Origin of the sequence: Actinacidiphila sp. bgisy167 (genome assembly GCF_965342175.1) — a bacterium.
GTDB lineage: Bacteria > Actinomycetota > Actinomycetes > Streptomycetales > Streptomycetaceae > Actinacidiphila.
In genome coordinates this window covers 1-56,664 of record NZ_CBDRBL010000035.1, presented here as the reverse complement: position 1 = coordinate 56,664, position 56,664 = coordinate 1, and the positions used below count along the sequence as shown (strand labels likewise).

51 protein-coding genes, 1 tRNA gene and 1 pseudogene (1 of these 53 only partly in view) are annotated in these 56,664 nt (G+C 72.8%); 22 read left to right on the top strand and 31 right to left on the bottom strand.

What is annotated here, in order from left to right:
- Positions 1-501 carry the 5' portion of an ABC transporter ATP-binding protein gene (locus tag ACRWND_RS16070; RefSeq protein ID WP_431949775.1) on the bottom strand. Its footprint begins 300 nt before the window's first position, so only the first 501 of its 801 coding nucleotides appear in the window; it begins with the start codon at positions 499-501; the stop codon falls past the left edge of the window.
- A gap of 200 nt (positions 502-701) precedes the next feature.
- On the opposite strand from ACRWND_RS16070, the gene ACRWND_RS16065 reads away from it, so the two are divergent.
- The 3 genes from ACRWND_RS16065 to ACRWND_RS16055 all read left to right on the top strand — a co-directional run bounded on the left by ACRWND_RS16065 (position 702) and on the right by ACRWND_RS16055 (position 3,535).
- Positions 702-1,085 (top strand): hypothetical protein, encoded by a 384-nt coding sequence (locus tag ACRWND_RS16065; protein ID WP_431949773.1) that lies wholly within the window; start codon positions 702-704, stop codon positions 1,083-1,085.
- A gap of 379 nt (positions 1,086-1,464) precedes the next feature.
- Positions 1,465-2,955 (top strand): SulP family inorganic anion transporter, encoded by a 1,491-nt coding sequence (locus ACRWND_RS16060; RefSeq protein ID WP_431949771.1) that lies wholly within the window; start codon positions 1,465-1,467, stop codon positions 2,953-2,955.
- 112 nt (positions 2,956-3,067) lie between these two features.
- Positions 3,068-3,535, top strand: a complete 468-nt coding sequence (locus tag ACRWND_RS16055; RefSeq protein ID WP_431949769.1) for a hypothetical protein — start codon at positions 3,068-3,070, stop codon at positions 3,533-3,535.
- A gap of 149 nt (positions 3,536-3,684) precedes the next feature.
- On the opposite strand, the gene ACRWND_RS16050 is transcribed toward ACRWND_RS16055, so the two are convergent.
- From ACRWND_RS16050 to ACRWND_RS16025, 6 genes are all read right to left on the bottom strand, one after another.
- Positions 3,685-4,506, bottom strand: coding sequence for a class I SAM-dependent methyltransferase (locus tag ACRWND_RS16050; protein ID WP_431949767.1), 822 nt, complete (start codon positions 4,504-4,506; stop codon positions 3,685-3,687).
- Positions 4,507-4,567: 61 nt separating this feature from the next.
- Positions 4,568-4,717 (bottom strand): hypothetical protein, encoded by a 150-nt coding sequence (locus ACRWND_RS16045; protein WP_431949765.1) that lies wholly within the window; start codon positions 4,715-4,717, stop codon positions 4,568-4,570.
- Positions 4,718-4,799: 82 nt separating this feature from the next.
- On the bottom strand, positions 4,800-6,653 hold the full coding sequence (gene ilvD, locus ACRWND_RS16040; protein ID WP_431949763.1) for a dihydroxy-acid dehydratase: 1,854 nt from the start codon (positions 6,651-6,653) through the stop codon (positions 4,800-4,802).
- A 140-nt stretch (positions 6,654-6,793) separates the two neighbouring features.
- Positions 6,794-7,441, bottom strand: a complete 648-nt coding sequence (locus tag ACRWND_RS16035) for a TetR family transcriptional regulator (protein ID WP_431949761.1) — start codon at positions 7,439-7,441, stop codon at positions 6,794-6,796.
- Positions 7,441-8,244 carry a sugar phosphate isomerase/epimerase family protein gene (locus ACRWND_RS16030; RefSeq protein WP_431949785.1) on the bottom strand — a complete coding sequence of 268 codons (804 nt, stop codon included), beginning with the start codon at positions 8,242-8,244 and terminating at the stop codon, positions 7,441-7,443. Before ACRWND_RS16030 ends, ACRWND_RS16035 begins: the two co-directional genes overlap by 1 nt.
- Positions 8,245-8,435: 191 nt before the next feature.
- Positions 8,436-9,374, bottom strand: coding sequence for a Ppx/GppA family phosphatase (locus tag ACRWND_RS16025; protein ID WP_431949759.1), 939 nt, complete (start codon positions 9,372-9,374; stop codon positions 8,436-8,438).
- Between the two features lie 101 nt (positions 9,375-9,475).
- Here ACRWND_RS16025 and ACRWND_RS16020 point away from each other — a divergent pair, with 101 nt between their 5' ends.
- Positions 9,476-10,309: a hypothetical protein gene (locus tag ACRWND_RS16020; RefSeq protein ID WP_431949757.1), complete on the top strand. Its 834-nt coding sequence runs from the start codon at positions 9,476-9,478 to the stop codon at positions 10,307-10,309.
- A gap of 248 nt (positions 10,310-10,557) precedes the next feature.
- Here ACRWND_RS16020 and ACRWND_RS16015 read toward each other — a convergent pair whose 3' ends face one another.
- Positions 10,558-12,267, bottom strand: coding sequence for a BACON domain-containing protein (locus tag ACRWND_RS16015; RefSeq protein WP_431949755.1), 1,710 nt, complete (start codon positions 12,265-12,267; stop codon positions 10,558-10,560).
- Positions 12,268-12,439: 172 nt separating this feature from the next.
- Here ACRWND_RS16015 and radA point away from each other — a divergent pair, with 172 nt between their 5' ends.
- Positions 12,440-13,828: a DNA repair protein RadA gene (gene radA, locus ACRWND_RS16010; protein ID WP_431949753.1), complete on the top strand. Its 1,389-nt coding sequence runs from the start codon at positions 12,440-12,442 to the stop codon at positions 13,826-13,828.
- A gap of 66 nt (positions 13,829-13,894) precedes the next feature.
- Complete coding sequence (disA, locus tag ACRWND_RS16005) at positions 13,895-15,025, top strand: DNA integrity scanning diadenylate cyclase DisA (protein WP_431949751.1); 1,131 nt, start codon at positions 13,895-13,897, stop codon at positions 15,023-15,025.
- 82 nt (positions 15,026-15,107) lie between these two features.
- Here the strand turns inward: disA and ACRWND_RS16000 are convergent, their stop codons facing one another.
- Complete coding sequence (locus tag ACRWND_RS16000) at positions 15,108-15,986, bottom strand: hypothetical protein (protein ID WP_431949749.1); 879 nt, start codon at positions 15,984-15,986, stop codon at positions 15,108-15,110.
- A gap of 161 nt (positions 15,987-16,147) precedes the next feature.
- Between ACRWND_RS16000 and ACRWND_RS15995 the strand changes: the two genes are divergently transcribed.
- The 5 genes from ACRWND_RS15995 to ACRWND_RS15975 all read left to right on the top strand — a co-directional run bounded on the left by ACRWND_RS15995 (position 16,148) and on the right by ACRWND_RS15975 (position 20,692).
- Entirely contained in the window at positions 16,148-17,035 is an 888-nt protein-coding gene (locus tag ACRWND_RS15995; RefSeq protein ID WP_431949747.1) for an A/G-specific adenine glycosylase, read from the top strand.
- 428 nt (positions 17,036-17,463) lie between these two features.
- Entirely contained in the window at positions 17,464-18,033 is a 570-nt protein-coding gene (locus ACRWND_RS15990) for a SigE family RNA polymerase sigma factor (RefSeq protein ID WP_431949745.1), read from the top strand.
- The gene (locus ACRWND_RS15985) at positions 18,018-18,734 is read left to right on the top strand and encodes a hypothetical protein (RefSeq protein ID WP_431949743.1); all 717 of its coding nucleotides are present in this window, start codon (positions 18,018-18,020) and stop codon (positions 18,732-18,734) included. Before ACRWND_RS15990 ends, ACRWND_RS15985 begins: the two co-directional genes overlap by 16 nt.
- Entirely contained in the window at positions 18,727-19,410 is a 684-nt protein-coding gene (cseB, locus tag ACRWND_RS15980) for a two-component system response regulator CseB (protein WP_431949741.1), read from the top strand. Before ACRWND_RS15985 ends, cseB begins: the two co-directional genes overlap by 8 nt.
- On the top strand, positions 19,331-20,692 hold the full coding sequence (locus ACRWND_RS15975; RefSeq protein WP_431949739.1) for a sensor histidine kinase: 1,362 nt from the start codon (positions 19,331-19,333) through the stop codon (positions 20,690-20,692). Before cseB ends, ACRWND_RS15975 begins: the two co-directional genes overlap by 80 nt.
- 151 nt (positions 20,693-20,843) lie before the next feature.
- On the opposite strand, the gene ACRWND_RS15970 is transcribed toward ACRWND_RS15975, so the two are convergent.
- Positions 20,844-22,388, bottom strand: coding sequence for an MDR family MFS transporter (locus ACRWND_RS15970; protein WP_431949737.1), 1,545 nt, complete (start codon positions 22,386-22,388; stop codon positions 20,844-20,846).
- A gap of 121 nt (positions 22,389-22,509) precedes the next feature.
- Between ACRWND_RS15970 and ACRWND_RS15965 the strand changes: the two genes are divergently transcribed.
- Positions 22,510-23,106 (top strand): TetR/AcrR family transcriptional regulator, encoded by a 597-nt coding sequence (locus ACRWND_RS15965; protein WP_431949735.1) that lies wholly within the window; start codon positions 22,510-22,512, stop codon positions 23,104-23,106.
- On the opposite strand, the gene ACRWND_RS15960 is transcribed toward ACRWND_RS15965, so the two are convergent.
- Positions 23,076-23,735, bottom strand: coding sequence for a M23 family metallopeptidase (locus ACRWND_RS15960; RefSeq protein ID WP_431949733.1), 660 nt, complete (start codon positions 23,733-23,735; stop codon positions 23,076-23,078). The two genes, ACRWND_RS15965 and ACRWND_RS15960, sit on opposite strands and share 31 nt — an antisense overlap.
- Before the next feature lie 762 nt (positions 23,736-24,497).
- Entirely contained in the window at positions 24,498-27,014 is a 2,517-nt protein-coding gene (locus ACRWND_RS15955; RefSeq protein WP_431949731.1) for an ATP-dependent Clp protease ATP-binding subunit, read from the bottom strand.
- 460 nt (positions 27,015-27,474) lie between these two features.
- On the opposite strand from ACRWND_RS15955, the gene ACRWND_RS15950 reads away from it, so the two are divergent.
- Positions 27,475-27,984 carry an SCO3374 family protein gene (locus ACRWND_RS15950; RefSeq protein WP_431949729.1) on the top strand — a complete coding sequence of 170 codons (510 nt, stop codon included), beginning with the start codon at positions 27,475-27,477 and terminating at the stop codon, positions 27,982-27,984.
- Here the strand turns inward: ACRWND_RS15950 and ACRWND_RS15945 are convergent.
- From ACRWND_RS15945 to ACRWND_RS15900, 10 genes are all read right to left on the bottom strand, one after another.
- Positions 27,915-28,256 carry a histone-like nucleoid-structuring protein Lsr2 gene (locus ACRWND_RS15945; RefSeq protein WP_431949728.1) on the bottom strand — a complete coding sequence of 114 codons (342 nt, stop codon included), beginning with the start codon at positions 28,254-28,256 and terminating at the stop codon, positions 27,915-27,917. The genes ACRWND_RS15950 and ACRWND_RS15945 overlap by 70 nt on opposite strands.
- A 165-nt stretch (positions 28,257-28,421) precedes the next feature.
- Complete coding sequence (locus tag ACRWND_RS15940; RefSeq protein ID WP_431949726.1) at positions 28,422-28,940, bottom strand: amino-acid N-acetyltransferase; 519 nt, start codon at positions 28,938-28,940, stop codon at positions 28,422-28,424.
- Positions 28,941-28,949: 9 nt separating this feature from the next.
- Positions 28,950-29,354 carry a BlaI/MecI/CopY family transcriptional regulator gene (locus tag ACRWND_RS15935; RefSeq protein WP_431949724.1) on the bottom strand — a complete coding sequence of 135 codons (405 nt, stop codon included), beginning with the start codon at positions 29,352-29,354 and terminating at the stop codon, positions 28,950-28,952.
- 67 nt (positions 29,355-29,421) lie between these two features.
- Positions 29,422-29,607 carry a hypothetical protein gene (locus ACRWND_RS15930; protein WP_431949722.1) on the bottom strand — a complete coding sequence of 62 codons (186 nt, stop codon included), beginning with the start codon at positions 29,605-29,607 and terminating at the stop codon, positions 29,422-29,424.
- Positions 29,608-29,916: 309 nt separating this feature from the next.
- The gene (locus ACRWND_RS15925) at positions 29,917-30,594 is read right to left on the bottom strand and encodes a hypothetical protein (RefSeq protein ID WP_431949720.1); all 678 of its coding nucleotides are present in this window, start codon (positions 30,592-30,594) and stop codon (positions 29,917-29,919) included.
- 128 nt (positions 30,595-30,722) lie between these two features.
- Positions 30,723-31,520: a type III pantothenate kinase gene (locus tag ACRWND_RS15920; RefSeq protein WP_431949718.1), complete on the bottom strand. Its 798-nt coding sequence runs from the start codon at positions 31,518-31,520 to the stop codon at positions 30,723-30,725.
- Positions 31,520-32,530, bottom strand: a complete 1,011-nt coding sequence (gene nadC / locus ACRWND_RS15915) for a carboxylating nicotinate-nucleotide diphosphorylase (RefSeq protein ID WP_431949716.1) — start codon at positions 32,528-32,530, stop codon at positions 31,520-31,522. Before nadC ends, ACRWND_RS15920 begins: the two co-directional genes overlap by 1 nt.
- On the bottom strand, positions 32,527-34,257 hold the full coding sequence (locus tag ACRWND_RS15910) for an L-aspartate oxidase (RefSeq protein ID WP_431949714.1): 1,731 nt from the start codon (positions 34,255-34,257) through the stop codon (positions 32,527-32,529). The genes nadC and ACRWND_RS15910 overlap by 4 nt, the downstream gene beginning before the upstream one ends.
- Complete coding sequence (panC, locus tag ACRWND_RS15905; protein WP_431949712.1) at positions 34,254-35,108, bottom strand: pantoate--beta-alanine ligase; 855 nt, start codon at positions 35,106-35,108, stop codon at positions 34,254-34,256. Before panC ends, ACRWND_RS15910 begins: the two co-directional genes overlap by 4 nt.
- Positions 35,105-36,040: a Rossmann-like and DUF2520 domain-containing protein gene (locus ACRWND_RS15900; protein ID WP_431949710.1), complete on the bottom strand. Its 936-nt coding sequence runs from the start codon at positions 36,038-36,040 to the stop codon at positions 35,105-35,107. Before ACRWND_RS15900 ends, panC begins: the two co-directional genes overlap by 4 nt.
- Positions 36,041-36,142: 102 nt before the next feature.
- Between ACRWND_RS15900 and ACRWND_RS15895 the strand changes: the two genes are divergently transcribed.
- Positions 36,143-37,264, top strand: coding sequence for a threonine aldolase family protein (locus ACRWND_RS15895; RefSeq protein ID WP_431949708.1), 1,122 nt, complete (start codon positions 36,143-36,145; stop codon positions 37,262-37,264).
- Positions 37,265-37,384: 120 nt separating this feature from the next.
- Here ACRWND_RS15895 and ACRWND_RS15890 read toward each other — a convergent pair whose 3' ends face one another.
- The 3 genes from ACRWND_RS15890 to cdgB all read right to left on the bottom strand — a co-directional run bounded on the left by ACRWND_RS15890 (position 37,385) and on the right by cdgB (position 41,100).
- Positions 37,385-38,080, bottom strand: a complete 696-nt coding sequence (locus ACRWND_RS15890; RefSeq protein WP_431949706.1) for a response regulator — start codon at positions 38,078-38,080, stop codon at positions 37,385-37,387.
- 39 nt (positions 38,081-38,119) lie between these two features.
- Positions 38,120-39,316 carry a sensor histidine kinase gene (locus ACRWND_RS15885; RefSeq protein ID WP_431949704.1) on the bottom strand — a complete coding sequence of 399 codons (1,197 nt, stop codon included), beginning with the start codon at positions 39,314-39,316 and terminating at the stop codon, positions 38,120-38,122.
- 134 nt (positions 39,317-39,450) lie between these two features.
- Positions 39,451-41,100 (bottom strand): diguanylate cyclase CdgB, encoded by a 1,650-nt coding sequence (gene cdgB, locus ACRWND_RS15880; protein ID WP_431949702.1) that lies wholly within the window; start codon positions 41,098-41,100, stop codon positions 39,451-39,453.
- A gap of 359 nt (positions 41,101-41,459) precedes the next feature.
- Here cdgB and ACRWND_RS15875 point away from each other — a divergent pair, with 359 nt between their 5' ends.
- The gene (locus ACRWND_RS15875) at positions 41,460-42,011 is read left to right on the top strand and encodes a flavin reductase family protein (RefSeq protein ID WP_431949783.1); all 552 of its coding nucleotides are present in this window, start codon (positions 41,460-41,462) and stop codon (positions 42,009-42,011) included.
- A gap of 55 nt (positions 42,012-42,066) precedes the next feature.
- On the opposite strand, the gene arfB is transcribed toward ACRWND_RS15875, so the two are convergent.
- Complete coding sequence (gene arfB, locus ACRWND_RS15870) at positions 42,067-42,501, bottom strand: alternative ribosome rescue aminoacyl-tRNA hydrolase ArfB (protein WP_431949700.1); 435 nt, start codon at positions 42,499-42,501, stop codon at positions 42,067-42,069.
- 168 nt (positions 42,502-42,669) lie between these two features.
- Between arfB and ACRWND_RS15865 the strand changes: the two genes are divergently transcribed.
- The 3 genes from ACRWND_RS15865 to ACRWND_RS15855 all read left to right on the top strand — a co-directional run bounded on the left by ACRWND_RS15865 (position 42,670) and on the right by ACRWND_RS15855 (position 44,765).
- Positions 42,670-43,245 (top strand): TerD family protein, encoded by a 576-nt coding sequence (locus tag ACRWND_RS15865; RefSeq protein ID WP_431949698.1) that lies wholly within the window; start codon positions 42,670-42,672, stop codon positions 43,243-43,245.
- A gap of 568 nt (positions 43,246-43,813) precedes the next feature.
- Positions 43,814-44,308 carry a hypothetical protein gene (locus ACRWND_RS15860; protein WP_431949696.1) on the top strand — a complete coding sequence of 165 codons (495 nt, stop codon included), beginning with the start codon at positions 43,814-43,816 and terminating at the stop codon, positions 44,306-44,308.
- Positions 44,309-44,363: 55 nt separating this feature from the next.
- Positions 44,364-44,765: an SHOCT domain-containing protein gene (locus ACRWND_RS15855; RefSeq protein ID WP_431949694.1), complete on the top strand. Its 402-nt coding sequence runs from the start codon at positions 44,364-44,366 to the stop codon at positions 44,763-44,765.
- A gap of 282 nt (positions 44,766-45,047) precedes the next feature.
- On the opposite strand, the gene ACRWND_RS15850 is transcribed toward ACRWND_RS15855, so the two are convergent.
- Together ACRWND_RS15850 and ACRWND_RS15845 are read right to left on the bottom strand one after the other, a co-directional pair.
- Positions 45,048-46,388 (bottom strand): FAD-binding oxidoreductase, encoded by a 1,341-nt coding sequence (locus ACRWND_RS15850; protein WP_431949692.1) that lies wholly within the window; start codon positions 46,386-46,388, stop codon positions 45,048-45,050.
- Complete coding sequence (locus tag ACRWND_RS15845; protein ID WP_431949690.1) at positions 46,385-47,272, bottom strand: LLM class flavin-dependent oxidoreductase; 888 nt, start codon at positions 47,270-47,272, stop codon at positions 46,385-46,387. The genes ACRWND_RS15850 and ACRWND_RS15845 overlap by 4 nt, the downstream gene beginning before the upstream one ends.
- A gap of 64 nt (positions 47,273-47,336) precedes the next feature.
- Here ACRWND_RS15845 and ACRWND_RS15840 point away from each other — a divergent pair, with 64 nt between their 5' ends.
- From ACRWND_RS15840 to ACRWND_RS15830, 3 genes and pseudogenes are all read left to right on the top strand, one after another.
- Positions 47,337-47,693 carry a winged helix-turn-helix transcriptional regulator gene (locus ACRWND_RS15840; RefSeq protein ID WP_431949688.1) on the top strand — a complete coding sequence of 119 codons (357 nt, stop codon included), beginning with the start codon at positions 47,337-47,339 and terminating at the stop codon, positions 47,691-47,693.
- Positions 47,694-47,832: 139 nt separating this feature from the next.
- Positions 47,833-48,429, top strand: a pseudogene (locus ACRWND_RS15835) (hypothetical protein); the annotation flags it as partial.
- 257 nt (positions 48,430-48,686) lie between these two features.
- On the top strand, positions 48,687-52,136 hold the full coding sequence (locus ACRWND_RS15830; RefSeq protein ID WP_431949686.1) for a phosphodiester glycosidase family protein: 3,450 nt from the start codon (positions 48,687-48,689) through the stop codon (positions 52,134-52,136).
- A 162-nt stretch (positions 52,137-52,298) separates the two neighbouring features.
- On the opposite strand, the gene ACRWND_RS15825 is transcribed toward ACRWND_RS15830, so the two are convergent.
- From ACRWND_RS15825 to ACRWND_RS15815, 3 genes are all read right to left on the bottom strand, one after another.
- Positions 52,299-53,501 carry an ATP-grasp domain-containing protein gene (locus tag ACRWND_RS15825; RefSeq protein WP_431949684.1) on the bottom strand — a complete coding sequence of 401 codons (1,203 nt, stop codon included), beginning with the start codon at positions 53,499-53,501 and terminating at the stop codon, positions 52,299-52,301.
- A gap of 206 nt (positions 53,502-53,707) precedes the next feature.
- Positions 53,708-54,451 carry a DUF1963 domain-containing protein gene (locus ACRWND_RS15820; protein WP_431949682.1) on the bottom strand — a complete coding sequence of 248 codons (744 nt, stop codon included), beginning with the start codon at positions 54,449-54,451 and terminating at the stop codon, positions 53,708-53,710.
- Positions 54,452-55,136: 685 nt separating this feature from the next.
- Positions 55,137-55,212 (bottom strand) — tRNA-Thr (locus ACRWND_RS15815).
- 223 nt (positions 55,213-55,435) lie between these two features.
- Here ACRWND_RS15815 and ACRWND_RS15810 point away from each other — a divergent pair.
- Complete coding sequence (locus ACRWND_RS15810) at positions 55,436-56,551, top strand: ABC transporter ATP-binding protein (protein ID WP_431949680.1); 1,116 nt, start codon at positions 55,436-55,438, stop codon at positions 56,549-56,551.
- The last annotated feature ends 113 nt before the right edge of the window (positions 56,552-56,664 follow it).

Sequence of the window (56,664 nt, the reverse complement as noted above, 5' to 3'; positions counted from 1 at the left end):
CAGTTCCGGGGTACCGAGCAGGGCCACGGCGAGGGAGACGCGGCCCAGCTGTCCTCCGGAGAGGTTGCCCGCGAGGGCGGTGGCGTGGGAGGCCAGGCCGACGTCGGCGATGACGCGTTCGACGTGGTCGGGCGCGTCGCCGCCGAGGACGGCGGCGAAGTAGGCGAGGTTCTGGCGGACCGTCAGGTCCCGGTAGACAGAGGCGGCCTGGGTCACATAGCCGACGCGGGGACGCAGCTCTCGGTGGCCGGCGGGCAGACCGAGGACGTCGAGGGTGCCGGTGACGGCCGCCTGGGTGCCGACGACGGCGCGCATGAGAGTGGACTTCCCGCAGCCGCTCGGTCCGAGCAGGCCGGTGATCCGGCCTCGGGGGATGGTGAACTCCAGGGCGCCGAGGACGGTGCGGCCACCGCGGACGACGGTGAGCTCGCGGGCGTGCACTGCTGGTCCGGGGCCTGGGTCCCGGTTCCGTTCGACGGCGTCCTCGAGTTTATTCATCATGCGATGAATAATGCTGCGGCGCGCGTCGGGGCGTCAAGAGGGGGTGGATCCCTCCGTCCGAGTGACGGACCATTTACGCTCCGTTTACCTAAAGAGCTTGCAAAATGGAGTGGCTGTCTGCGCACATTGAAGGGCGGCTACACATCGGAACGGGGGCACTTGTGCTATCGGCCAAGGGAGTTGCGCGTCCTGTCGCCGTCGTGGCGGCACTGCTGCCCTCCTCGTTCGCGGCGATAGGCCGCGCCGCCGATCCCCTTACCGCCTCCGGTCGCGGAGCGGACACGACGATGGCGCTCTCGGAGCCCCCGGCCGGAAGCCGCCTCGCAGGAGGGCGCGGAGGCAGCGGCATACGCGTGGCGCCGCCCGGGACGGCGAGCGCCGCGGCTCCGGCACCCGCGCCGCGGGACGGCGCGACGCGCAGGTGTACCCGGACGGGCTCCAGCGCCGCCACCGCCGCCGCCACCGCCGTCGCCGCCGTCGCCGTCGCCGTCGCCGTCGCCGCCGGCAAGGGTCCGGTGGAGGTCGGCCGGACGTCCGCCACCACCACGGAGCCTCTGTTCGCACGGCAGGCGATACCCGTCTGAGGATCCGGAGCGCCTCCGGAATCCCATGGCCCGTCCGCTGCCCGTGCCGCTGCTGAGGCGCACGGCCTGGCGGCTGCCCTGGCCCGCCGGCCGCGGCTGCCGTCCTCGGCCCGGGCCCCGCCCCGGTCCGCGCCCGCGCCGGGTCGGTGCGAACGCCGCGTCCGTACACGCACGCACGCGTCCGTACGCGGCGTTCACGGTCCGGGAGACCGACCCCCACACTGCTCGACCACGTACGTCCCGCGCCACACCCGGCGCGGGGCGCCCTGGAGGACCCCCTGATGCAGGACTTCATCCCCCCGTTCCCCGCCGCTTGTCCCGCCCTCCCGCCACCAGCCGCCCGGCCCATCCGCGGCTCCCTCGATCCCGCGCCCGTCCGGTGAGTCGCCTCATCCGCGCCGTGTCGCGACTGCCCAGCCCGGAGTCACTGCGCGCCGACGTCACCGCCTCGCTCGTCGTCTTCCTCGTCGCCCTGCCGCTGTGCGTGGGCGTCGCCGTCGCCTCCGGAGTGCCGGCCGAACTCGGTCTGGTCACGGGTGTCGCCGGGGGCCTGGTGGCCGGGTTCCTCCCCGGCAGCAGCCTCCAGGTGTCCGGCCCCGCCGCCGGACTGACCGTCCTGGTCTACGAGGCGGTCCAGGAATACGGCCTGACCTCGCTGGGCGTGCTCGTGCTCTGCGCCGGCGCGCTCCAGCTCGCCATGGGCGTGCTCCGGCTGGGCCGCTGGTTCCGGGCCATCTCCGTCGCCGTCGTCCAGGGCATGCTGGCCGGCATCGGACTCGTGCTGATCGCCGGACAGGTCTACGCGCTCACCGACACGGCGGCGCCGGCCGGAGGTCCGGCGAAGATCGCCGGACTGCCCGGACTGGTCGCCGGCACCCTCGCCTCGCCCACGGCGCTCACCGCGCTGGCCGTCGGCGGCGGCACGATCGCGGTCCTCGTCCTGTGGCCCCGCATCCCCCGTGCCGCACGGCTGCTGCCGGGGCCGCTCGCGGCGGTCGCGCTGGCGACAGGCGCGGCCGTGCTGTTCGCCCTGCCCGTCGAGCGCGTCGAGGTGGCCGGACTGCTCGACGTCGTCCAGCCGCCGGGCGCCGAGCAGTTCGCGGGGCTGGCGAGCCTGTCCATGATCGGCACCGCGCTGGCCTTCACGCTGATCGCCTCCGCCGAGAGCCTGTTCAGCGCCGCCGCCGTGGACCGGCTGCACGACGGGCCGCGGACGGACTACGACAAGGAACTCATCGCGCAGGGCGCCGGCAACACCGTCTGCGGAGCGCTCGGGGCCCTGCCGATGACGGCGGTGATCGTACGCAGCTCCGCCAACGTGCAGGCGGGCGCCCGCACGAAGGCGGCGCGCGTGCTGCACGGCGTGTGGCTGCTGTTGTTCGCGGCGCTGCTGCCCGGCGCGCTCGGGGTCATCCCGGTGGCCGCGCTGGCCGGTGTGCTGGTGCACGCGGGCTGGAAGCTCGTACCGGTGAAGGAGATCGTGCCGCTGTGGCGCGAGCACCGGGGCGAGGTCGTCGTCCTGGTCGTCACCGCTACGGGCATCGTGGCCACCAACATGTTCGAGGGGGTGCTCATCGGTCTGCTGACGGCTGTGGTCAAGGCGGCCTGGGAGACATCGCAGACCCATGTGGAGATCGACGACAGGGGCGAGGGTCCCGTCGTCGTCCGCGTCCTGGGCAACGCGACGTTCCTGCGACTGCCCAAGCTGCTGGAGCAGTTGGAGGCGCTGCCCCGCGATCGACCGATGGAGCTGGACCTGCGCCGGTTGCGGCACCTCGACCACGCCTGCGGCATGGCCCTGCTCGGCTGGGCCGAGCGGCACAACGAGGAGGGGGTGACACCGGTCCGGGTGCAGGGCGCACGGGTGTGAGGCGGCGGCCCGGGACCGGGCGGCACAGGGCGTCGCCCCTGGCTCGCGGTTCCGGGCCGTCTCAGGGTCATCCCCTATGGCCGGACAGGCGCCGGAGAGTGACCGTGGCCCAATGAGGCGTTCTACCGATGCATCCAAGGACGTGACCGGAGCCGAGAAGCGGCAGCTCGCGGTGGCCTCGGCCACCCTGGGGCCCTGGCGTCCGGCGGCAGCCGTCGGCGCGATCGGCGGTGGGGTCTCCCTCGCCGCCTCCGCGCTGGGCGGTGACTTCGGGCTCGGCGTCGTCGCGGCGGCCGTGTCCGTCGCGCTGATGCTCTTCTTCCTCGTCGGCGGCGCCGGCGCGGTGACCGGCCGCGGCCCCCGGGCCGACCGCCGCCTGCGGCGCTGGGCTGCCGCCCACCCGTGGCGCGTCGCGCTGGTGCCGGCGGGCATGCTGCTCGTCGCCGATGTCGTGATGCGCCAGGTCCTGACCTCGGAGGGGCTCTTCGGCAGCGTCTGGGACGGCCTGTGGCGAGGAGCCCTCGTCGCGGGCGTGGTCGGCGTCGTCGGTTCGGTGGCGGGAAGGCGGCGCCCCGGGTAGGCGGGGTGGTGGCCGCGGTGAGGCCGCCCGTGTGCCGCCTGTGGCCTTGCTCCTCGGCCGCGTTCGGGGCCCGGGTACTTCATCCGGGCCGACCGGTCCCGCCGACCTGCCCAGCCGGCCTGTCCCGCCCGCCCCGTCCCCCGCGCGTGTCAGGCCCTTGTCCGGTGGTCCTTCGTCCGCCGGTCCTTCGCGCGGCGGGCCTTGACCGCCACCGTGAGGTCGACCTTGTAGGGCTCGACCACCTGCCCGTCCGGGAAGAGCGCCAGCAGCGCGCGCCGCTCCTTCTCGAGGATGCGGCGCGCGGCATCCGGGTCGAGCACGGCGAAGTAGGACCGGCTGCCGAGCATCGCCAGGTGCGTGTCCAGCGCGACGGTGCGCGTCCAGGGGAGCACCCGCGACTCGGTGCGCATGCCGAAGCGGGTGCCGAGCGAGCGGAGGATGTCCTCCGCCGGCCCCGTCAGGCCGTTGTCGTGGTAGCGGGGGACCGCACGGGACAGCCGCTCCTCCTGCTCCCCGACCCAGGGGACGCCGGTGTCCGGCACGTTCCACCACAGCGCCAGCGCACCGCCCGGGCGCAGCACCCGCGCCGCCTCGGGGGAGGACCTGGCCGGGTCCGTCCAGTGCCATGCCTGGGCGTACGTCACAAAGTCCGCCACCTCGGACGCGAACGGCAGCGCGTCCCCGTCCCCGCGCACGAGCGGCACGTCCGGATGCCCCGCCCGAAGCTGCCGGACCATCCCCTCCCCGGGCTCCACGGCCGTCACATGCGCCCCGCGGGCCCGTATCAGCGCCGTGGCGATCCCCGTCCCGGCCCCCACGTCCAGGACCGTGGCCCCGGCGAAGGACCGGCCGCTGATCTCCTCGACGGCGTGGAACAGCTCTCCGGGATAACCGGGGCGGGCCGCGGCGTACTGCGCGGCGACGGCGTTGAAGGAGCGGGCGAGCACGCGGTGAGCCGGCTGTGTGGTCATGCGTTCTGTTCTTCCCGTGGGACGCGGGCGCGACCCACCGGGCGGCTCGGTCAGGTATCGATCATCCGCAGCGCCCGGCGACGTAGCCGTCGCTGCCCGTGTGCACATAGGCGTCGGAGAGGTGCTGGCCGGGACCGGCGCGGTCCCGGACGCTCGACGTGCCGTAGTGGCCGCTGACCGTCTCACCCGGCGTCAGGCAGAAGATCCGCACCTTGGCGTCGTGCGGCAGGTCCTGACGATCTGATAGCTGGCGCCGGGTCCGGTGCGCACCTCGAGCCGGCGAGGGCCCTGGCTCAGCGCTCGAGCTTCGAGACGTCGCGGACGGCGCCCTTGTCGGCGCTGGTGGCCATGGCCGCGTAGGCCCTGAGCGCCAGGGAGACCTTGCGGTCGCGGGCCCGGGGGGCGTAGACGCCGTCGAGGGCGGTGCGGCGGGCGGCAAGTTCCTCCTCGGGGACGAGGAGTTCGATGCTGCGGCCGGGGATGTCGATGCGGATGCGGTCCCCGTCCTCCACCAGCGCGATCGTGCCGCCGGAGGCCGCCTCGGGGGAGGCGTGGCCGATGGACAGGCCCGAGGTGCCGCCGGAGAAGCGGCCGTCGGTGACGAGGGCGCAGGCCTTGCCGAGGCCTCGGCCCTTGAGGAATGAGGTGGGGTAGAGCATCTCCTGCATGCCGGGGCCGCCCTTGGGGCCCTCGTAGCGGATGACGACGACGTCGCCCTCCTTGACCTCCTTGCGGAGGATCTTGTCGACGGCCTCCTCCTGGGACTCGCAGACCACGGCCGGGCCCTCGAAGGTCCAGATGGACTCGTCGACGCCGGCGGTCTTCACCACGCACCCGTCCACGGCGAGGTTGCCGTGGAGCACGGCGAGGCCGCCGTCCTTGGAATAGGCGTGCTCCACGGAGCGGATGCAGCCCTCCGCGGCGTCCAGGTCGAGGGCCTCCCAGCGCTCGGACTGGGAGAAGGCCTCGGCGGAACGGACGCAGCCGGGGGCGGCGTGCCAGAGCTCCTCCGCCTCGGCGGAGGGGGAGCCGCCGCGGACGTCCCAGGTCTTGAGCCAGTCGGCGAGGGACGGGGAGTGGACGGCGTGGACGTCCTCGTTGAGCAGACCGCCGCGGTGGAGCTCGCCCAGCAGGGCGGGGATGCCGCCGGCGCGGTGCACGTCCTCCATGTAGTACGTGCGGTTCTTCGCGACGTTGGGCGCGACCTTGGCCAGGCACGGCACCCGGCGCGAGACGGCGTCGATGTCGGTCAGGCCGAAGGGGACGCCGGCCTCCTGGGCCGCGGCGAGCAGGTGGAGGATCGTGTTGGTGGAGCCGCCCATGGCGATGTCGAGGGCCATGGCGTTCTCGAAGGCCGCGAAGGTGGCGATGGAGCGCGGCAGGACGGACTCGTCGTCCTGCTCGTAGTAGCGGCGGGTGAGGTCGACCACCGTGCGGGCGGCGTCCTCGTAGAGGCCCTTGCGGGCGGTGTGCGTGGCCAGGACCGAGCCGTTGCCGGGCAGGGACAGGCCGATCGCCTCGGTGAGGCAGTTCATCGAGTTGGCGGTGAACATGCCCGAGCACGAGCCGCAGGTGGGGCAGGCGTTCTCCTCGATGCGCAGGATGTCCTCGTCGTGGACCTTGTCGTTGACGGCGTCGGCGATCGCGTCGATCAGGTCGAGGGTGCGGACCGTGCCGTCGACGAGGGTGGCCCGGCCGGCCTCCATGGGTCCGCCGGAGACGAAGACGGTGGGGATGTTGAGGCGCAGGGCCGCCATCAGCATGCCCGGAGTGATCTTGTCGCAGTTGGAGATGCAGATCAGCGCGTCGGCGCAGTGCGCCTCGACCATGTACTCGACGGAGTCGGCGATCAGGTCGCGGGAGGGCAGCGAGTAGAGCATGCCGCCGTGGCCCATGGCGATGCCGTCGTCGACGGCGATCGTGTTGAACTCGCGCGGCACGGCGCCCGCGGCCTTGATCGCTTCGCTGACGATACGGCCGACGGGCTGCAGGTGGGTGTGGCCGGGCACGAACTCCGTGAAGCTGTTGGCCACCGCGATGATCGGCTTGCCGATGTCCTCGCTCGCTACGCCCGAGGCCCGCATGAGGGCGCGGGCGCCTGCCATGTTGCGGCCGTGGGTGACGGTGCGGGACCTCAGCTCGGGCACGGGGACCACTCCCTACGTTTCCATCCTTGGAGCCTTCGAGCCTACGCCTTCGGCCCCGCCGAGCGGCGGTGTGTCCGTATTCCGGACGGCGAGTCCACGCTGTGGATGCCGCCGACCGGTGCGCCGCCGTGGCGCCCGGCTCAGCCGGTGGCGGGTCCCACGACCGGTCCCGGGTCGGTCAGATAGCGCTGGAGCGTCGGCGCGACGAGCGCGACGACCTCCTCGATGTCCGCCGACGCCAACGGCTCGATCTTGATGACGTAGCGCATCATCGCCATGCCGAGCATCTGGGCGCCCGCGAGTTCCGCGCGCAGCCGAGGGTCGGGGACCCTCAGCTCCGAGGCGACGCGCTCCAGCAGACGCCGCAGGATGATGCCGCGCAGCACGCCCGCGGCCGTGTCGTTGGTCACCGCGGAACGGACGATCGCCAGCATGGGGGCCCGCGTGGCGGGGTTCTCCCAGACGGAGACGAAGGAACGGGCCAGCCGCTCCCCCACGCCCTCGAGGCCGCCCGCGAGGACGTCCGGAACGCTGAACGCGGGCTCGAAGCTCACCTCGGTGGCGGCGGCGAAAACCTGCTCCTTGGCCCCGAAGTAGTGGTGGACCAGCGCCGGGTCCACGCCCGCGGCTTTGGCGATGGAGCGGACGGAGGTCGCGTCGTAGCCGCGGGCGGCGAACTCCTGGCGGGCCGCGGCGAGGATGCGGTCGCGGGTCTCGACGGTGCCCGAGCGTCTCCCGGCGGGGCGGCCGCGGCCTCGCCTGTCCGTGCCTTCGGCTTCCGGGGCCATCAGCGCGCCCGGGCGGCCGCCGCCAGGTGCAGCCGGGTGAAGGCCAGCGCTTCGGCGAGGTCCGCCTCACGCTCGGCGGCCGACATCGCGCGCCGGGTGTTGACCTCGATCACCACGTGCCCGTCGAAGCCGCGCGCGGCCAGGCCCTCCAGCACCTGCGCGCAGGGCTGCTTGCCGCGGCCGGGCACCAGGTGCTCGTCCTTGCCGGAGCCGCTGCCGTCGGCCAGGTGGACGTGGCCGAGCCGGTCGCCCATGCGGTCGAGCATCTCCAGCGTCTCGGTCCTGGCCGTCGCGGTGTGCGACAGGTCGATGGTGAAGTGCCGGTAGTCGTCCTTGGTCGGGTCCCAGTCGGGGGCGTACGCGAGCATCTCCCGGTCGCGGTAGCGCCACGGGTACATGTTCTCGACGGCGAACCGGACGTCGGTCTCGTCCGCCATCCGCCAGATGCCGGCGACGAACTCCCGCGCGTAGCTGCGCTGCCAGCGGAAGGGCGGGTGGACGACCACGGTCGAGGCGCCCAGCTTCTCCGCCGCCGCGCGGGCCCGCTGCAGCTTCACCCACGGGTCGGTCGACCAGACCCGCTGGGTGATCAGCAGGCAGGGGGCGTGCACCGCCAGGATCGGGATGGCGTGGTAGTCGGACAGTCGACGCAGTGCCTCGATGTCCTGGCTGACCGGGTCGGTCCACACCATCACCTCGACGCCGTCGTAGCCCAGCCGGGACGCGATCTCGAAGGCCGTCGCCGTGGACTCCGGGTAGACGGAGGCCGTGGACAGCGCGACCTTCGCGTCCGGTACGCGCACGGTGTGTCCGTTCGGGTCCACAGGGTCAGGGGCTGCCACGGGGAACAGCGTACGGCGGCGGGTCGGCCGAACGGCACACCGTACCCGGGCGACGTGACGCGATCGACACGCGGGTTTGACGGCGGCGGACGGCGGCGGCGGCGCGCGGCGCCACGGACAAGCGGGCCCTCGCCACAGGCAGGGGCCCCTCCTCAGCCGCGGGCGCCCGCCATCAGATCCAGACGGCGCAGGATGACGCCCTCGCGCAGCGCCCAGGGACAGACCTCCAGTTCGGCGACCCCGAACAGGTCCATCGCCGCGTCCGCGACCAGCGCCCCGGCCAGCAGCTGGCGGGCCCGGCCCTCCGACACGCCGGGGAGCTCCCGCCGGGCGCTCTCGGTCATGGCGGCCAGCCGCGGCACCCACTCCTCCAACGACGTGCGGCTGAGTGTGCGCCGCGCGTACGGGCCGTCGGCGGAGCGTGCCGCGCCCGCGATCCGGGCCAGTTGCTTGAAGGTCTTGGAAGTGCCCACCACGTGGTCGGGCGCGCCGAGGCGACTGAACTCCGCGACGGTACGGGCGACCTCGGCCCGCACGTGCTTGCGCAGGACGCGCACGTCCTCGGCGGCGGGCGGGTCGCCGGGGAGCCAGCCGCTGGTGAGCCGGCCGGCGCCGAGCGGCAGGGAGACGGCGGCGTCCGGGTCCTCGTCCATGCCGTACGCGATCTCGAGGGAACCGCCGCCGATGTCCAGCATGAACAACCGGCCGTAGGACCAGCCGAACCAGCGGCGCGCGGCGAGGAAGGTGAGCCGTGCCTCGTCCTCCCCGGACAGCACGGTCAGATTGACCCCCGTCTCGGCGGCGACCCGGGCGAGCACCTGCTCGCCGTTGGCAGCCTCGCGCACCGCGCTGGTGGCGAACGGCAGGACGTCCTCGACACCCTTGTCCTCGGCGACGACCAGGGCCTCGGCGACCTGGGCGATCAGCCGCCGCACGCCGTCCTCGCGGATCGCGCCGTCCTCGTCCAGCAGCTCCGCGAGCCGCAGCTCCGCCTTGTGGGAGTACGCCGGGAGGGGACGCGCGCCGGGATGCGCGTCCATGACCAGCAGGTGGACGGTATTCGAACCCACGTCGAGGACCCCGAGTCTCATGCCCGGAACGCTACTGCGCCGGGGCCGGTGCGAAGACATGCGGGGTATCGGGACGTGCGCGGGTGACCACTCGAGAAGCCTCACGTGCTTACCCTGACATCGTGGCGAAGGCGAAAAAGGCGACGAAGCGGCGGCATCACCCGGACGTGTCCGACGAGGTCGGGCTCGACTTCCCGCGCGCGTGGGTGGAGTTCGCCGATCCGGCGGACGAGGAGCAGGTCTTCCGGTGCGACCTGACGTGGCTCACCTCACGGTGGAACTGCGTCTTCGGCCGCGGCTGCGAGGGCATCGAGGCGGGCCGGGCCAGCGACGGCTGCTGCACCCTCGGCGCGCACTTCTCGGACGACGACGACGAGAAACGCGTCGCCGGGCACGTGGAGCGGCTCACCCCGGAGCTGTGGCAGTTCCAAGCGGTCGGCGAGGCGGAGGGCTGGACGGAGGTCAACGAGGACGGCGACCGGCAGACCCGGCGGCACCAGGGGGCCTGCGTCTTCCTCAACCGCCCCGGTTTCCCGGCCGGCGCCGGCTGCGCGCTGCACACGCTGGCGCTGAAGGAGGGCCGCGAGCCGCTGGAGACCAAGCCGGACGTGTGCTGGCAGCTGCCGATCCGGCGTACCTACGACTGGGTGGACCGCCCCGACGACACACGGGTGCTGATGATCTCTATCGGCGAGTACGACCGGCGCGGCTGGGGCCCGGGCGGCCACGACCTGCACTGGTGGTGCACCGGCGCGCGGTCCGCGCACGGCGCGGGCGAACCGGTCTATGTCTCGTACCGGGCGGAGCTCACGGAGTTGATGGGAGCGCAGGCCTACGACCGGTTGGTCGAGCTGTGCGAGCAGCGGCTCGCCTCGCTGCTGCCGATCGCCCCGCATCCCGCCGACCCCGCTGATCCGGCCCCGGAGGCGCCCCGGGGGGTGGACGAGGGCCTCTGACGGCTCCGCGACGCCGCCGGCCCGCGAGACACCCGCACCCTGTTGCCGGCCCTCTCCCTGAGAGGTCGCGGCTCCTGAGGCGGCACGTCGCGTGCCGCCTGATAGGCGGGGTGGAGAAAGGAGCGGGTCGAGGGCCGAGCCGGGCAAGGCGGAGAAGGGAGACGCAGCGGAGCTGCGGCGACCGACGACAACGCCGCCAGGCGAGAGCCGTCGACCCCCGACGCCGGCCCGCCTGTCCGCGCGGCCTCTTATCGCTGACCCTCTTCCTCGCTCCCGTCCCCCTCGGCGGGCGGCGGCGGGGAGGACGGGAGGCTCTGGCTCGGCGGGTCGCTCGGTGAGGGATCGGGGGCCGAGGCCGAGGGCGTCGGCGAGGGCTCCGGGGGCGGCGGCTGCGGCTTCCCCCTCCCCTCGATCGTGACGACCGCGCCCGACGGGTCGAACCAGATCCGCGCCGTCCAGGCCCCGACCGGCTCGCGTGAGCGGTCCACGGAGACGATCAGCGTCATGCTCTCTCCCGGGCGCAGCCTGCCGTGGTAGCGGCTGAGCCGCAGCCACGGCTCGGAGGTGGCCGCCCTCCAGCGGACCGGCGCGTCGCCCTCGGCCCGGAGGATGACGACGGTGTGCTGACCGCGCGAGCGGGCCTCCACGAGCAGCCGGCCGCGTCGGGGCGCCGAGCGGTCGCCGCCGTCCTCGCCCTCGGCGGTGGCGCCGGACGGCGAGGCCGAGCCAGGGGCGCCGGCCGAGGCGGACGCGGGGCCGGCGGTGGACGCCGAGGGGGCGGCGGAGGCGACGGAGACCGACAGACGGCCCTGGCCTCCGCGATGGGAGCGCCCGCGCTCGGCGGCGCCCGCGACACCGGCCTTCTCGTACTGCTCGCCGTCGATGCCCTCTCCGGCGCTGAGGGAGCCTTCCCCCTTGTGCTCGGGGGCCAGCGGCGCACCGTGGTACGCCGCCCACAGCGCCAGCACCGGCGCCGCGACGACGGCCGCCACCACCGTGGAGGTCACCGCGCGGTGCCGCATCCGGGCCCGCCGCGCCATTCGCTCCTTCAGGTCCATGGGGAAGCCGCGCCGGTCGAAGCGCGGGGTGCCCTGGCGGGTGCGTCCGATGCCGCCCCGCATGGCGTGCAGCAGGGCGGCGTACGCGGCCGAGCGGGGCGCCTCGACCGTCGACAGCACGGCCGTGGCGGCGGTGGTGGCCAAGCCCGGCCAGGGACCTGTGGCCACGGCGCGCTCGGCGGTGACCCGGCAGTGCGGGCACATGTCGACGTGGGTGACCAGCTCACGGCGGAGCGCCGAACCGAGCAGCACCCGGGCGTCACCGGCGAGACGGGCGACGGCCGCGCAGTTGCCGAGCTCGACGACGGCGAGCGCCGCCCGGGTGCGCTCCACCTCGCAGGCGGCCTGCGCCAGCAGCGCCCGTGTCACGTCCGGCTCCCGCCCCACGACCAGGGCCACCTCGTGCGGCGCCAGCTGGTGCCGTACGGCGAGCTCCAGTGCCTCCCGCTGCTCGGGCGTGGTCCCCGCCGCCTCGGGCCAGGCCAGCGCCGCCAGTTCGCCGCGCCTGCGGGCGGCCACGTCCGCCGAGGCCGGCGCCGACACCGGGCCCCCCTCGGCCAGGGTGCGCAGACACGCCCAGCGGGCCAGCGCGTACAGCCAGGGTCTGCGCAGCTCCGGGTCGCGCAGCCGGGCGCGCTGGCGCTCGGCCACGGCCAGCACGTCGCCGAGGGCGGCGGCGGCGGAGTCGTGCTCGCACAGCACGGAGAGGCAGTAGGTGAACAGCCCGTCCAGATACGGCTCGTAGTGGGCGGGGGGCTGCGCGGGCAGGGTCCCCTGCAGGCGCGGCCGCCGCGCCGGGGACCTGGTGGCACCCGGCGCGGTGCGGCCACGCTGCACCGGCGCGCGGTGTCGGCGGTGCGCGCCGGTTGTCTGGGAGGGCGTGTCAGACCTGCTGCTCATCACTCAGTGACGGTAGGACCACGACCCGTACGCCCTCTGCCATCACGGCGGGCTTTAACCCAAACGGGTGGTGATCCCGCCCGAAAGAGCACACCGCGCTCACTCTGCGGAGTGAGGTCGACGAGGGGGCGAGCGCACCGCGTTGTCGGTGGCACCCGATAGCGTGCGGCACATGGCTGCCCGTACCCGCCCCGCTTCCAAGGACCGTCCGTCGTACCGCTGCACGGAGTGCGGCTGGACGACGGCCAAGTGGCTCGGCCGCTGCGGCGAGTGCCAGGCGTGGGGGACGGTCGAGGAGTACGGGGGCGCGGCAGCGGTGCGGACGACCGCGCCGGGCCGGGTGACCACGCCCGCGAAGCCGATCGGCCAGGTGGACGGGCGGCAGGCCACCGCACGCGGCACCGGCGTCCCGGAGCTGGACCGGGTGCTGGGCGGCGGGCTGGTGCCCGGGGCCGTGGTGCTGCTCGCCGGCGAGCCCGGGGTGGGCAAGTCGACCCTCCTGCTGGACGTTGCGGCGAAGGCGTCGAGCGCGCAGGCCCGGACGCTGTACGTCACGGGCGAGGAGTCCGCCTCTCAGGTCCGGCTGCGCGCCGACCGCATCGGGGCGCTCTCCGACCACCTCTTCCTGGCCGCCGAGACGGACCTGTCGGCCGTGCTCGGCCACCTCGACGACGTCAAGCCGTCGCTGCTCATCCTGGACTCGGTGCAGACGGTCGCCTCCCCGGAGATCGACGGCGCCCCCGGCGGCATGGCCCAGGTGCGCGAGGTCGCCGGCGCCCTGATCCGCGCCTCGAAGGAGCGCGGCATGTCGACGCTGCTGGTCGGCCACGTCACCAAGGACGGCGCGATCGCCGGCCCGCGCCTCCTGGAGCACCTGGTGGACGTGGTGCTGTCCTTCGAGGGCGACCGGCACGCCCGCCTCCGTCTGATCCGGGGCATCAAGAACCGCTACGGCGCCACCGACGAGGTCGGCTGCTTCGAGCTGCACGACGAGGGCATCACGGGCCTGGCCGACCCGTCCGGTCTCTTCCTGACCCGGCGCGACGAGCCGGTCCCCGGCACCTGCCTGACCGTGACCCTGGAGGGCAAGCGGCCGCTGGTCGCCGAGGTCCAGGCGCTGACCGTCGACACGCAGATCCCCTCGCCGCGCCGCACGACCTCCGGCCTGGAGAACTCGCGGGTGTCGATGATGCTGGCGGTGCTGGAGCAGCGCGGCCGGATCAAGTCGATCGGCAAGCAGGACATCTACACGGCGACCGTCGGCGGCGTGAAGCTCGGGGAGCCGGCCGCCGATCTCGCGGTGGCGCTCGCCCTGGCCAGCGCGGCGATCGACACGCCGCTGCCGAAGAACCTGGTCGCGGTGGGCGAGGTGGGCCTGGCGGGCGAGGTCAGAAGGGTCACCGGCGTGCAGCGCAGGCTCGCCGAGGCGGCCCGGCTGGGCTTCACCCATGCCCTCGTGCCGCCGGACCCGGGGAAGATCCCGGCCGGGATGAAGGTGACGGAGGTGACGGACATAGGGGACGCCCTGCGCGTCCTGCCCAAGAGGGCCCCACGTCCCTGACCCTTGCGACGGTAAACTTTGCCCTGGTCTCGCCCATCCGGGCATCCGTACGACCGGAGGAGAGCAGTGGCAGCCAACGACCGGGCGGCAGCTCCCGGCAAGGCGTGGAGTCGCGAGGGCTCCGCCGGTGACGGCCTGATGCGCGCCTCCCTGAGCGCCGTGGCCCCCGGCACCGGCCTTCGGGACGGCCTCGAGCGGGTTCTGCGCGGCAACACCGGCGGCCTCATCGTGCTGGGCATGGACAAGACCGTCGAATCGCTGTGCACCGGCGGTTTCGTGCTGGACGTCGAGTTCAGCGCCACCAGGCTGCGCGAGCTGTGCAAGCTCGACGGCGCCCTCATCCTCGACCGGGACATCACCAAGATCGTGCGTGCCGGGGTCCAGCTGGTGCCGGACGCGGCGATCCCCACCGAGGAGACCGGCACCCGCCACCGCACCGCGCAGCGGGTCTCCATCCAGACCGGCTTCCCGGTGGTCTCCGTCAGCCAGTCGATGCGACTGATCGCCCTGTACGTGGGCGGGCAGCGCCGCGTCCTGGAGGACTCGGCGGCCATCCTCTCCCGCGCCAACCAGGCGCTGGCCACCCTGGAACGCTACAAGCTGCGCCTGGACGAGGTCGCGGGCACGCTCTCCGCCCTGGAGATCGAGGACCTGGTCACCGTCCGGGACGTCACGGCGGTCGCGCAGCGCCTGGAGATGGTGCGCCGGATCGCCACCGAGATCGCGGAGTACGTGGTCGAGCTGGGCACGGACGGCCGACTGCTCTCGCTGCAGCTGGACGAACTGATCGCGGGCGTCGAGCCCGAGCGCGAGCTGGTCGTCCGCGACTATGTGCCGGAGCCGACGGCCAAGCGCAGCCGTACGGTCACCGAGGCGCTCACCGAGCTGGACGCGCTGCCCCAGGGCGAGCTGCTCGAACTGCCGACCGTGGCGCGGGCGCTGGGGTATGCGGGCTCCCCGGAGGCGCTGGACTCCGCGGTGTCGCCGCGCGGGTACCGGCTGCTGGCGAAGGTGCCCCGGCTGCCGAACACGATCGTGGAGCGGCTGGTCGAGCACTTCGGCGGACTCCAGAAGCTGCTCGCCGCGAGCGTGGACGACCTGCAGACGGTCGACGGTGTCGGCGAGGCCCGGGCGCGGTCCGTCCGCGAGGGCCTCTCGCGCCTCGCCGAGTCCTCGATCCTGGAGCGCTACGTCTGAGCTCCGCCCGCGCGGGACGCCCGGCCGGACGCCCCGCGCCACACGCCCCGGGCGCAGGTGCCGGAGCCTCCCGGACGATCCCTCAGACGTTCTTCAGCACGAAGGACGTCTGCTTCGCCGAGCGGCCCGGCAGCTTCACCTCGAGCAGGTAGGTGCCGTAGGGGGCGCTGCGGCCCTTGGGAGCGGCGCACTTCGGAGAGCTCGTCCGGCGGTCCCACTCGACGTCGTACGAGGTCGAGCCGCCCGCCGGAACCTGCAGCAGGTACGGGGCCCGGCTCTTGGGGCAGTCGTCGCTCGCCCACACATGGCGGTCGTCGACGTCGGTGATGGTGAAGACCGCCGAGTCCGGGCCGACGTCGAGCTTGCAGGCGGTGGTGGAGGGGTTCGTCGCGGTCAGCGTGAACCGGGGCCGCTCGCCCGGCTCGTAGGCGTTGGCGGTGCTGCGCACGCTCAGCGAGACGCCCGGCCCGCAGTCCGGCAGCGAGGAGCCGGCGGGCAACGGCGCACCGCCGTCGCCGCCCACGGAACCGCCCGTGCCCGCGGCGCCCGAGGAGCCCGCCCCCGCGGCACCGGCCTGCGCGCCTCCTTCTGTGGCGCCTTCGGTGGCGCCTTCGGAGTCGCCGCCGGCGGCACCGGAGTCGGCGCCCTTCGAACTTCCCTCCGGGGAACCGGAGTCGCCGGAGCCGCCGTCCGCGGCCTCATCGCCGTCGTCGCCGCCACCGCCGACGGAACCACCCGGGCGGGTGCTGATGAGCGGTCCGCTGGCGGACGGACCGGGGGTGATGGACGGCACGGGTGAACGGCCGCCCGGCCCGTGGGCGCTGTTCCCTCCACCGTCGCGGAAGTTGACGGCCCATACGGCCAGGACGGTGAGCAGCGCGAGCAGGAGCAGCACAACCGCCCGTCGCCGCCAGTAGATGGAGGACGGGAGAGGTCCCACGGGATTGCGCACAGAGCCCACGCGCAAACCTTATGCGGTTTCCCTTGAATCGGACCAAGGCACGCGCGGCACACTGGCGACTTGTGTGATTGATCAGCAGATCTCCCCCGCGTTCCGGGGAGTTCCCCCACCCGGCCGCGCTGCCCGCCGTGACGGCCGCGGGACGTAGGATCGGAGGCGCTATGGACGACGAGCGCGACCACCACACGCTGCACACGCCCGTGATCGACTGGTTCGAGGACAACGCCCGGGACCTGCCGTGGCGCCGCCCCGAGGCGGGCGCGTGGGGCGTCATGGTCAGCGAGTTCATGCTGCAGCAGACCCCGGTCAGCCGGGTCCTGCCGGTGTACGGGCAGTGGCTGGAGCGCTGGCCGACGCCGGGCGACCTCGCGGCGGATCCCCCCGGCGAGGCGGTGCGCGCCTGGGGCCGGCTGGGCTATCCGCGCCGGGCGCTGCGGCTGCACGCCGCGGCGACCGCGATCGCCCATCAGCACGGCGGCCGGGTCCCCACGGACCACGCCGAGTTGCTGGCCCTCCCGGGGGTCGGCGAGTACACGGCCGCCGCGGTCGCCTCCTTCGCGTACGGGCAGCGGCACGCGGTGCTGGACACCAATGTGCGCCGGGTCCTCGCGCGCGCCGTGACCGGTGTGGAGTACCCGCCCAACGCCACCACCGCCGCTGAGCGCCGGATCGCCCACCGGATGCTCCCCGCCGACGAGGCCACCGCCGCCCGCTGGGCCGCGGCCACGATGGAACTGGGCGCCCTGATCTGCACGGCCCGCGGCCCCGAGTGCGCGCGCTGCCCGATCGCCGGGCAGTGCGCCTGGCGACTGGCCGGCTCCCCCGCGCATGACGGCCCGCCCCGCCGCGGCCAGACGTACGCGGGCACCGACCGCCAGGTCCGGGGCAGACTGCTGGCCGTGCTGCGCGAGGCCACGAAGCCGGTGCCGCAGTCCGCGCTGGACGCCGTGTGGCACGAGCCCGTCCAGCGCGCCCGGGCCCTGGACGGCCTGGTCGCCGACGGCCTGGTGGAACCGCTCGAGGGCGGTCTGTACCGGCTGCCCGGCTGATCGCGGCGGCGCCGCAGCGGCCGCCGCGCGTGCGCCGGGAAGAGGCCCGGCCACCGGGCTTGCGGGGAGCCGGGCCCTCGCGGTTCCGCCTGCGGTACCGCGACGCCCCGCTCCGACAATCATCAGCCGGTCCGGCCGCGTCCAGCGGGTGACCAGGAGGACGCTCCACGGCGCTCGCGCGCGCCCGCGGATCGCCGCCGCGGGTGGGGACGACCCCGGTGCGCAGGGCGGGGCGGCGGTGACCGCGTCCAGGGCGCCCGCATCGGAGGCGAGCCGCCCGAAGCCGGCCCCTCGGGCGGGCGGTCCCCGCCCGTTACACAACCGATGGATGGCTGTGGCTTCGCTGTGCGGCAGCGGTCGTCAAAGCCGGACATCCCCTCCGTAGCGTCAGCCGGGTCGTAATCGAGCGCGCCGGACGGAGGGACGCCATGGCGGCGAACGCCCAGGGGACAGCCCAGGTCATGGACTTCGAGGAGTACGTGCGGAACCGGCAGGAGGCCCTGCTGCGCAGTGCGCGGCGGCTGGTCCCGGACCCGATCGACGCCCAGGACCTCGTCCAGACCGCCCTGGCCCGCACCTACCCGCGCTGGGGGGACATCGCCGACAAGAAGCTGGCCGACGCCTACATGCGCCGCGTGATGATCAACACCCGGACGGAGTGGTGGCGCGCCCGCCGGCTGGAGGAGGTGCCCACCCCCGAGCTGCCGGAGCGCCTGGTCGACGACGGTGCCGAGCAGCGGGCCGACCGGGCGATGCTGGTGGACGCGCTCGGCAGGCTGGCCCCCAAGCAGCGCCAGGTGGTGCTGCTGCGCCACTACCGGCAGCTCAGCACGGAGGAGACGGCGCACGCGCTGGGCATGTCGGTGGGTACCGTGAAGAGCACACTGCACCGGGCGCTGGTGCGGCTGCGCGCCGAGCTGGAGCGGCAGAGCATCGGATACGGAAGGCCCGTGGAGCCCGCCACGGGCGGGACGGAGGGCGTGTGCGCCGCAGCGTAGTCCCGGTGGGCGCAGCCGCCGCAGCTGTCGCGGTGTGCGGGACGGTCGTCGCCGTGGCCGGCTGCCGCGACCCGGGCGGGGTCCGCGAGGAGGGCGCCGCCGCGCTCGCCTCCTCGGCCCGGCCGTCGCTGTCGGCCTCCGTGCAGGCCCCGAGCCGTCCGCCGGACCCCGGGCGGTCGGCGGACGTGACGCGGACGGCGGCGCCCCGGACGGCCGCGGACGTGGTGCACCTGGTGCAGCACGACCCGAAGGTGGCCCGGGACATCCGCGACAGCCTGACGGCCTGCCCCGGGCAGTCCCCGGCGGCCGCGTCCGCCGCGGAGGCCGCCCCGCGGGCCTCGGTGGACGCGTACCCGGTGGACCGCCGCGTGGGGCGGCTGACCGGCCGGGACGGCACGGACCTGGTGGTCAACATCTCGACCTGCGCCGACAATGTGGGCATCGGCAGCTACGTCTACCGGCGGGTGGACGGCGGGTACGTCAACGTCTTCGCCGACGAGCAGCCGCCCGTCTTCGCCGAGATCAGCGACGGCGCCCTGCAGGTCACCCACCAGGTGTACGGGCCGCAGGACCCGGTTTCCAACCCCTCGGGCGAGGACGTGACCACCTACCGCTGGAACGGCTTCCGCTTCGAGAAGGTCGCGTCCTCCCACCACGACTACCAGAGCGGCAAGAGCGCCAGGAGCGGCCCGCATGGCTGAGACGCACGTCCTGTTCGTCGAGGACGACGACGTGATCCGCGAGGCGACCACCCTGGCGCTGGAGCGGGACGGCTTCGATGTGACGGCGGTGCCGGACGGCCTGGCCGGGCTGGAGGCGTTCCGGGCGCGGCGACCGGACCTGGCGCTGCTGGACGTGATGGTGCCGGGCCTGGACGGGGTGAGCCTGTGCCGGCGCATCCGGGACGAGTCGACGGTGCCGGTGATCATGCTCTCGGCGCGGGCGGACGCGATCGACGTCGTCCTGGGCCTGGAGGCGGGCGCCGACGACTACGTCACCAAACCCTTCGACGGGGCGGTGCTGACCGCCCGCATGCGGGCGGTGCTGCGGCGCTTCCGGGTGGCCGCGGCCGACGAGCCCCCGGCGGGGACGGGGGTGCTGACCTTCGGGGATCTGAAGGTGGACCCGGAGGGGATGGAGGTGCGGCGCGCCGGTGAGCGGATCGCGCTGACGCCCACGGAGATGCGGCTGCTGCTGGAGTTCTCGGCGGCGCCGGGGACGGTGCTGTCCCGGGACCGGCTGCTGGAGAGGGTCTGGGACTACGAGTGGGGCGGCGACACCCGGGTGGTGGACGTCCATGTGCAGCGGCTGCGCGCGAAGATCGGGCAGGAGCGCATCGAGACGGTGCGCGGCTTCGGCTACAAGCTCAGGGCCTGAGGCCGTGGCCGCGCGTCCCGGGGGTACGGCCGCGGGGAGGGGCCGTACGCTGCCGCAGGTCGGGCTGCGCTGGAAGGTGTGCGCGGCGATCGCCGCGGTGTCGGCGCTGATCGCATTGGTGCTGAGCCTGGTCGTGCACAACGCGGCCCGGGCCAGCATGATCGACGACTCCCGCGACGTGCAGGACGAGCGGGTGCAGTTCGCCCAGCGGATCTACGAGTCGACCGGCCGGCTCACCATGGGCGCCCGGCTGGACGACCCGGCGCTGCCCGCGCCGTTGCGGCAGCCCGCCCGGGAGGGCAAGCGGGCCACGTACGTCTCCGATGACGGCGGCACGCCCGTGGTGTGGGCGCAGACCCCGCTGCCGGACGGCAGGATCCTGTCGATCCGGACCGCCTTCACCGACCGCTTCTCGGTCCTGGAGGACCTGGACCAGGCACTGGTCATCGGCTCGTCGGCGGTCGTCGTGGGCGGTACGGCGCTCGGTGTGCTCATCGGCGGGCAGTTGTCCCGGCGGCTGCGCAAGGCGGCCGAGGCGGCGGGCCGGGTGGCCGACGGGGAAACGGACGTACGGGTGCGCGACGCGATCGGAGGCCGGCTCCGCGACGAGACGGACGAGCTGGCGCGGGCGGTGGACGCCATGGCGGACGCCCTGGCCGGCCGGCTGGAGGCGGAGCGCCGGGTCACCGCGGACATCGCCCACGAGCTGCGCACCCCGGTGACGGGGCTGGTCACCGCTGCCGAGCTGCTGCCGCCGGGGCGCCCCTCGGAGCTGGTCAGGGACCGTGCTCAGGCGCTGCGCACACTCGTGGAGGACGTGCTGGAGGTCGCCCGGCTCGACGGCGCCGCCGAGCAGGCCGATCTGCAGGAGGTGGCGCTGGGAGCCTTCGTGCGGCGCAGGGTCGCGGCGGCGGCGCCCGGGGCGACCGTGGCCGTCCGCGGCGACGCCGTCGTCCGCACCGATCCGCGCCGGCTGGAGCGCGTTCTGGGCAACCTGCTGGCGAACGCCGTCCGGCACGGCAGGCCGCCCGTGGAGGTCACCGTCGACGGCCCGTGCGTGGAGGTCCGCGACCACGGCCCGGGCTTCCCCGAGGAGCTGCTGCGCGACGGCCCGAGCCGCTTCCGCACGGGCAGCAGCGACCGGGCCGGCAGCGGCCACGGCCTGGGCCTGACGATCGCTACCGGTCAGACCCGGGTCCTCGGCGCCCGCCTCGTCTTCCGCAATCTGCCGAAGGACCAGGGCGGCGGCGCGGCCGCCCGGCTGCTGCTGCCCCGCGCGTAGCCGCGGCAGGCGCGGGCGGGGGCGCCGGCCGGCCCGGAGCCCGGCCGTGCACCGCGGAGTGCCGGACCCCGCGCACGCGCGATGCCCGCACCAGCAGTCAAGAACGACTCCGGTGCGGGCACCTGCGGCGGATGGCGGGTGGGCCGCCGGCTCAGACCACCTCGACCGCGGCGACGGCCTCCTCGGTGCTGGGCGCGGTGGGCGCCGAGCGCAGCGGGATCTCCTTGACGAAGAAGGCGAGCAGGAAGCCGAGGACGCTGACGACGGCGCCCCACAGGAAGACGTGGTGCGAGCCGTCCGCGACGGCGTGGAGGTAGGCGTCCCTCACCGGCGGCGCGAGCTTGGCCAGGCCGGCCGGGTCCAGCTGGGCGGTGCCGGAGGTGGCGCCCGCGGCGGCCTCGCCGAGGCGCTCCGTCATGGTGTTCTGCACCTGGTGGGTGAAGATCGCGCCGAAGAGGGCGACGCCGAAGGAGCCGCCGATCGTCCGGAAGAGGGTGGAGGACGAGGAGCCCACGCCCATGTCCTTCATCTCGACGCTGTTCTGCGCGATGAGCATCGTGATCTGCATCAGGAAGCCCATGCCCGCGCCGAGCACGGCCATCCACACGCCCGAGACGAAGCGGGTGGTGCCGGTGTCCATCGTCGACAGCAGGTAGAGGCCGACGGTCATCAGGCCGCCGCCCACGATCGGGAAGATCTTGTACTTGCCCGTCTGGGTGGTGACCCGGCCGGCTATGAGCGAGACGACCATCATCGCCAGCAGCAGCGGCAGCAGGAGCAGACCGGAGTTGGTCGCGGAGGCGCCCTGGACGGTCTGCTGGTAGAGCGGCAGGAAGGTCATGGCGCCGAACATCACGAAGCCGACCAGGAAGCCGATCACCGAGATCAGCGAGAAGTTGCGGCTGTGGAAGATGTGCAGCGGGATGACCGGCTCCGCGACGCGGGTCTCCGCGTAGAGGAAGGCGGCCAGGGCGGCGACGCCCAGCACCAGCAGGCCCAGGATCTGGGGCGAGCCCCACGCGTACTGGTTGCCGCCCCAGGTGGTGAGCAGGACGAGCGAGGTGATGCCGACGGTGAGCAGCACCGTGCCGAGGTAGTCGATGCTCGTCTTGATGTTCTTCTTCGGCAGGTGCAGGACCGCCGAGATCATGAAGAGGGCGATCACACCGAGCGGGATGTTGATGTAGAAGCTCCACCGCCAGCCCCAGTTGTCGGTGATGGAGCCGCCGACGAGCGGGCCGCCGATCATGGCGACCGCCATGACGCCGGCCATCATGCCCTGGTACTTGCCGCGCTCGCGGGGCGGGATCAGGTCACCGATGATCGCCATGACGCCGACGATCAGACCGCCGGCGCCCAGGCCCTGCACGGCGCGGAAGGCGATCAGCTGGATCATGTCCTGCGCCATGCCGGACAGCGCCGACCCGATCAGGAAGATCACGATCGACGCCATGAAGATGCCCTTGCGGCCGTACAGGTCGCCGAGCTTGCCCCAGACCGGGGTGGAGGCGGCGGTGGCGAGCGTGTACGCGGTGACCACCCACGACAGGTGCTCCAGGCCGCCCAGCTCGCCCACGATGGTGGGCATCGCGGTGCCGATGATCATGTTGTCCAGCATCGCGAGCAGCATCGCGATCATGAGCCCGAACAACACCACGCGCACACTGCGCTGCGGGGTCTCGGCGGTCTCCGCCATCACAAGCTCCCCTACCTGTTTCTCTGCTTGTCTTTGCTTACCTGCCGCCCGGCTAGTTGCCTGGGGCACCCTGACAGTATGCGGCTTACTAGCCGGGCGTCAAGTAAGTTAAAGTTCGCCCATGGCAACGCCACACGCACGCAGAGGTGATACGCGACGCCGGATCCAGGACGTCGCGCTGGAGCTCTTCGCCGAGCGGGGGTACGAGAAGACCTCCCTGCGCGAGATCGCCGAGCATCTGGACGTGACGAAGGCGGCGCTGTACTACCACTTCAAGACCAAGGAGGACATCCTCAACAGCATCGTCGAGGACCTCGCCTCACCGGTCGACGAGCTGATCGCCTGGGCCGCGGAGCAGCCGCGCACCCTGGAGACCAAGCGTGAGGTGCTGCGCCGCTACGCGGACGCGCTGTGGGGCGCCGGCCCGCTCTTCCGCTTCATGCAGGAGAACCAGGCCACCGTCCGCGACCTCAGCATCGGCGAGACCTTCAAGACCAAACTGCTCGCCGTCCACTCCCTGCTCAGGGAGCCGGACGCGCCGCTGACCGACCAGGTGCGCTCGATCACGGCGGTCTTCGCGATGCACGCCGGGATGTTCGCGATGCAGACCCTCGAGGGCGACGACGAGGACAAGCGTGCCGCCCTCCTCGAGGTCGCACAGGAGCTGATCGCCCGGACGTACGAGGATCAGACCGACACGCCGCGAGCCCGCAGATAGGGCAGCGGGTTCACCGACGAGCCGTAGTACGGGGTCTTGCGGATCTCGAAGTGCAGGTGGGGGCCGGTGCTGTTGCCGGTGTCGCCGGACAGCGCGATCTGCTGGCCCTCCGCCACATGCCGGCCGACGCGCACCTGGATGCGCGACAGGTGGCCGTACTGCGAGTACATCCCGTTGGAGTGCCGGATCACGATGTTGTAGCCGTAGGCGCCGCCCCAGCCGGCCGTGACGACGGTGCCGGCGCTCACGGCGTGGACGCGGGTGCCGGTCGGCACGGCGAAGTCCTGGCCGGAGTGCCGGTGGGCCCAGTGGGCGCCGGCGCGCATGTAACCGGCGGACAGCCGGTACTTCGTGACCGGCACCGACCAGCCGCGGCCGCGCTGCCGCGGCGGCGTCGCGCGCGTGTGGCGGTCGGCCTGCGCGGCCTGCGCGGCGCGCTGCTGCACGGCGGCCTGCGCCCTGGTGACGTCCGCCAGCTTCCCGGCCGCGTTGAGGCCCAGCAGGCCCGCGTCCTGGGTCTGGGCCGCTGCCGTCCCGGCCGCACCGAGAGCCAGCGAGGCGCATACACCGACGGTGACGACGGCGCGACGGCCGCGGAGGACGGAGGCCGGGAACGTGGGCAGGCGCATTCGGGAATTACCTCGCGGAAATAGCCGGACAAGATGTCGCGGCGTGTTCGCCGCGATCCCTTGTTAACCCGGCATTCCGGCCCCGGACAAACCGTCCGGCCCCCTATCGCGCTTCGTAGAGGATGCCGCCCGAACCCTTCCGTGCCCGCTTGGGCCACGGGGGTTGGTCTCCTAAGGTGCTTCGTACGTGGCCTCCGTCACGTGGGTCACGTCACCCGGCACGGGACCAAAGGGAATTGCCCTTCGGGACTTGCGACCCGTGACGGGGGTCACACACGAAGGGCAATACGGGGCGCGCGCACTCGGAAAAGGAAAATCGCGGATTCGCGCATAGGGACAAGGAATTCCGCGCCATCCTGCCGCACGGCGGGCCGGTGACGCGCGTCGTGCGCTCGCCCTCACCGCTCGCCGCCCCTCTCACGCACGGGAAGGTCGAGGCTGACCGGGGTCGTGGACGCCGGCGGCGCGGTGGGGCGTCAGGGCGCCCTCATGTCCCCGGGCAGCCGGGGCCCGGGGAACGTCCTCAGGGGCGCTTCCGCGCAGCCCTGCGCCCGGCGGACGGCCCCACAGCCCGGCGGGCTGCCCGGAGCTCGCAGCGCCGCCCCGGCGCTCGTGCGGCACACCCCGGAGCCTGCAAGCCGGGCAGCCGCCGCGGGTGCACCGCACGGCCGTCCGGCACACGGGAGAACGCGAGAGAACGCGACGACCCCGCCCGCACATCGTGCGGACGGGGTCGGACCACGCTGCGGCGACGACCTGCGGTCACGCGTCCTTGCTGAGGTTCGGCCCGCCGGCCGCCTCCACCGGAGGCGCGTCGGCGACGGCCACCTTCTCCTCGCCGCGGAAGGTGAACTTGGTCTCCTCACCTTCGCCCTCAGTGCCCACGACCACGATGTGACCGGTGCGCAGCTCCCCGAAGAGGATCTTCTCGGAGAGCACGTCCTCGATCTCGCGCTGGATCGTCCGGCGCAGTGGCCGGGCGCCCAGGATCGGGTCGTAGCCCTTCTTGGCAAGCAGCTTCTTGGCCTCGGGGCTGAGCTCGATGCCCATGTCCTTGTCCCGGAGGCGCTCGTCCACCCGGGCGACCATGAGGTCGACGATCTGGATGATGTCTTCCTCGCTGAGCTGGTGGAAGACCACGATGTCGTCGACACGGTTCAGGAACTCGGGACGGAAGTGCTGCTTGAGCTCCTCGCCGACCTTGGCCTTCATCCGCTCGTACCCGGTCTTGACGTCACCCGCGGCGGCGAAGCCGAGGTTGAAGCCCTTGGAGATGTCCCGGGTGCCGAGGTTGGTCGTCATGATGATGACCGTGTTCTTGAAGTCCACGACCCGGCCCTGGGAGTCGGTCAGGCGACCGTCCTCCAGGATCTGCAGCAGGCTGTTGAAGATGTCCGGGTGGGCCTTCTCGACCTCGTCGAAGAGGACGACGGAGAACGGCTTGCGGCGCACCTTCTCGGTGAGCTGGCCGCCCTCCTCGTAGCCGACGTATCCGGGCGGGGAGCCGAAGAGCCGCGAGACGGTGTGCTTCTCGCTGAACTCGGACATGTCGAGCTGGATCAGCGCGTCCTCGTCGCCGAAGAGGAACTCGGCGAGCGTCTTGGAGAGCTCGGTCTTACCGACACCGGACGGGCCGGCGAAGATGAACGAGCCACCGGGGCGCTTGGGGTCCTTCAGGCCGGCGCGCGTACGGCGGATGGCCTGCGAGAGGGCCTTGATCGCGTCCTTCTGGCCGATGACGCGCTTGTGTAGCTCGTCCTCCATGCGCAGCAGACGCGAGGACTCCTCCTCGGTGAGCTTGAAGACCGGGATGCCCGTGGCCGTGGCCAGGACCTCGGCGATCAGCTCCTCGTCGACCTCGGCGACGACGTCCATGTCGCCGGCCTTCCACTCCTTCTCCCGCTTGGTCTTCGCGGAGAGCAGCTGCTTCTCCTTGTCGCGGAGGGAGGCGGCCTTCTCGAAGTCCTGCGAGTCGATCGCGGACTCCTTCTCCCGGCGCACGTCGGCGATCTTCTCGTCGAACTCGCGCAGGTCCGGCGGAGCGGTCATCCGGCGGATGCGCATCCGGGAGCCGGCCTCGTCGATCAGGTCGATCGCCTTGTCCGGCAGGAAGCGGTCCGAGATGTAGCGGTCGGCGAGGGTCGCCGCGGCCACCAGGGCGGCGTCCGTGATGGACACCCGGTGGTGGGCCTCGTAGCGGTCCCGCAGGCCCTTGAGGATCTCGATGGTGTGCGGCAGCGACGGCTCCGCTACCTGGATCGGCTGGAAGCGGCGCTCCAGGGCCGCGTCCTTCTCCAGGTGCTTGCGGTACTCGTCGAGCGTGGTGGCGCCGATGGTCTGCAGCTCGCCGCGGGCGAGCATCGGCTTGAGGATCGAGGCGGCGTCGATCGCGCCCTCGGCCGCGCCCGCACCCACCAGGGTGTGGAGCTCGTCGATGAACAGGATGATGTCGCCGCGGGTGCGGATCTCCTTGAGCACCTTCTTCAGGCGCTCCTCGAAGTCACCGCGGTAGCGGGAGCCGGCCACCAGGGCGCCGAGGTCCAGGGTGTAGAGCTGCTTGTCCTTCAGCGTCTCCGGGACCTCGCCCTTGACGATCGCCTGGGCCAGGCCCTCGACGACGGCGGTCTTGCCGACGCCGGGCTCGCCGATGAGGACGGGGTTGTTCTTGGTGCGGCGCGACAGCACCTGCATCACGCGCTCGATCTCCTTCTCGCGCCCGATGACGGGGTCGAGCTTGGTCTCACGAGCGGCCTGCGTGAGGTTGCGGCCGAACTGGTCCAGGACGAGCGAGGTCGAGGGGGTGCCCTCGGCCGGACCGCCGGCGGTGGCGGCCTCCTTGCCCTGGTAGCCGGAGAGCAGCTGGATGACCTGCTGCCGCACCCGGTTGAGATCGGCGCCCAGCTTCACGAGGACCTGGGCCGCGACGCCCTCGCCCTCGCGGATCAGGCCGAGCAGGATGTGCTCGGTGCCGATGTAGTTGTGGCCGAGCTGGAGGGCCTCGCGGAGCGACAGCTCCAGGACCTTCTTGGCCCGGGGGGTGAAGGGGATGTGGCCGGACGGGGCCTGCTGCCCCTGTCCGATGATCTCCTCGACCTGCTGGCGGACCGCCTCGAGCGAAATCCCGAGGCTCTCCAGGGCCTTAGCGGCGACACCCTCACCCTCGTGGATAAGGCCCAGGAGGATGTGCTCGGTGCCGATGTAGTTGTGGTTGAGCATCCGGGCTTCTTCCTGAGCCAGGACGACAACCCGCCGCGCGCGGTCGGTGAACCTCTCGAACATCGTTAATCGCTCCTCAGAGCGGTCGGGCAGTTAGGGGCGTGTCCCCTCCCTGTCCTTCCGCATGCTAGTCCCGCACAGCGGGGCAGCTCACTTCAACCGTCGACACCTTGCGAGGTCGTTAACCCCCCGCGCCGTCGACAACAGCCTCAACCCGATGGTGCGAGACGATGTTCCCGCAGGCCAGGCGGATAGCCTTTTATCCAGTACGCCGAGGGCGAACGCGCCGCCTGTCCGACATGGCCGTCGTCCGTTCCCACTGGGTATTTCTTACCCGCCCGCACGGACAGTCCATGCCAGGACCGCGCCCGATGTCTGCTACGGGCGAACAGACTTGCGTCCGGCGGATTCACGGAAAGTGACGGGAGGCCGCCCGTCGGGCACTCCCGGTGACCCGGCTCGTAACCCGGGACGCAGCGACCGCGTTGCGCAGGTCATGCAGCCCTCATGGGACCCGGCGGCCGTGGCCCCTGATCCGGCCCTGGAACACGCGGACGCCCTCGACGTCCCCGCGGCGGCGGGGCACGAGGTGCTCTGCCGCTTCCCGGCGCCCCGCACGGGACCGGTCGCCCTGGCGGGGCACCGGATGCGGTTCTTCGTCGCCCCGGGCAGCGCCGATGAGGTGCCCGGCCTGCTGGAATGGCTGGAATGGAGCGGCGTCCCGCTCGACCTCGTCCCGCTGCGCGGTCCTGAGGCCGCCTGCGGCTCCCCGGCGTGGCTCCGGCCGCCCGTGGACGGCGGGGGCCGCGCCGGCGCGCCGCTGCACCTGCCCTCGATGACGCTCGGCACGCAGCCCGGCCCTACGGCGGACGGACGCTTCGAGGGGACCGTGGGCCTTGCGGCCCTGGTCTCCGCGCTCGCGACCGCCTGCCATCGGGTCCGGCTGCGCGTCGCCCGGACCGATCAGCTGTGCGCCTTCTCGTACGCCTCACGGATCTGCGCGGGCACGCGGCCGCGGTCGTTGACCTCGTAGCCCTCTTCCTTGGCCCACGCGCGGATCTTCGCGGTGTCCTGGCTCGCGGCACCCCCGCGGGATGCCGCCTTGGCGGCGCGGCCCCGGCCCGCGCGGCCACCGGTGCGGCGGCCGTTGTCCACGTACGGGGCGAGGAGACCGCGCAGCTTGTCGGCGTTGTCGGTGGTGAGGTCGATCTCGTACGTCACTCCATCGAGTGCGAACGTTACGGTCTCATCCGCCTCGCCGCCGTCGAGGTCGTCAACAAGAAGGACCTGAACCTTCTGTGCCACCGGCTTCCCTTTCATCGAATACGGATTACCGGTAAAATCAAAGCGCTTTTTCCCGGAAAACTCAAACCCCTTGCCCGAACTCCTGCCGGGCCGGTGGGCAACGCCCCGGTCTTCAGCGGAACGTTTCGGACATACTGTTGTGCCGGGCGGACACCGTGGGCAGGCTCACAGATGCAACAGCATCCGGCTGTTGCCCAAGGTGTTGGGTTTCACTCGTTCGAGGTCGAGGAACTCGGCAACGCCCTCGTCCTTTGACCGCAGCAGCTCACCGTAGACATCCCCGTCGACCGGCGTCTCGCCGATCTCGACGAAGCCGTGCTTCGCGAAGAAGTCCACTTCGAAGGTGAGGCAGAAAATTCGCCGCACTCCCAGCCGGCGTGCGGTCTGCAGCAGCTTCTCCAGGACGAGATGCCCGACGCCCATGCCGTGCCGCTCCGGATCGACCGCGAGAGTGCGCACCTCGGCGAGGTCCTCCCACATCACGTGCAGTGCGCCGCAGCCCACCACCTCGGCGTCGCGGTCGTGTTCCGCGACCCAGAACTCCTGGATGTCCTCGTAAAGCGTGACCGTCGGCTTGTCGAGCAGGATGCCCTGGCGGACATAGGCGTCGAGCAGTCGCCGGACAGCGGGCACGTCGGACGTCCGGGCCCGGCGGATGGTGACCTCATTTGATGCGGCGGGCATGTGGGGACGCTATCGCCCGGCCGATCCGCCCGTCTCCCCGGGGTCACCCGGATCAGCGGATTGCACCACACGCATTGCGTCGCGGAGCGCTTCTCGCTGTTCCGCCGACATCTTGCCGAAGAAGGCGACAAGCGCCGCCGCGGGGTTGTCGCTGGCGGCCCACGCCTCATGCATGAGTGCCGCCGAGTAAGCGGCGCGAGTGGATACCGCCTCATAGCGATAGGCGCGGCCTTCGGCTTCCCGGCGGAGCCAGCCCTTCTGATGGAGGTTGTCCATCACGGTCATGACCGTCGTGTACGCGATCGAGCGCTCCCGGCGGAGATCCTCCAGCACCTCTCGCACCGTCACCGGGCGGTTCCAGCGCCACACCCGGGTCATCACGGCGTCTTCGAGGTCTCCCAATGGGCGGGGCACAGCCGAATACTAGCCCGAATACGGGTCCCCGACGGGTGCAATGTCCGAAATGCCGAAGACGGCGGCGTCAGGCCGGGCGCTCGGCGCCGCCCGGACGCCGGGCCGGGGGCTGCCCGCCGGACAGCGCGGCGTCGACCGCCGCGTCCTCCTTGGCCTTGTTGGCCCCGCCCTGGCTCCTGATCAGCGTCCGGATGAGGAAGGTGAACGCGATGGCCATCACGGTGGGGGGCACGAGCGCGGAGACGTAGTCCATGGCACCAGAGTAGCCACGCCCTCCGCCGCCCCCTGCGGCGGACCACCCGAAGGGTCGCCCGCATGGGCACCGGCCCGCGGCAGTGCCCCCTGCGCCGCGCCCCGGGCCGGCCGTCCCGCCCCGCCGGGGGCGCTCACGCCACCCTTCCGGCCCCCGGGACGGGCCGCTGTCCGGGGCCGCCCGGGACGCGTCGCCGCGAGGGCCGCCGCGACGGGCGGCGCGGCGCGGGACGCACGGGAGACGCCAGGGACGCAACTGAGACGCCGCGGGAAGGACCCGCGGCGTCTTCGGGTGGTGCGGTGGACGGCCTCAGCCCGTGGCGCGCTCCTCGTGCGGCGGCGGGGTGCGGCGGCGCGGCGGGAAGATCTCGGCCGGGGTGGGCACCTTGCGCTTCGGCTCGCCCGGCTCGGGGGCCGCCGGGTCGGCCGGCGGCGGTGCCTTCGGCTCAGGCTTCGGACCGGGCTTGGGGTCGTCGGACGCGGATCGCCCCCCGGGCAGCGCGCGCAGCCGCGCCCTGCCGGAGGGAAGCGTGCCGCACGGCTGCGCGGGAGCGGGGATGCGGGCCTCCAGGCGGGCGCGCACGTCCAGTTCCGCCAGGTGCTCGCAGCGGCGCAGCACGGCGCGCCTGCGGTGCGCCTCGGCGTCCGTGCACGGAGCGTCGTGCAGTCGGCGCAGCGCGGCGAGGTCGTCGGGCAGGGGCACGTACCCCATGTCGAGCGCCGCCGTCAGCCGCTCGAGGTAGCCGGCGGCACTGCCCGGCAGCGCCTCCCGGTAGCGGCCGAGTTCCGCGAGCTGGAAGGTCCGCAGCCGCCCGCCCTCGCGGGCCGCCTCGTCGACGTCCTCGGCGAGGCGCAGATAGTCCCTGACCTCGTCGGGGGTGGGGATCATGGTGCTGGACTGGAGGGCCGCTGAGAGGGCGCGCCGGAGCACGCGCAGTTCATCCGCGCTGAACGCCATTCCGCCTCGGGACCCGTGTGGCGTGGGCATGGTCCGACTTTACGTACTAAGCGGACAAAATACGCGTAACCAGATATGCCCGGGCGTGCCGCACACGCCCCGCCCGTCTGCCGGTCCCGGCGTCGCCCGGGCGTCGCGCCGTGAGGGGCGCCGGGGTGTCAGGACGTCGAGACGTTCCGCTCGTAGACCAGCCGGAGGCCTATCAGGGTCAGCCAGGGCTCGTGGGCGTCGATCACGGCCGACTCCCCCAGCACCAGCGGCGCCAGGCCGCCGGTGGCGATGACCGTGACGTCGTCCGGGTCGTCGGCGAGCTCCCGTGCCATCCGCTCGGCCACACCGTCGACCTGGCCGGCGAAGCCGTACAGGATGCCGGACTGCATGGCCTCGATGGTGTTCTTGCCGATGACGCTGCGCGGGCGGGTCAGCTCCACCTTGCGCAGCTGGGCCCCGCGGGCGCCCAGGGCGTCCACCGAGATCTCGATGCCGGGGGCGATGGCGCCTCCCGCGTACTCGCCGCGCGCCGTGACCGCGTCGAAGGTGGTGGCCGTGCCGAAGTCGACCACGATGCACGGCCCGCCGTACAGGTGCACGGCGGCCAAGGAGTTGATGATCCGGTCGGAGCCGACCTCCTTGGGGTTGTCGGTCAGCACCGGGACACCGGTCTTCACGCCGGGCTCCACCAGCACCGCGGGCACGTCGCCGTAGTAACGGCGCGTCACCTCGCGCAGCTCGTGCAGCACGGAGGGGACGGTCGAGCAGATGGCGATGCCGTGGATGTTGTCGCCCAGTTCCACGCCGAGCAGCGGATGCATGCCCATCAGGCCCTGCATGAGGACGGCCATCTCGTCCGCGGTGCGGCGCGGGTCGGTCGAGACCCGCCAGTGCTCGACGATCTCCTCCCCGTCGAACAGCCCGAGAACGGTGTGGGTGTTGCCGACGTCGATGGTGAGCAGCATCAGTCCCGCTCCGGCCCCTCGGACCGCAGGTCCAGTCCGATGTCGAGGATCGGCGAGGAGTGCGTCAGGGCGCCCACGGCCAGGAAGTCCACGCCGGTCGCCGCGTAGGCGCCGGCGTTGTCCAGGGTGAGCCGGCCGGAGGACTCCAGCAGGGCGCGGCCCGCGACGAGGGCTACCGCCTTCTCCGTCTCGGCGGGGGTGAAGTTGTCCAGCAGGATCAGGTCGGCGCCCGCCTCCAGGACCTCGCCGACCTGCTGCAGGGTGTCGACCTCGACCTCGATCGCCAGATCGGGGAACTCGTCGCGGACGGCCTTGAAGGCGGCCGCCACGCCGCCCGCGGCGACCACGTGGTTGTCCTTCACCAGAGCGGCGTCCGACAGCGACATGCGGTGGTTGACGCCGCCGCCGCAGCGGACCGCGTACTTCTCCAGCGCCCGCAGGCCCGGAGTCGTCTTGCGGGTGTCGCGGACCTTCGCCTTGGTGCCCTCCAGCGCGTCGGCCCAGCGGCGCGTGGCGGTGGCGATCCCGGACAGCCGGCACAGCAGGTTGAGCGCGCTGCGCTCCGCGGTCAGCAGGTCCCTCGTACGGGTGCGCACCGTGAGCAGCACCTGCCCGGCCTCGACCCGGTCGCCGTCCTCGACGTGCCGTTCGACCTCGAACTCGTCGGTGCAGACGATGGACAGGACCGCCTCGGCGACCCGCAGCCCGGCGACCACGCCGGCCTCCCGCGCGGTGAAGTCGCCGGTGGCCGTGGCGTCCTCGGGGATGGTGGCCACCGTGGTGACGTCCACCCCGCCGTCCAGGTCCTCCTCGATGGCCAGGTGCGCGACGTCCTCGACCAGGACCGGGTCCAGCCCGGCGTCGACGAGGAGCCGCGCCAGGTCGGGGTCGAGACCGCACTCGTTCGGGTCGTGCGCGTACTCCGCGCCGGAACCGCAGCCGCAGCCGTCGCCGCAGCCACCGCCGCCGGCGCCGCCGATCTGCAGGAGGGGGAGGTCGGGCGTGCTCATCGCTGGGGCTCCGTTCGAGGACGGGTGGTGGGGAAGTCCGCTGTGGGGGTGGTGCGGATGGTGAGACTAGTGGGTGCGGCGGGCAGCCCCGCACCACCGGAGGGCAGGTGGACGACGATGTGCCGGCGCCAGTGCGCGTCGTCGCGTTCGGGCCGGTCCTCGCGCCAGTGGCAGCCGCGGGTCTCCTCACGGCGGCGGGCCGCCTCGACCAGCACCCGGGCGACCAGGCACAGGTTGGTCGCCTCCCAGGTCTCCACGCAGGGCTCGGCCGTCTTGCCGTCGCGCTCGAGCAGCTCCTCGGCGTCGGCGTACATCCGGCTCAGTGCCTCCGCCGCGCCCTCGAGGCTCCGCTCGCTCCGCAGCACCCCCGCGCCGCGCGTCATGGTCCGCTGGATCGCGAAGCGCGCCTCGGAGGGCAGCAGCGGGGAGCGGCCCGGCTCCGGGAACACGGCGGGGCCGGGGGCGGCGGGGTGCTCGGCGATGTCCGCGGCGATGCGCTCGGCGAAGACGAGCCCCTCCAGGAGGGAGTTGGACGCCAGCCGGTTGGCGCCGTGCACGCCCGTGCAGGCGACCTCGCCGCACGCGTACAGGCCCGGCACCGTGGTGCGGCCGTGCAGGTCGGTGCGCACCCCGCCGGATGCGTAGTGCGCGGCGGGGGCCACCGGGACGGGCTGCGTGACCGGGTCGATGCCGTTGGCGCGGCACGCGGCCAGGATCGTGGGGAAGCGGTGCTCCCACATCTGCGCGCCGAAGTGCCTGCCGTCCAGGTACATGTGCTCGGCGCCGGTCTCCTGCATGCGGCGCATGATGCCCTTGGCAACGATGTCGCGCGGCGCCAGTTCGGCCAGCTCGTGCTGCCCCTGCATGAAGCGCACCCCGTCGGCGTCCACGAGGTACGCGCCCTCCCCGCGCACGGCCTCGGAGACCAGCGGCTGCTGGCCCTCCGCGTCCGGGCCGAGGAAGAGCACCGTCGGGTGGAACTGCACGAACTCCAGGTCCGAGACCTCCGCCCCGGCACGCAGCGCCAGCGCCACCCCGTCGCCCGTGGACACCGCCGGGTTGGTCGTGGCCGAGAAGACCTGCCCCATGCCGCCGGTGGCCAGCACCACGGCCCCGGCCCGCACGGCGCCGACGCCGTCGCGCTGGCCCTCGCCCATGACGTGCAGGGTGACGCCCGCGGCCCGGCCCTCGGCGTCGGTCAGCAGATCCAGCACGAGCGCGTTCTCGATGAACTCGATCCGCGCCGCGCGCACGGCCTCGATCAGCGCCCGGGAGATCTCCGCGCCCGTCGCGTCGCCACCCGCGTGGGCGATGCGGCGGCGGTGGTGGCCGCCCTCCCGGGTCAGCAGGATCTCGCCCGTCGCCTCGCTGGTGTCGAACTGCGCGCCCGTAGCGATCAGCCGGCGGACGGCGTCGGGGCCCTCGGTGACCAGGGTGCGCACGGCCTCCTCGTCGCAGAGTCCGGCACCCGCCACAAGGGTGTCGTCCAGGTGCTGCTCCGGGGTGTCGCCCTCGCCGAGGGCGGCGGCGATGCCGCCCTGCGCCCAGCGCGTGGAGCCGTCGTCCAGCCGGGCCTTGGTGACGACGGTGACCCTGGCGCCCTGCGCGGCGCAGCGCAACGCGACCGTCAACCCGGCGACGCCGGACCCGACGACCACCACGTCCGCCTCGTGCTCCCAGCCGGGCGCGGGGGCGTGCAGCCGTATGCCAGTACCTGTGCCGCTCATCGGCGGGCTCCGAACTCCAGGGGGATGTTGTCGATCAGCCGGGTCGTGCCGACCCTGGCGGCGACGGCGAGTACCGCCGGCCCGGTGTGGCCGGGGGCCGCCTCGGTGAAGTCGCCCGGGTCGATCAGGGCGAGGTAGTCCACCGCCAGGCCGTCCTCCTTCTCCAGCACGGTCCGCGCCGCCGTCCGCACGGCGTCCGGCCCGCCGTCCAGCGCGTCGCGCCCGGCGAACAGGGCGCGGGAGAGCGCGAGGGCGGTCTCCCGGTCGCCGGCGGAGAGGTAGCGGTTGCGGCTGGACATGGCCAAGCCGTCCGGCTCGCGGACGGTGGGCACGCCGACGATCTCGACCGGGAAGTCCAGGTCCGTCACCATGCGGCGGATGAGGGCCAGTTGCTGGGCGTCCTTCTGGCCGTAGAAGGCGACGTCCGGCCGGGTCAGGTGGAGCAGCTTGGCGACGACGGTCAGCATGCCGTCGAAGTGGCCGGGGCGGGAGGCGCCTTCGTAGCCTTCTCCCATCGGCCCGGCGCTGATCCGCACCAGCGGCTGCCCGCCGGGGTAGACCTCCTCGACGGAGGGCGCGAAGACGATGTCGGCGCCGGCCCGCCCGGCGATCTCGACGTCGGCCTCGAGGGTGCGCGGGTAGCGGTCGAAGTCCTCGTTCGGGCCGAACTGCAGGGGATTGACGAACACGGTGGCGACGACCGTGCAATCCCCCACCCGCCCACGGGCCGTCCGCACCAGCGTGGCGTGACCCTCGTGCAGCGCGCCCATCGTCATGACGACGCCGACCTCGCCGGGCCGGCCCTCGACGGCCTCCCGCAGCTCCCGAGCGGTGTGCACCAGCCTCGTCATCGTGCTCCCCCCTCGCCGCCGTCCGCCAGAACGCCCAGCAGCGCCTCCGCGAACTCCGCCTTCAGCATTCCGCCCGCCAGCGCGCGGTCCGCCGTGGCGCGGGCCATCGCGACGTACGGGGGCACCATCTCCGGGGCGTGCCGGCGCAGCTCCGCCAGGTGCGCCGCGACCGTGCCCGCGTCGCCGCGGGCGACCGGACCGGTCAGGGCCGCGTCACCGGAGCGCAGGGCGTTGTCCAGGGCCGCGCCGAGCAGGGGGCCCAGCATGCGGCCGGGCTCGGCGACGCCGGAGGCCCGCAGCAGCTCCATGGACTGGGCGACCAGGGTCACCAGGTGGTTCGCGCCGATCGCCAGGCCCGCGTGGTACAGCGGGCGCGCCGACTCCTCGATCCACTCGGGCTCGCCGCCCATCTCGATCACGAGGGCCTCCGCCGCCATGCGCAGCTCCGCGGGGGCCGTGACGCCGAAGGAGCAGCCGGCCAGCCGCTGCACGTCGACGGAGGTGCCGGTGAAGGTCATCGCGGGGTGCAGGGCCAGCGGCAGGGCGCCCACGCGCAGCGCCGGCTCCAGCACGCCGGCGCCGTACCGGCCCGAGGTGTGCACCAGCAGTTGGCCCGGCCGCACGGCCCCGGTCTCGGCGAGGCCGGCCACCAGGCCCGGCAGCGCGTCGTCCGGCACGGTCAGCAGGACGAGCTCGGAGCGCGCCAGCACCTCGGCCGGCTCCACGAGCGGGACGTCGGGCAGCAGGGCGGCCGCGCGGCGCCGTGAGGCGTCGGACACACCCGACGCCGCGACCGGGTGATGCCCGGCCAGCCTCAGCGCGGCCGCGAGCGCGGGACCGACCCGCCCCGCGCCGACGACGCCGACCGTGAGCCGCGCGGGGCGGGCCTCCACGTCGGGGGGCAGGGGCCCCGGGGTGTGCGATGCGTTCACGCTGCGCTGGCCTTCCGTTCCAGTCCTCACGGGGGTACCGGACGTTCTCGTCAATGCTACGCGAATGTTTCCCGCCGCCTTTCGAGGCGGCAGGATCGGTCCATGACTTCTGCTGACGACGAGAAGGCGCGGCGCATCGCCGCCATACGCTCCTGCGACCGCGTGCTCTCCCACGGGAAACCCGCCACGATCCGCGAACGCCTGGCCGCGCTGGCCGAGCGGGAGGAGCTGGACGGCCCCGTGGACATGTACGGCGACGGGATCGTCTCCGTGCTGGAGCGCCGGGTGGCCGGGCTGCTGGGCATGGAGGAGGCCGTCTGGTTCCCCACCGGGACGATGGCCCAGCAGGTCGCCCTGCGCTGCTGGGCGGGCCGCACCGGCAACCCGGTCGTGGCGCTGCACCCGCTGGCCCACCCCGAGGTGCACGAGCGCGGCGCGCTGTCCGCGCTGGGCGGGCTGCGGACCGTCCACCCCACCACGGCCCGCCGGCTCCCGGACGCGGACGAGGTGCGCGGCATGGACGAGCCCTTCGGCACGCTCATGCTCGAGCTGCCGCTCCGCGAGGCCGGCTTCGTCCTCCCCACCTGGGACGAGCTCACCGCCACCGTGGCCGCGGCGCGCGAGCGCGACGCCGTCGTCCACTTCGACGGCGCCCGCCTGTGGGAGTGCCCGCCGCATTTCGGCCGCCCCCTGGACGAGATCGCGGGCCTCGCCGACAGTGTGTACGTCTCCTTCTACAAGTCCCTCGGCGGCGTCTCCGGCGCCGCGCTGGCGGGCCCGGCCGACCTCGCCGCCGAGGCGCGCACCTGGCGGCACCGCTACGGCGGGCTGGCCTTCCAGCAGTGGCCCGCGGTGCTGGCCGCGCTCGACGGACTCGACCGCGAACTGCCCCGCCTGCCGGAGTACGTGGCCCACGCGAAGGACGTGGCGGCGACCCTGCGCGACGCGCTCGCGGAGCGGCTGGGCTGGGTCCGGGTCCACCCGGAGACACCGCACACGCACCAGTTCCAGGTGTGGCTCGCGGAGTCCCCGGAGGTCCTCGACGAGGCCACGGTGCGACAGGCCGAGGAGACCAGGACGGCACTCTTCGGGCGCTGGTCGGGGGCGGAGGTGCCGGGGGTCGCGATGACGGAGGTCACGGTCGGGGCCTCCGCGCTCGAGTGGGACGCGGCGGCGGTGCGCGAAGCGGTGGACGAGTTCGCGCGGTTCCTCGCGGGGGCGTGACGCCGCGCTTGCGGGGCCCTCGCCGGGTGCGGGAGGGCGCGGGGTGCGGGGTGCGCACTGTGTGGGTGGCGGCGAAAAAGCCCCACCGCCACCACACACGACCCGCACGCGCACGACCCCCTACCGGGCGGCCCCGCCGCTCCCCGCACGGACGAGGCCCGATTCGTACGCGAGGACGACAGCCTGCACCCGGTCCCGCAGACCCAACTTCGTGAGGATGCGTCCGACGTGCGTCTTCACCGTCGCCTCGCTGAGCACCAGCTTCCCCGCGATCTCCCCGTTCGACAGTCCCTGGGCGACCAGCAGCAGCACCTCGCGCTCGCGGTCGGTCAGCCGGTCCAGCTCCTTGTGCGTCGCCCGGTTCGTGCTCGGCAGCAGCGGGGTGAAGCGGTCGAGCAGGCGCCGCGTGGTGCTGGGGGCGACGACGGCGTCGCCGCTGTGGACGGCACGGATCGCCGCGAGGAGTTCGTCCGGCGGGACGTCCTTGAGCATGAAGCCGCTCGCGCCGGCCTTGAGGGCGGAGAAGGCGTACTCGTCGAGGTCGAAGGTGGTCAGGATGAGGACGCGGGGCCCGCCGTCGTCGGGGGTGCGGTCGGGGGCACCGCAGATCAGGCGGGTGGCCTCGACTCCGTCCAGGCGGGGCATGCGGACGTCCATGAGGACCACGTCCACCGCGGTGGTGCGCAGGGTCGCGACGGCCTCCGCGCCGTCCCCGGCCTCGGCGACGACCTCCATGTCGGGCTGGGCCTGCAGCACCATGCGGAAGCCGGTGCGCAGCAGCACCTGGTCGTCGACGAGCATCACGCGGATCGCCATGGTCCGGTCCTCTTCTCTCTGTCTGCCGTCCGTGTCCCGCTAGCCCGCGGCCTTCACCGGGAGCACCGCGCTGATGCGGAAGCCTCCGCCGGGGCGCGGCCCGGCGTCCAGGGTGCCGCTGACCATGCCGACGCGTTCGCGCATGCCGATGAGCCCCTGGCCCTGGCCGTCCTCGCCGCCGCCTTCGTAGAGCTCCTGCTGGGCGCCGCGGCCGTCGTCCTCGATGAGCAGGCTGAGGTCGCTGTCGCCGAAGGTGAGCCGGACTTTGGCGCATGCCTCGGGGCCGCCGTGCTTGCGGGTGTTGGTGAGCGCCTCCTGCACGATGCGGTAGGCGGTGAGCTCGACGCCGCTGGCCAGCGGCCGGGACTCCCCCTCGACCTCGAAGGCGACCGGCAGCCCGGCGCCCCGGACCTGCTCTATCAGGTCGGTCAGCTGGTCGACGCCGGGCTGCGGCACGTACTCGCCGCCGTCGCCGTCGCCGGCCCGCAGCACTCCGAGCAGTCGGCGCATCTCGGTCAGGGCCTGGCGTCCGGTGGTGGAGATGGTCTCAAGGGCCTGCTTGGCCTGCTCGGGGGAGGCGTCCAGCACATAGGCGGCGCCGTCGGCCTGGACGACCATGACCGAGACGTTGTGGGCGACGACGTCGTGCAGTTCGCGGGCGATCCGGGCCCGCTCGGCGGCGACGGCGGCCCTGGACTGCGCCTCGCGTTCGCGCTGCAGGCGGGCGGCGCGTTCCTCCAGTTCGGCGTAGTACGCGCGGCGCGTGCGGAGGCTGTCGCCGATCACCCAGGCCAGCAGGAAGGGGATGGCGAGGAAGACCGTCGCCACGGCGTCGGCGAAGCGGCCCTGGCTCTCGTCGGGCCAGCGCAGGGTGGAGAGGGGAGAGGCGAGCAGGCCCCCGGCGAGGGCGAGCCTGGACGCCCAGCGGGCGCCGTTGGCCGCGACGGTGTAGACGATCAGCAGCATGGCGAAGTCGCCCGGGTTGATCGGCACGTCCAGCACCATTTGGATCACCCCGGCAAGCACCGCGAGCAGCAGCATCTTCTCCGGCATGCGGCGGCGCAGCGCGGCCACGACGCACAGCGCGAGCACCAGCGGCACGGCGGCGACCCGTAGGTGATGCGTGTGCACGGCGTCGACGACGACCCACAGGGCGGAGATCCCGAGCAGGACGAGAGCCCAGAAGCTGTCGACCCAGGTCGGGTGCCTGCGGAGGAAGTCGTAGAGACGCTGCACGTCACCCAGCGTAGGCATCCGCGATGCGTGCGGGAGTCAACCGGAGGAGCGATCCCGGGTACTCCCCAAGGTGGAGGCGCGCCCTTTGTCGTACGGCGGGCGCCACGCCGTACGCGGTACGCCCGCCGGGAGGGTCAGCCGGCGGCGCGGCGGTGACCCCGCGCGCCGCCGCGGGCGCGCTTCTCCATGTACATGCGCTGGTCCGCGGATTGCAGCACCTCGTCCGCGGTCATGCCGCAGCCGGCCCAGCCGATGCCGAAGCTGGCGCCGACGCGGAGCGCGCGGCCCTCGAAGCGGATCGGCGGGATGATCGCGTTGCGCAGGCGGACGGCGAGGTCCTCGGCGTCCTCGCGGCCCAGGCCGTCGGCGAGGACGACGAACTCGTCGCCGCCGAGGCGGGCCACCGTGTCGCCGTCCCGTACCGCCCCGGTGAGACGCCGGGCGACCTCGATGAGCACGGCGTCGCCGGTGTGGTGGCCGAAGCGGTCGTTGATCGACTTGAAACCGTCCAGGTCGCAGAAGAGCACGGCCAGGCCCTTGCCGCCGTTCCGGCCGTCGGACGGCGGGACGGTGTGGGTGTGGTGGTCGAAGTTCCCGAGGAGCGGGGCGGCGCTCACGACCGTGGCGTAGTCGTGGGTGTAGGCGAACTCGTCGGCGCTCGCGTCGGCGGCGGCGTGGCCGCCGGTGTCCGTGGCCTGCGGGCGCGCGCACAGCCTGGCGGACAGCCGGGCGCGCAGTTCGGCGCTGTTGGGCAGGCCGGTGAGCGAGTCGTGGCTGGCGCGGTGGGCGAGGGCGAGTTCGCGGCCCTTGCGTTCCTCGATGTCCTCGACGTGGGTGAGCAGATAGCGCGGGCCGTCGGCGGTGTCGGCGACGACGGAATTGCGCAGGCTGACCCAGACGTAGCTGCCGTCGCGGCGCTGCAGCCGCAGTTCGGCGCGGCCGCCCTCGGCGCTGGTGCGCAGCATGACGCCGACGTCCTCGGGATGGACGAGGTCGGAGAAGGACTGCCGGCGCAGTGCCGCGGCGGGGCGGCCGAGCAGCCGGCACAGCGCGTCGTTGGCGCGGATCAGCTTGCCGTTCTGGTCGCCGCCCATCTCCGCGATGGCCATGCCGCTGGGCGCGTACTCGAAGGCCTGGCGGAAACTCTCCTCGCTGGCCCGCAGCGCCTGCTGCTCGCGTTCCAGGCGGACCAGTGCGCGTTGCATATTGGCACGCAGACGCGCGTTGCTGATGGCGATGGACGACTGGAAGGCGTACATCTGCAGGGCCTCGCGGCCCCAGGGGCCGGGCCGGCGGCCACCGGCGGGGCGGTCGACGGAGATCACGCCGAGCAGCTCGCCGCCGCCGGCCGGGTTGGTGTACATCGGGGCGAGGAGGCGGTCCTCGGGGTGCCACTCGTCGGGGAAGCGGGGCGGGGGACCGTCGCCGGGCCAGCACGGGACGTCGTCGCCGTCCAAAACCCAGCCCTGGTAGTGGGGTATGAAGCGCAGCGCGCCCCACCGCTCCCCCATCGACAGCCGGCGCTCCCAGGAGGCGCGCGAGCCGACCCGGCCCGCCATCAGGGCTTCCGCGGCGGCGCTCCCGGACACGGCGGCGACGACCAGGTCGCCGTCGGGGCGGACGAGATTGACCACCGCCAGCTGGAAGCCGAGGCCCTTGACGACGCCGTCGGCCACGGCCTGCAGGGTGTCGGCGAGGCTGCGCGCGCAGTTGAGCTCCGCCACCACCTGGTGCACCTGGCGCAGGGTCGCGAGGCGGACATACGGCTCCGACTCGGTGTCCATGCGCTCTCCCGGGCCCTCGACGACAACTCCTGAGACTGCTTGTGATCCGTTGTGGTCCAAATCCCTCAGCAACTGAATCACAGCGAGCAGTTCGCCCGGTACACAGGGTCAACAATTCGTGGCCCTTGTGACTCAAGTCACACCTGATTGTCGTGTTCCGATCACACAGCGGGGTCAGGCCGCCTCGATCCCTTCACCCTTTGAACACAATCGAGCAGGTGAGCGGGGGGGGTGGTGCGCCCGGAGGCGGGAGCGGACGGGGAGTCCTAGGACCTGGCTCGATCCGAAGTCCGATGCGGGTGGTGCGGCAGTCCGGTTAGCGTCGGGGCGTGTCACAGTCAATCACCTCCGCGCCCCGCATCCCGCATCCTGGGACCGTGCCCGACGGTTCCGAGCCAACTTCGTCCGGTGTGGACGGCGATGCCTTCCGCGCCGCCATGAGCCGCCTTGCCTCGGGGGTCGTCCTGGTGACGGCCCACGACCCCGAGGACGGCCCGCGAGGGGAGGACGTCGGCATGACCGCGACCGCGTTCGTCTCGGTCTCCCTGGAGCCGCCGCTGGTGATGGTGAGCCTGCGCGAGGGGTCGCGCATGGACGAACTGCTGGAGCGCCGGCGGCGCTGGGCGGTGTCCGTGCTGAGCGAGAGCCAGCGGCACATCGCCGGGCGCTTCGCCATGCGCGGCCGTGTCAGCGACCGGCTCCTCTTCGAGGACGTGGCCTACTACCGCGGCGAGGCCTCGGGCGCGCCGATCCTCGGCGGCGGCCTGGCCGTGCTCGAGTGCGAGACCGAGCAGCGCGTCCCGGCCGGGGACCACACCCTGGTGATCGCCCGCGTGCTGACCGCGCGCACGCCCAGCGCCGACGGGGCGCCCCTGCTGTACTTCCGGGGCCGCTACCGGCACCTCGGCTGAGACCCTGCCGCGGGGGCCGGGGCCTTCGCTGCGGCCTGGACGACGCCGCGCCGGCTCAGGACCAGCCCCGCGGATCACGGCCGCGCTTGGTGTCGCCGCGGCGCTTCTTCTCCCTGAGCCGCCGTTCGTTGATGCCGCGCGGGATCTTCGTGGGCCGGCGCGCCTTGGGCGGCGGCGCCGTGGCCTCGGCGAGCAGCGCGGCCAGGCGGGTCATCGCCGCCTCCCGGTTGCGCCACTGCGAGCGGTGCTCGGAGGCCCGTACCACCAGGACGCCGCCCACCAGGCGGGAGGCGAGCCGCTCGAGGGCGCGCTGCTTCCACACCGGGGGCAGCGCGTCGGAATTGGCGAGATCGAAGCGCAGCTCGACCTGGCTGTCGGAGGTGTTCACATGCTGGCCGCCCGGTCCGGACGACCGGGAGAAACGCCACATCAGCTCGGTCTCCGGCAGGCAGACCGAGCCGCGGACGACGAGTGGGGGCGGCCCTGACATGCGTCCCATGATCCCCCCGCCGTCCACCGGAGTCACGGGATTTTCCGGGACATGGCCGCGGAGACGGTTTTCGCCGCAAAGGAACCATGCCGGCCTCTCACGACGTTCTCCCGTTGGAAGGTAGCGTCGTCGTCGGCACGATTGACCGACATCACGGAGGGGACCCCCATGGCTGTAAGCCTGTCGAAGGGCGGCAACGTCTCGCTCACCAAGGAAGCACCGGGCCTGACGGCCGTCACGGTGGGCCTGGGCTGGGACGTCCGCACCACCACCGGCACCGACTTCGACCTCGACGCCAGCGCCATCGCGCTCAACCCGAGCGGCAAGGTCTACGCGGACGCCTACTTCGTCTTCTTCAACAACAAGCAGACGCCGGACCAGAGCATCGTCCACACCGGCGACAACCGCACCGGCGAGGGCGCGGGCGACGACGAGGCGATCAACGTCAACCTGGCGGGCCTGCCGGCCGACGTCGAGCGCATCGTCTTCCCCGTCTCCATCTACGACGCCGAGACCCGCAGCCAGAACTTCGGGCAGGTCCGCAACGCCTACATCCGCATCGTCAACCAGGCCGGCGGCGCAGAGCTCGCCCGCTACGACCTCAGCGAGGACGCCGCCACCGAGACCGCCATGGTCTTCGGCGAGCTCTACCGCAACGGCGCCGAGTGGAAGTTCCGCGCGGTCGGCCAGGGCTACGCCTCGGGCCTCGCCGGCATCGCCACCGACTTCGGCGTCGGCATCTGACGCCGAACGGGCCCGGGCCCGCCTGACGAGCCCCGCTCAAGAGGGCGCCCATGCCCCGCACGCGACCGGCGTGCGGGGCACCGGTGCTCGAACCCCTCGCGCCGGTGGGCGGCTCCCTCCCTCCCGGCGTCCTGGCCGCCTGACGCAGCTGTACGACTCCGACCCGGCCTCCGCGGAGCAGGTCGCGAGCAGCGTCGACGCCGGACTCGCACACCCCGCCATGGACGTGCTGCTCGCCCGGGACCCGAGCCGACGGGGCGCGGCCGCATCGCCGTCACCCAGGCCGAGCACCGCTCCCGCTCGACCCGTACCCCTTCATCGGCCTGCCGGTGGTGCACGGCGGCGGCACCGCTCGGGGCCCGGTACGCGGACTCGCCGGGCCGAGCGAGCGGCGGCTGAGCGCGCGGGGACGGACGGCGTGCGCGTGGCGGTGCTCGACGGAACCGGCGCGCCGGCTTTCCGGCGGACGCCGGCCCGTCGCGTGAGCGGCCATCGCGAGGACCGGCAGACGGGCCGCCCCAGCCCCGTCATCACAAGGACCTGCCGCCGGGGCCCGTACCATCGGCGGGTGATCGACCTCGGCTACTCGCTGTCCCGCCGCTTCCCCGACCCCCCGCAGACCGACTACCGCACCGCCGACGTGCGGACGCTGCGCCACGACCTGTTCTGCGGGGACGTCTACCTGGCGGACGTGACGGCCGACCGCGAACTGTCCACAGCCTGGGGATGGGTTCCGGTACTCGACTTCGCGTGGGCCCTGTGCGACATCGTCGAGCTGCTGGACCGCGATCCGCTCGGCAGCCGCGCCGCCCGCCCCCAGTACGCCGAGCTGGACTTCACCGAGTCCACCGACCGGCTGCGCTTCCAGCGCCGCTTCGGCTTCGTCGACGTCGTCGCGGACTGGGCGCCGGACGAGCGTCCCCTCTCCTTCGCCCACGCCGAGCTGCGCCGCGAGGCCCGCGACTTCCTGCACGACCTGATCGCCGACCTGACCGACATGCACGACGGCCTGGACGCCAACCCCGTGATCTGGGAATTGGCGGCGCGTTTCCCCCGCCCGTAACCCGAATGGCGCTATCCGGCATGCGGGAGACGCTCGCCCGCCGTCCCCTTGGGGCATGGACGACTACCCTCTGCTGAACCTGTTCTGGACGATGCTCCTGATCTTCTGCTGGGTGCTGTGGTTCTTCCTGCTCTTCCGGATCATCGGCGACCTCTTCCGCGACCACGAGGTGGGCGGCTGGGCCAAGGCCGGCTGGATCATCCTGCTGATCTTCCTCCCCTTCATCGGCGTGCTCGTCTACGTCATCGCCAGGGGCAAGGGGATGGCCGAGCGGGACCGCAAGCAGGCCAAGGAGATGGACGCGGCCTTCCGGCAGTACGTGCGGGAGGCCGCCTCGGGTGACGGCGGGGCCGCGGGCGGCAACGTCGACCAGCTGGCCAAGCTGGCCGAGCTCAAGAGCCAGGGCCACATCACCGAGGAGGAGTACACCAGGGCGAAGATGAAGCTCCTCGCGTGACCGCGTGACCGCGTGACCTGCGCGACCTGCGCGACCTGTCCGGCGTACGCGACCTGCTCGACCGGTGCGACCGCTTGACCTCAATCACGCTCGAGGTTGAACGGTGGGCGGTGCGGATCATCCGACCGCCCACCGTTCCGTGTCCAGGGGGAGGCACCGCACGCCATCCGTCTCCACGTGTTCGGCCCGGCCGGCAACCTGAGCTACGAGAGAACCGCGGCCCTGGAACCCGGCCCCGGCACCGGACCGGCCCCTGCCCGGCCCCGGCCGGCCCCGGCCCGGTCAGTGGAGGCTGAGCGGGCGCAGCACGCCCTCCGGGTCGTGGCGCCGCCACAGCTCGCGCACCCGCACGCCGGTGGCGCCGGGGTAGGCGCGGTCGAAGACGCCGGGGCCGGTGCCGCTGTCGAAGTTCACATAACCGCCGGTGCCGAGCTCGCGGACCGGCGCCCACAGGCGGTGCAGGTCGTCCTCTCCGTGCGGAGGGAAGAGGTTGCCCTGCGCCAGGACCTGCGCGCCGCGGTGGGCGTAGGCGGTGGCGTCGGCCGCAAGGTCGTCGATCGCGCCCCCGAGCGAGCGCAGCTGGACGAAGGCGGGCCGCCGCCGGTCGACGGCGGCCGCCATGACGGCGCGTGCCGCGTCCCGGGGCATCGCGGGCAGCAGCGAATTGGTGCTCACCACCGGCTGCTGACCGGTGTTCGCGTGCTGGTGGGCGGTGGAGACCAGCGCGGTGTACGGAACGAACTGCGCCGTCGCCTGCAGCGGGCGGTGCGGCCCGGACAGCAGGGGGCCGAGGGCCTCGCGGACGCGGCCCGGATCGTCGTCGGCCGCGGCGACGGTGACCGAGAGCGCCAGGGCCGGCCCGTTGGCAAGGAGGTGGGCGGCGGAGGTGAGGGTGCGCGGCGCGGCGGCCATCGCGGACGCCCACTGGGCGAGGGCGCCCCCCGCCCGATCGGCCTCGAAGACCAGCTGGGCCACGCCGATCTCTCCCAGTTCCATGGCCTCGATCTCGAAGGCGGTCACGATCCCCACCCCCGCGCCCGCCCCGCGCACCGCCCAGAACAGGTCGGGGTGCCGCGCGGCGTCGGCGCGCAGGGCGGTCCCGTCGGCCAGGACGAGCTCGACGGCGCGGACCCGGTCGACGGTGAGGCCGTACGTGCGGGCGAGCCAGCCGATGCCGCCCGCGGTGGCGAGGCCGCCGGCCGCGACGTTGCCGTGGTCGCCCGAGCTGACGGCCAGCCCGTGCGCCGCGAGCGCGGCGGCCACCCGGCCCCAGCGGGCGCCCGCCCCGATCCGCACCAGGCGGGTCTCGCGGTCGAGCACCCGGACCTCGTCGATCCCGGAGAGGTCGACGACCACGCCACCGTCGTTGGAGGACCGGCCGGACAGCCCGTGGCCGCCGGAGCGCACGGAGACGGGCAGGCCCTGCGCCCGTGCCGCCGCGAGGGCGGCCGCGATGTCGCCGGGCCCGCGCACGAGGACCACGGCCGCGGGGCTGGCGACGGTGGTGTAGGTGGAGCGCAGCAGCGGGTAGCGGGGGTCGCCGGGGAGCACGGTGTGCCCGGCCAGGTCGGCGGGCACGGCGAAGGCCGCGGCCGCCGGGGCCGCGCCGCGGCCGGGCGTCACCGGGCCACCCGCTCGCGGACGGCGGGCACGACCTCGCGGGCGAAGACCTCCATCTGCCGCCGGTGAGCGGTGACGGGCCAGAAGACGAAGGTGTCGAAGCGCAGCTCGGTCGCCCACTCGGCGAGGGTGTCGACCCACCGGCCGACGTCCCCGTTCAGGCCGGGGGCGCCGGAGCCGCCGATCACCCCGATCACGTTGTAGATGCGCCGGACGTCCGCCGGATCGCGTCCGGCGGCTCGGGCGGCCTCGTCGACGATCCGCTGGCGCTCCGGCACCTCCCGGGGCGGCACATAGATGTTGAGCGGCGAGATCCAGCCGTCCGCCGCCCGCCCCGCCACCGCCAGCATCCGCGGCCGCTGCCCGCCGAGCCACAGCTCGACCCGGCGCGGCGGCACCGGGCCGGCCTGGTAGCCGGGCACCGTCAGCACCGTGCCGCGGTGCCGCACGGGCCCGCCGTCCAGGGCGGCGCGCAGCAGCCGCAACGACTCCTCGGTGTACGCGACCACCTCGCGGGGCGGCATCGGCGGCGCCCCCATCGAGCCGATCGCCTCCGGTATCCCACCGCCGCCCACGCCCAGCTGGAACCGCCCGCCAAAGGCCGCGGCCAGGCTCGCGGCGGTCTTGGCCAGCATGACCGGGGGCCGCAGCCGGAGGTCGGCGACGTCGGTGAAGACCGAGATGCGCGAGGTGCGGGCCGCGACGATGGCGGACAGCGTGAGCGCGTCGAGATGTCCGGGCTGGTACGGGTGGTCCTGCAGGGCGAGCAGCTCCAGCCCCGCGGCGTCCGCGGCGGCGGCCAGCTCCAGTGTCTCCGGCAGCCGTCCGGCGTCCGGGTCGAGGCTCAGCCCGAAGCGGAGCCGCTGTGCACGGTCGGTGGTGTCCATGTCTTCAGCGTCGGGGGCCCGACGCCTCCGGCAAAGACAGGGGTGAGCTGCTAATCTCAGGTAAGTGACTTCCGGAGACAGCCCCGCACCCGACGACATCGACGCCGAGGCGTGCGCCGCCTTCCAGGCCGTACTGGAGCAGGTCGGCCGGCGCTGGACCGGCGCCGTCCTGCTGGCGGCCTCCCGCGGTGCCCGCCGCTTCACCGACTTCCGCCGTATGGTGCCGGGCATCTCCGACCGGCTGCTCTCGCAGCGCCTCAAGGAGTTGGAGAACCTCGGCTTCATCGGCCGCGAGGTCGTCCCCAGCACCCCGGTGCAGATCATGTACCGCCCCACCGCCCGCGGCAGGGAACTCCTCACCGCCCTCGAACCCCTCACCGCCTACGGTCTGCGGCACCCGCCCGGACCGGCGCCCGCCTGAAGCACCGGCGGCCGCCCCTCCCGCCGGACCGGTCAGCGGCTCCCGGGTCGGCCACGCCACGTCGGCGATCATGGCGGAGGAAGCGGAGCCCCGAGGGGGCGGAGCGGAACCCGAGGGAACATGTCCGATTCCGGCCGACCTGGGCTCTCCGGCTCCCGATGGCTCTGTCCACACCGGCGTCGGCTTCTACGGCAAGGACGCGTCGGACGGCGGAAGCCGGAACGTCCATCTGTCGGGCTTCGCCATCGAGGGCGACGTCCGCGAACGCATCGACACCGACCAGGTGAACGGCGTCGGCAGGGCGATGAGCGACTCCACCATCGACGGCCTCTACATCCACCACACCAAGGTGGGCATGTGGTTCGACGGCCCGATGTCGAATCTGCGGATCACGAACAGCGTCATCACCGACCAGATCGCCGACGGCCTCAACTTCCACACCGGCGCGACGGATTGGCTCGTCCGCAACAACGTCGTCCGCAACTCCGGCGACGACGGGCTGGCGATGTGGTCGGAGAAGAGCGGCAACGCCCGCAACGTCGGCGCGGTCGGGGTCAACAACTGCGGGTCCTTCAACTTCCCCGCCGGAGGTTCCGAGTTCTCCCTGACCGACCCCGGCGGCAACGACGGCGGCGGCGCCACGGGCACCTGGCTGGGCGCGTGGCAACTCCCCACCACCATCACCTGCGACGACCGTCCACCGGTCGTCGCGCCCCCGGGGCCCACCCCCTGGTGACGGGACGCCACGCCTGGTCCCCGGAGCCGCCACGGGAACCAGCGGACCGCCCCGATCCGCCGCCAGGCCGGGGCGAGGGAACCGGGGAACGGGGAGCGAGACGGGGGGCGGGCGGAGGCGACTTGACCGAATCCATAACCCTTCACCCCCCTTGGGTCACCCGCGGGCCCCCGACCCGTCATCCGGGCTTCGCCTGACGGGTGTCGGGTGGACACGGGCCGGCGACCAGCCGGCCCCTCACCCGTAAGGAAGACCCAATGACACTTCGCGGGAAGCGAACCGCGGGTTCCGGCACGCGCCGGACCGCCGTGGTCACCGCGCTGGCACTGGCACTGACCGGTGCGGTCACCGGTGCCGCCACCGCCTCCGGCCCCACCGGGGACGACGCCCCCCTCGGGCGCACGGCCGACCCTGACTGGCTGCCGCAGACGCCGCAGAACTGGCCGCTGGTGGTGGACTACGACCGCACCCCGGCCGAGACCGTCACACAGGGCCTGCGGCACTACAGCGAGACGTACGACACCGTAGGCGGCCGGCAGCACATCCAGGTGCTCGACGCCGACCTCGGCGACCCGAACCTCCGGGTCGGCATGGTCGAGGCCGGCGCCACCCTCACCAACCCCGCCGACGAGACCCCCTCCTCGATGGCCCACCGCACCCACGCGGTGGCCGGCGTCAACGGCGACTACTTCGAGATCCACGCCAGCGGTCGCCCGCTCGGCGGCATCATGACCGACGGCCGGCTGCTGAAGAGCCCGAAGCCCGGCTTCGCCTCCCAGCTGGGCGTCAAGCCCGACGGCACCATGGTCATGGGCCCGGAGACCTTCTCCGGGACGATCACCGCCGGCTCCGCGACCCGCGCGCTCACCTCGCTGAACACCGTGAACGACCTGGCGTCCGGCGGCATCACCGAGGTCACCCCCGACCTCGGCGAGACCCCCGGCCTTGCCTCGCCCTCCACCCTGGTGCTCGGCCACGTCACCGAGGGCGGGTTCGTCGTCGAGGACGTGCGCACCGGGGTCACGACCGTGCCGCGGCTCTCCGCCGACCAGTTGGGTCTGCTCGGCGCCGGCGCCGGCGGGCAGTGGCTTGCCGACACCCTGCACGGCGGCGACCGGGTGGGCATCGCCACCCGGCTCTCGCCGGATAACGATGTCACGCAGCTGATCAGCGGCGTCGACACGCTGATGAAGGACGGCAAGGTCTACAAGGACCCGACCGGCACCCCGCCGAGCGGCGCCAACCCGGAGACCGCGGTCGGCATCACCAAGGACGGCAAGCACGCCATCGTCGTGGCCGTCGACGGCCAGGGCGGCACGGCCAGGGCCTTCGGCATGACCCGCGACCAGGTCGCGGGCTACATGGCCGCCCACGGCGCCTACAGCGCCATGCTCTTCGACGGCGGCGGCTCCACCGGCATGGTCAGCCGCGCCCCCGGCGCCGACCAGGCCGAGATCGTCAACACGCCCTCCGACCAGCCCGGCAACACCGAGCGCCCGGTCGCCAACGGCATCTTCTTCTACTCGACCGCCAAGGAGGCCGGACCGGCCGTCGAGGTCGTCGTGAACGACGGGGAGCAGGTCACCACGGTCGCCGGCGGCTCCGTCCCGCTCCCGGTCCACGCCGTCGACCGGTACGCCAACCCGGCGGCCGGCCGGATCGACGTCCGCGTCGAGCCCTCCTCCCTCGCGTCGTACGAGAACGGCAGGCTCACCCCGCACCGCGCGGGCACCGGCCGGATCATCGCCTCCGACGGCAAGGCCTCGACCTCGGTGAAGCTCCGGGTCGTGAGCACGCTGGACAGCCTCACGGTCTCGCCGGACAAGGCCGACCTCGACAACGGCGCCACCCAGCAACTGACCCTCTCCGGCACCGTCAAGGGCGGCGAGGAAGTACAGATCCCCGCCGAGGCGGCCACCTGGCAGGTGACCCCGGAGGACCTGGGCACCGTCGACGCGCACGGCCTGTTCACGGCCGGCGCCGACCACGGCGGCCTCGCAGAGGTGACCGCGAAGGTCGCCGGCGCCACCGCCACCACGTCGATCGCCGTAGGCAGCGTCAGCAAGGTCATCGACCCGATGACCAGCCTCGACGTGTGGCGGCTCAGCAACAACACCACCGGAAACCCGGCCACTCTGACGGCCGACCCCGGCGTCGTCCCGCCTGGTTCGACAGAGTCGGGATCGCTGCGGCTCGACTACTCGATGCCGGCCGGTTCCGGCGTCAAGCAGCTGGTGCTGTCGCCCCGCGTCACCTTGAAGACCGACACGGACAACGGCCAGGTGCCCACCGGGATCGGGGTCTGGATCAAGGGCGACGGCAACGGCATCGAGCTCGCCGAGAAGTACATCGGCGTCAACGGCACGTCCACGACGCTGTACCCGACGTACGTCACGTGGAAGGACTGGCACCTGGCCGTCGCCCAGCTGCCCGCCGGCATGCAGTTCCCGCTGACGATCAGCTTCGTCGACTTTCTGGCGATCAGCCCGAGCACCGCCTACAGCGGCTCCCTCAACGTCGCCGGGCTGCAGGCGCTGTACTCGCCGCGGCCGGTCGTGGCGCCGGAGTACCACGCCGTCCCGGACAACCCGAAGTGGCTGTCGTACGAGGAGGACTCCGCCGACTTCGCCAAGAAGGGCACCACCCTCCTCGCCGGCGACGACGCGCACCTGCTCGCCTCGGACCCCGGCTCGGTCAGCAGCAACGTGATGGACTCCGTCGCGAAGCGGCTGCCCACCCTCACCCCGCAGGCCCGGCCGGACGCCGCCCAGTTCCTCGGCGACATGGCGGACGACGGCAAGCTCGTGGACCTGCAGTACGCGAAGTCGAAGATGGACGCCCTCGGCATCCCCGAGCGCGACATCGTCGGCAACCACGAGATCACCCAGGGCGCCGACTCCGAGAACGGCAACTACAGCGACACCTTCGGCGACACGCACTACGCGTACAGCCAGGGCTCGGCGCGGATGATCGTCACCGACAACTCGCACGGCAGTCTGCAGTCCTCGGACCCGTTCCAGAACCCCGAGGGCGTGCAGTACCCGTGGCTGGTCCAGCAGTTGACGGACACCACCGCCAAGGACGTGCTGGTCATCACCCACATGCCCGCCTACGACCCGCACCCGGCCGCGAACAGCCAGTTCACGGACCGCTGGGAGGCGCGGATGTACCTGCGGCTGGTGCAGCGCTACCAGCAGACGCATCCGAAGCAGCACGTGATCATGATGTACGGCCACGCGCGCGGCTTCGCCGAGCAGATCCTCAACCCCGAGGGCGAGAGCGTCACCACCGCCGAGGGGGGCATCCCGCAGTTCACCTTCGCGGACCTCGGCATGCCCGCGTACGCCCCGGCGGACCAGGGCGGCTTCTACCACTTCGGGCTGATCCGGATCGGCTCCGACGGCGACCTCCAGTTCACCGTCGAGCCCGCGCTCGCCACGATCGAGGTCACCGCCCCCAAGGACCCGATCGCCCGGGGCGACCGCGTCACCCTGACCGCGACCGGCGACCAGATCGCCGGTGACAACATCGCACCGCTCAGCATCCCGATCGCGGACCCCGCGTCCCACGTCTGGACCTCGAGCAACCCCAAGGTCGCCTCGGTGGACCCGTCCACCGGCGCCCTGACCGCCCACCGCTCCGGCACCGCGACCATCACGGTGGCCAGCGGCGGCGTCACGGGCACGGCGCAGGTCACCGTCCGCTGACCCGCGAGGGGTGCCCGCCCTCGCGGGCGGGCACCCCTTCAGCCATGTGCCGTGCCTTGGAGGCCACGCGGATAGACGGGCGCCCCGCCGCTGAGGCCCACTGGTCCGAGTCGGCGGCGGACCGTGCCTCGCGGCGAGGAGAGGCTCGCAGGAGCGGCGCCGCTACTGCGGGGCGATCTCGTACATGCCGGGGCCGTCCAGATACCGGAGCGTGTGCAGGTCGCGCTGCAGGACGGCGTCCACCGGATGGGACAGGGTGAGCGTCGCGGGATACTCCAGGTCGTAGGTGGTGGCCGCGATCCGTTCACCGGGGCTGACGACCATGGTCAGGTCGCGGAAGCTCTCCAGCGCCCGCACCTGGTCCAGGGCGCGGTAGCCAAGCAGCCTGCCCGACGCCGGGGAGACCAGCGCCGCCCACGCGAAGGCGTGCCGCCGCACATACGGCCTGCCCACCCGCTCGTGGAAGCGCTCCGGCCGGACGTAGGCGTCCACCGACCACTCGATCTGCCCCTCGCCCAGGACCTCCCCGACGTAGTACGGCAGTCCGGACGCTCGGGCGCCGGCCTCCACGAGGCGCGGGCCGGCGGGCGTCATCTTGATCTCCAGGTGCGCGGCCCCGTGGCGGATGCCGAGGGCGTCGAGCGTGCGGAAGGCGTAGGGGACTAGTTCGTCCGCGGGCTGCTCGTCCGCCCGCATCAGCACCTGCGCCACGACCAGGTCGAGCACTCCGTTGGCGGTGATGCGCTCGGTCCGCCACACATCGGTGACCTGATGCACACCCTCGCAGCTGGCCGTGTTGACGATGTACTCGGTGCCGACCAGGTACTCCTGCGCCACCACATGGGTGATCGGATCACCGATGACGGTGTTCCTTGCCCGCAGGCTCCGCAGCGCGGCAGCCGAGTCGTCGGGCGTGTCGCAGAACCACACGCCGTCGCCCGCGTGGCTGCGCAGCGGTTTGATCACCACCCTGCCGCCACGTGCCTCGTGCCAGGCCCGCAGTTCGTCCTCGTCTCCCGTCCGGATCTGGCTGCTCGCGGGGACGCCGCACTCCTTGAGGCGCTCGATCTGGAGGTACTTGTCCCGTCGTGCCGCACTGAGCGCGGTGCCGTTGGACGCCAGTCCGAGCATCTGTGAGAGCGCGTCGGCGAGTTCGACGCCGGTCTCCTTACCGGCGAGGACGGCGACCGGGCCCAGCGCCGCGAGCTTCCCGGCGATGACATCGATGTCACCATCACAGACGAGTACATGGCTGAACCTCGACTCGTCCGCCGGCGGGTAGCCGAAGAAGCGCTGGGGGGAGGGTGGGGCCGGCGAAGTGCGCCCGCGGTGATGTCGCCTGGCGATGTCAGGAAGCCGTACCACCCCTTGCCCAAGACTGGCTGCAGTGAGGCTGCGATCGCGGAGATCACCCCGAGGACTCCGCCGATCGTCGCGGCATTACGTGCCTGTTGCCGTCAACCGATGCCGTCGGGAGACGGCACTGCCCGTACAACACCTACGCACAAGACCCGGACCTCTGTGAACGGCATTCGCCAGCCCCCGCGGTTGTAGAGGTGTGTCGAATCCGGTCACGGGGCCTCGAATGTGGTCACGGCCAGCGCCCTGTCCACCCGAGCGGCGGCCAGGTCGTCGTGGCGGATGACAAAACTCGTGTAGTGCTCTTCGTAGACCCGGGATTCCCTCGCGAGTGATATCCATTCGCTCGTCAGCCGGTACTTTTCCTCCTCCAGGTGGGAATACCATTTCGCAATCGGGATGGCAGGGATTTCGCCTGCCTTCTCGCGTCCCGCGAGGGTCTGCTCCGCGATGCTGTTGATCACCTCATCATCGGCATACCCGCCGATGAAGACGCCGGCGCCAGACGGCCAGAGCTCGTAGGCCAGAGCCCGAAGTTCGTCCAGGTGCGGCAGGTCACGCTCCATGTACCGGACCAACTGCTGCTGGAAGGGCGACATGTCCTCCCAATCGAGATCCTCCCAGTACTCGTGCCAGCCCTCGTCGCCCTCCTCGAGCCAAAGGGGCAGTTCGGCTCTGAGTTCGGCGCACACGTCGAACCGCTCGCGGACAGAGACGGAGTCGGGGGCCTCCGCGATTGCGGTTTCAGTGCCGTCCGGAACGTACACGACTCGCGCGTACCTCCCGGACCTGTCCTCATGGTCGATCTCCTGGTGCACCAAGAAGAGCAGCGTCCCGTCCGCCGGCAGGTCGAAGCCGTCGACTCTCGGCAGCGCCCCGCAATCGACGGAAAAGAGCAACGGCAACGGAACGTCCCCGGCAGACGGCCACTTCATGCCCACCGGCAGCCGGGGCAACCCACCGAACTACCCGACCGGAGGACCACCACTACCCCCGAACAACCCGATCGACAGACGAAGGTGCTGGCCGAACCTGCTGATCTCGTCGTCCGGGAAGCCCAACTCAAGCGCTGCCCCATGAAACTGCCCCTGATGATCCATGCCCGGGAAGATAAACCCCTTCCACCCAGGCTGCGCCATCGGAGTGGTGGCGGGCATGGGCAGCACGTGGTGGATGCGAGCGGTCGGTCACCTTGGATCACCCCAGCGGATCCGCCTCCAGGAGGCCGCGCGGCCCAAGGCGAAGTCGCGCATGTCCCCGGCAGCATGATCAGTCCCGACGTAGAAGTGCCACTCGCCGCTGGGGGGATGGGTAGCGCAGCCCTCATGTCCGTTGGACACGAGGTCCCACGCGCTTGACTGAGACCGTCAGATCTCGCGTTCCAAGGAACGACAGGTTCGGACACCGCTCACCCACAAACATGATTCGCCGTCCCGCCGGCGCCTGAGCCACAGCAGGGTCAGCATCACGATGGACATCTCCACGCACGTGACATCGGACACACAGCGTGAGGCCAACAGCCACATGGACCGTCTGCTGAGGCGCCGCCTCGACCGTGAGTGACCGCCCCCGGTGATGTCACCCGTGGACGTCGAACGCCCCGGACCGATCACGGTCCGGGGCGTCGTCGCTGCTCCCAACTGGAGCCGCCTGTCGGGTTCGAACCGACGACCTTCGCTTTACAAGAGCGGTGCTCTACCAGCTGAGCTAAGGCGGCACGGCACCGTCCCCGCTCCGGGGTGTCCGGCTAGCGGGTGGGGCCATGAGAAGTGTACCCAGGCGGGGAGGGGGAGGGGTCCGTGATGTGAGGGCCGGGAGGGTGCTGACAAAGCGGGGCGGGCCAGGTAACGTCACGGAAGGTCCGCGTCCCGTGGACTAGACCTTTTCTCCTTTACTCGGATCGTCCGGCACGTTCCTGCCGGTGAAGGGACCAGTGCACCATGGCCACTGTCACGTTCGACAAGGCGACCCGGATATACCCCGGGTCCGAGCGCCCCGCCGTCGACGCCCTGCAGATCGACATCGCGGACGGCGAGTTCCTCGTCCTCGTCGGCCCCTCCGGCTGCGGCAAGTCGACCTCGCTGCGCATGCTGGCCGGCCTGGAGGACGTCAACGCCGGCGCCATCCGGATCGGTGACCGCGACGTCACCCACCTGCCGCCCAAGGACCGGGACATCGCCATGGTGTTCCAGAACTACGCGCTCTACCCGCACATGACCGTCGCGGACAACATGGGCTTCGCCCTGAAGATCGCGGGCGTCAACAAGGCCGAGATCCGCAAGCGGGTCGAGGAAGCCGCCAAGATCCTGGACCTGACCGAGTACCTGAGCCGCAAGCCGAAGGCGCTCTCCGGTGGTCAGCGCCAGCGTGTGGCGATGGGCCGCGCGATCGTCCGTGAGCCGCAGGTCTTCCTCATGGACGAGCCGCTGTCCAACCTGGACGCCAAGCTCCGTGTCCAGACCCGTACCCAGATCGCCTCGCTGCAGCGCCGCCTCGGCGTCACCACGGTCTACGTCACCCACGACCAGACCGAGGCCATGACCATGGGCGACCGCGTGGCGGTCCTCAAGGACGGTCTGCTGCAGCAGGTCGACTCCCCGCGCAACATGTACGACAGGCCGGCCAACCTCTTCGTCGCGGGCTTCATCGGCTCTCCGGCGATGAACCTGGTCGAGGTGCCGATCACCGACGGCGGCGTGAAGTTCGGCAGCGCCGTGGTCCCGGTCGAGCGCGACGCGGTGCAGGCCGCGGCGGACAAGGGCGACCGCACGGTCACCGTCGGCGTCCGCCCGGAGCACTTCGACATCGTCAGCGCCGAGGGCGCGCTGTCGAAGGACGAGCCGGCCGGTCTGGCCGTGACGGTGAACGTCGTCGAGGAGCTGGGCGCGGACGGCTTCGTCTACGGCTCGGCCCAGGTCGGCGGCGAGCACAAGGACCTGGTCATCCGCGTCGGCGGCCGCCAGGTGCCGGAGAAGGGCTCCGTGCTGCACGTCGTGCCGCGCGCGGGCGAGACGCACGTCTTCTCCACCTCCACCGGCGAGCGGCTGAGCGACTGAGCGCGCAGCAGCCGACTGAGCGGCCGGGCGCCCGAGCATCGACCGCCCGGCCGCCCCACCGCTGAGGACCCAAGTGGGGGGGGGGGGGGGGGGGGGGGGGGGGGGGGGGGGGG

Bases quoted from the DNA above. Each gene is read 5' to 3' on its own strand.
- ACRWND_RS16055 (WP_431949769.1), top strand. From the start codon at position 3,068: ATGAGGCGTTCTACCGATGCATCCAAGGACGTGACCGGAGCCGAGAAG.
- ACRWND_RS16050 (WP_431949767.1), bottom strand. From the start codon at position 4,506: ATGACCACACAGCCGGCTCACCGCGTGCTCGCCCGCTCCTTCAACGCC.
- ACRWND_RS16035 (WP_431949761.1), bottom strand. From the start codon at position 7,441: ATGGCCCCGGAAGCCGAAGGCACGGACAGGCGAGGCCGCGGCCGCCCC.
- ACRWND_RS16025 (WP_431949759.1), bottom strand. From the start codon at position 9,374: ATGAGACTCGGGGTCCTCGACGTGGGTTCGAATACCGTCCACCTGCTG.
- ACRWND_RS16015 (WP_431949755.1), bottom strand. From the start codon at position 12,267: ATGAGCAGCAGGTCTGACACGCCCTCCCAGACAACCGGCGCGCACCGC.
- radA (WP_431949753.1), top strand. From the start codon at position 12,440: ATGGCTGCCCGTACCCGCCCCGCTTCCAAGGACCGTCCGTCGTACCGC.
- ACRWND_RS15995 (WP_431949747.1), top strand. From the start codon at position 16,148: ATGGACGACGAGCGCGACCACCACACGCTGCACACGCCCGTGATCGAC.
- ACRWND_RS15990 (WP_431949745.1), top strand. From the start codon at position 17,464: ATGGCGGCGAACGCCCAGGGGACAGCCCAGGTCATGGACTTCGAGGAG.
- cseB (WP_431949741.1), top strand. From the start codon at position 18,727: ATGGCTGAGACGCACGTCCTGTTCGTCGAGGACGACGACGTGATCCGC.
- ACRWND_RS15975 (WP_431949739.1), top strand. From the start codon at position 19,331: ATGTGCAGCGGCTGCGCGCGAAGATCGGGCAGGAGCGCATCGAGACGG.
- ACRWND_RS15970 (WP_431949737.1), bottom strand. From the start codon at position 22,388: ATGGCGGAGACCGCCGAGACCCCGCAGCGCAGTGTGCGCGTGGTGTTG.
- ACRWND_RS15965 (WP_431949735.1), top strand. From the start codon at position 22,510: ATGGCAACGCCACACGCACGCAGAGGTGATACGCGACGCCGGATCCAG.
- ACRWND_RS15960 (WP_431949733.1), bottom strand. From the start codon at position 23,735: ATGCGCCTGCCCACGTTCCCGGCCTCCGTCCTCCGCGGCCGTCGCGCC.
- ACRWND_RS15955 (WP_431949731.1), bottom strand. From the start codon at position 27,014: ATGTTCGAGAGGTTCACCGACCGCGCGCGGCGGGTTGTCGTCCTGGCT.
- ACRWND_RS15940 (WP_431949726.1), bottom strand. From the start codon at position 28,940: ATGCCCGCCGCATCAAATGAGGTCACCATCCGCCGGGCCCGGACGTCC.
- ACRWND_RS15930 (WP_431949722.1), bottom strand. From the start codon at position 29,607: ATGGACTACGTCTCCGCGCTCGTGCCCCCCACCGTGATGGCCATCGCG.
- ACRWND_RS15925 (WP_431949720.1), bottom strand. From the start codon at position 30,594: ATGCCCACGCCACACGGGTCCCGAGGCGGAATGGCGTTCAGCGCGGAT.
- ACRWND_RS15920 (WP_431949718.1), bottom strand. From the start codon at position 31,520: ATGCTGCTCACCATCGACGTCGGCAACACCCACACCGTTCTCGGGCTG.
- nadC (WP_431949716.1), bottom strand. From the start codon at position 32,530: ATGAGCACGCCCGACCTCCCCCTCCTGCAGATCGGCGGCGCCGGCGGC.
- ACRWND_RS15910 (WP_431949714.1), bottom strand. From the start codon at position 34,257: ATGAGCGGCACAGGTACTGGCATACGGCTGCACGCCCCCGCGCCCGGC.
- panC (WP_431949712.1), bottom strand. From the start codon at position 35,108: ATGACGAGGCTGGTGCACACCGCTCGGGAGCTGCGGGAGGCCGTCGAG.
- ACRWND_RS15895 (WP_431949708.1), top strand. From the start codon at position 36,143: ATGACTTCTGCTGACGACGAGAAGGCGCGGCGCATCGCCGCCATACGC.
- ACRWND_RS15890 (WP_431949706.1), bottom strand. From the start codon at position 38,080: ATGGCGATCCGCGTGATGCTCGTCGACGACCAGGTGCTGCTGCGCACC.
- cdgB (WP_431949702.1), bottom strand. From the start codon at position 41,100: ATGGACACCGAGTCGGAGCCGTATGTCCGCCTCGCGACCCTGCGCCAG.
- arfB (WP_431949700.1), bottom strand. From the start codon at position 42,501: ATGTCAGGGCCGCCCCCACTCGTCGTCCGCGGCTCGGTCTGCCTGCCG.
- ACRWND_RS15865 (WP_431949698.1), top strand. From the start codon at position 42,670: ATGGCTGTAAGCCTGTCGAAGGGCGGCAACGTCTCGCTCACCAAGGAA.
- ACRWND_RS15855 (WP_431949694.1), top strand. From the start codon at position 44,364: ATGGACGACTACCCTCTGCTGAACCTGTTCTGGACGATGCTCCTGATC.
- ACRWND_RS15845 (WP_431949690.1), bottom strand. From the start codon at position 47,272: ATGGACACCACCGACCGTGCACAGCGGCTCCGCTTCGGGCTGAGCCTC.
- ACRWND_RS15830 (WP_431949686.1), top strand. From the start codon at position 48,687: ATGACACTTCGCGGGAAGCGAACCGCGGGTTCCGGCACGCGCCGGACC.
- ACRWND_RS15810 (WP_431949680.1), top strand. From the start codon at position 55,436: ATGGCCACTGTCACGTTCGACAAGGCGACCCGGATATACCCCGGGTCC.